This is a genomic window from Acinetobacter sp. EKM10A (genome assembly GCF_011075215.1).
In the GTDB taxonomy this organism is placed as follows: Bacteria; Pseudomonadota; Gammaproteobacteria; order Pseudomonadales; family Moraxellaceae; genus Acinetobacter; species Acinetobacter baumannii.
This window is the reverse complement of record NZ_JAALLK010000002.1, coordinates 1-57671: the sequence shown is the minus strand read 5'-3', so window position 1 is coordinate 57671 and position 57671 is coordinate 1. Positions and strand designations below refer to the sequence as shown.

Genomic DNA, 57671 nt, shown 5'->3' with positions numbered 1-57671 from the left:
CCAATAATTTTCTTCAATTAGCGATACGTTCACGAATTAAGTTCTTTTATCGACCAGTAAGTCTAGAAGAAAATATTAATACATTAAGTGAAAAAATTCAGTGGGTAAAAAATGGTGAAAACTTGCTTATTAAAAACCCTACTCCCTTTTACATTACAATAAGCTCAGTTTTTCAAGAAATAAATCATCAAAAAACAGATTTATTAAAACAGGGTTTAATGCTTTCTCCTTTTTCAGAAGATCAAATAAAACTTAAAAATAGCAATATAACAAATATGAGCTTTGTTTATATAAATGATTATGGTGGAAGAATTGAACAAGTAATAAGGTTCTAAGCTTACCTACTTTTTAATTTAAACACCTACACATGAACAGGCATAAAGACGATGTCAGAATGGTTCATATCCAGTATATGCTTTAAAAAGCGCACTACATATTATTTGGTATTGAGTCTCGCAATTAATATCCCCTTAACTGTATATGCATCAGACAATATGAATAGGGAAAATATTTTAAAAGCTGACTTTGATACTAATTTTTTAGTGGGAAATGCACAGAAAATTGATATTGGTCGATTTAAGTACGGCAATCCTATTTTACCGGGTGAATATAGTCTTGATGTCTATATTAATGGGCAGTGGTTAGGAAAACGAAAGTTTGTTTTTAAAAGTACTCGTTCGAATGAGAATGCTAAGACCTGTTTTACCCCAGATATGCTTTTAGAATATGGAGTTAAACCAGAAATTTTTCATCATGAAGTAAGTAGTACCTTTACCTGTAATGACTTGGACAAGTGGGTTAACGATGCTTTTTATCAATTTGATACTTCTCGTCTGAGACTTGATATTTCAATACCGCAAGTAGCTTTACAAAAGAATGCTCAAGGGTATGTCGACCCACGTTTATGGGACCGTGGTATAAATGCAGCTTTTTTTGCATACAATGCTTCTGCCTATCGTATTATAAATAATAACCATGAAACAAATCATGCGTTTATGGGTACAAATGTTGGTCTAAATCTCTATGATTGGCAATTACGCCATACTGGGCAGTGGAAATGGCAAGATCATAATGAAATACAAGAAAAGGTTTCTTCCTACACATCAAATAATACATATGCCCAAATGGCTTTTCCCAAGCTCAATAGTGTTGTTACTTTAGGTGATTATTTTACCAATAATAATTTTTTTGATGCCCTACCTTATCGTGGGATTAACATATCAAGTGATGACCGCATGCTTCCTAACAGTATGCTCGGATATGCTCCCCAAATTCGAGGTTATGCCAAAACCAATGCAAAAGTAGAGGTACGTCAGCAAGGAAATTTAATTTATCAAACGACTGTTACACCCGGAAGTTTTGAAATTAATGATCTTTATCCCACAGGCTTCGGTGGCGAATTACAAGTCTCTATATATGAAACAAATGGAGAAATTCAAAAGTTTTCTATTCCTTATGCTTCTGTCATTGAGATGCTAAGACCTAAAATGAGCAGATATTCTTTTACTTTGGGACATTTTAGAGATGCCAATATCAATCTAAAACCATGGCTAGTGCAAGGTAAATATCAAAGAGGTATCAATAACTATTTAACAAGCTATACAGGCTTTCAGGCAACTGAAAACTACCAGTCTTTTTTAATAGGTAGCGCATTTGCAACCCCAATCGGTGCAATTTCATTTGATGCAACTCAGTCGTCAGCTGAGTTCGAACAAAAGCCCACCCTTAAAGGACGAAGTTATCGTTTAAGTTATAACCGACTATTTACTCCAACCAACACCAATTTAACTTTAGCTACGTATAAATATTCCACAGAAAATTATTTGAAATTACGCGATTCAATTTTAATTCGAGACTTGCAACAACAAGATATTGATAGCTTTTCCGTGGGGAAACAAAAAAGTGAATTTCAGATCACATTAAACCAAGGCCTTCCAAATCAATGGGGTAATTTTTATTTAGTAGGCTCGTGGATTAATTATTGGAACCAGCCTAATCGTAATCAACAATTCCAATTTGGATATAGCAATCAATTTAAAGATCTGACTTACAGTATTTCTGCAATTACTCATGAGCTTGACCAAGAAAATCAAAATTCTGGTCATGAAACTCAATATTTGTTGTCTTTATCTTTTCCACTTCAATTTAAAAAAAATACCGTTAATTTTAATAGTTCTATTTCAGAAGATAGCCGAACTTTAGGAATGAGTGGTTATATCGGAGACCGCTTTGATTATGGCTCATCAATTTCATATCAAGATCAAGGACAAACAAGCCTAAATATTAATGGCACCTACCGTACTAACTATACAACTATAGGCGCTTCTTTTGGTCAGTCCGATACATACCAACAAGAAATGATCAATTTAAATGGAAGCTTGGTCGCTCACTCACAAGGTATTTTATTTGGCCCAGATCAAGTACAGACCATGGTATTGGTATATGCGCCTCAAGCGACTGGTGCTCGAGTCGGCAATACGCCTGGTCTAAGCATTAATAAACAAGGTTATGCTGTCATTCCTTATGTAACCCCCTATCGCTTAAATGACATTAGCCTTGACCCTCAAGGGATGCCATCAACTGTTGAACTTACGGAAACAAGTCATCGTATTGCCCCGTATGCAGGATCAATCACTAAAGTTAACTTTTCAACAAAAACGGGATATGCAGTTTTTATTAGCACCCAAACACCTAATGGCGGCCATTTGCCATTTGCAGCACAAGTTTTTAATCAAAACAATGAAATAGTCGGAATGGTAGCCCAAGGTAGCCGGATTTATTTACGTACTCCCCTAACTCAAGATCATCTTTATGTGAAATGGGGACAAAGTAATAGTGAAGAATGTCAACTTGATTATGACATTCAATCAAAAATCTTACAGGAAAAACAATCAATTATTATGACAGAGGCAGTCTGCAAATGAAAAAAATGCTTATAAAGAGCGGTTTACTCATCACTAGTTTTTTTATTTATAACCAAACCTATGCCAACTGTACTTTAAGCAAGGGCTTTACCACAGTCGATATTCCAATGACGATTGGAACTATTGTAGTACGCCCGACCGATCCAATCGGAACAGTTCTCCAAAAGAATACTTTTACTATTTCACCCAATAATTCGACTGCAACTTGCAACCGTGCCAGTGACCAAATTACAGCGGCACTTCCATTAAACTATCCTGTTAGCTCGATTGGAAATAATGTGTATGCAACCAATATTCCGGGTATAGGTATTCGACTTTATAGAGAGGCATTCGACTCTACAGATTTTTCTGGATATTACCCTTATAAACGCAGCTTGACTCCTAATACAACATATACACTTTCACCAGGTTATTTTGTTATGGAAGTGATTAAAACTGCTGCAACTACAGGTTCAGGTGCATTAGTTGCTGGTCGTTACAGTACCTATTATGTAACAGGACAACAAAATCGCCCTTTCTTAACAACTACAGTATTGAGCAGCTCCCCTATTCTTATTGCATCATCTTCTTGTGAAATTCAAAACGGTATAGATACAATTGTTCAGCTTCCCACTGTGATGAAGTCAGGTTTTAGAGCCATTGGATCAACTCAAGGTGAGAAAAACTTTAATTTATCGATTCTTTGTAATGGTGGGGAAAATAACTCGGGTGTACCAACGAGTAATACACTGAGTTTAAGCTTTGACTACATTTCTGATACTTCAAATAGTCAGGTTATTAATAACAGTGCTGCTGACTCAACTAAAGCGAACGGAGTTGGTGTGGAATTGTTATGGAATATGAATGGCGCGAACAATCCTATTCGAAAAGGAAACAAACTAGATATTGGTACAGTAAGTTCTAACCAGACAGTACAGTACGATATTCCTTTAACGGCGCGTTATTATCAAACTGCTTCGAATGTAACAGCTGGTGAAGTCAAAGCTAATGCAACGGTAACGATCCAATATGATTAGTATTTCTTCTAAACACTAGATCTTAGTAGTAAGTAGTAGGCTTTATAGAATGAATAATTTTTAATTAATACTAAAAAAGTCAAATGATCACACACATTATTTTTTAAATTTTACTAATAAATAAATTAAAAAAATGCTCATAAGCGAAAAAAGCTAATGAGCATTAGTGATAACCACTTAACCTGAAATACAAATTGTGGGAAATAGATCACAATTTGCATGACTATAATTTCAAAATTTAGCTTAAATATCAAGTCTTTTTTTAACAAAAGTTTGATAAATTTATTTAACCCTTTAATTTTAAATAAAAATAAATTAAAAATAAAGTTTGCAATTTCTATTTTACAGGCTTTCTAAAGAATTATCATTCTATTAATTCAAAAAACATAAATTTTATATATACGAATGTATAGTAAAATTAAAAAGTGCTTAATTAGGAGGGTTTAGTTAGAAGTAAATATTATGTAATTCGATAAATTATAAAGCTTTACACAACCTATAAGAAAAAAAACAAACACATATCTGGAAATATTTTTCAATTACAGCCTAACTTCAAGTTTTTATTACAAAACCACATGCTCATTATTTGGAAAATATTTTGTATTTTATTATTAAGTTTAGGGGCTTTCGGAGTTGGTTTAGGTATTAGTTATTTAGATTTTTTCTTATTTTTTATTGGTTTACTTTTTTTGCTGTGTTTTTTTCTAGCCTTGAAGCAAGCAAGAGAAGATGCAGGAAGTTTTCCTGATGAATAAAAATTAATTAAGCTAATTGAAGTCAAGGCTTAAGCAATATTAAACACGAAAAGATTCAAAACAATCTAAAAGAAAATCCATCACTACCCTTACTGCAGGACTACTCCGCAGATCTTCATGAATTACTAACCAAATTTCAGCACTCATTGGGTCATCATCAGGTAATTTTACTAAATGACCTTGCTGGCCTAAAAAATCAGGTAGTACAGCTAAACCAACTGCTCCACAAGTAGCCCGCCATTGAAGCTCAGGATGATTCGTAACCATAACAGGCTCTTTATAATTTAACCGTTGTTTTAGCTTTTGCTGTTTTTGTCCTTGAACTCCACCAACTTCAACGCTAATCCATTCATAGTTTTCTTCTTGTATAGCATCCAAATATTCTTGGGCTGCATATATGCCAAAAGGAACTTCACCAGCTTTACGCGCAATTAGATAATCATCTTTAGGGCGTCCAAAGCGAACTGCGATATCTGCTTCGCGATGCTGTAAGGAGGCATAATGAACATCACCGAGTATTCTCAATTGTAGCTCAGGATATTGACGATAAAACTTACCAAGATGAGGCATTACCAAATGTGCTGCCGTAGCTGGCGGTAGACTTACCGAAACTACTCCACTAATTTCCTGTTGTCCTGCCTGAGCTAGACGTTCAATAGAAAATGTTTCTTCCATCATACGTGTCACGATTTTGGCCAGACGTTCCCCCTCTGAAGTTAAAATATAAGTACGAGGTCTACGATCCACTAATTTTAGTTTTAAATTATCTTCTAACTGGGCAATTCTTCTTGCAACAGTAGCATGGTCAACACCTAACTTTCTTGCAGCAGCTGAAAGTGTCTTCTCTTCAGAAAAAACTGAAAAGTAATGTAAATTTTCCCAATCAATCATTGTGCAAATTTTCACATCAGAGATGAATTAATATGGAATTGTACACCTTTATGTGATTACTCAGAATAAAGACATTCTTTTTCGGAGCCCAATCATGAATAAATCAATGGTGTATGCCTATACTGGTGTTGTAATCACAATGCTGTTTTGGGGCTCGGCATTTAATGCGATGTCTTATGTGATTCAATATATGCCACCTCTTTCAGCAGCAGCTGAACGTTTTACAATTGCAAGCCTTGGTCTATTTATTCTTTTTGCAGCTATAGGAAAGCTACGTTGGGCCGCATTACGGCAAAATTTAGCTATCTATCTTATTATTGGAATTATAGGTATTGCCGGTTTTAACCTAGGCTGTTTCTATGGTTTACAAACCACCTCAGCAGTCAATGGCGCTTTAATCATGGCCACAACACCTTTAATTACTTTATTGTTAACAATTTTACTTGATGGAGAAAAACTAACACTTAATAAGTCTATTGGTGTTGTATTTGGCTTAAGTGGTGTACTTTTTGTTATTAGTCATGGCCATATTTCAACGCTACTACATTTAAAAATAGCAATCGGTGACTTATTCATCTTACTAGGTGGTGTCAGTTTTTGTTTAGCGAATGTGCTATCACGCCGTTATGTAAAAAATGCTACACCTTTAGAGACCACAACCTTTTCCATGATGTTCGGTGCTTTGACTTTAATCATATTAAGTGTAATTTTTGAGCACCCTTCTCAAGCAATTGCTATGGCGCCTATCACTGCACACTTGGCTATGGGATACGTCATTATTTGTTCTACCATGATTGCTTATTTATTTTGGTTTAATGGTATTCAAAAACTAGGTGCAGGCCGAGCATCAATCTTTTTTAACTTTGTTCCGGTTTTTAGTATGTTAGTTGCCTTGTTAGCTGGTCAATCACTTAATATCTGGCAACTTATAGGCACAGCTTTAGTCATGCTTGGCGTGATGAGTAGTGGAGGATTTATTCAGATTAAACGTCCTGCACTTATAGCTAAGCCTTGCACAAAGTAATGATCACACAAATTCATCTTAATTATTGCGTTGTAACAAAGAATGTATGTTTCTTTAAAACTTAACAAATGGTTGCCATATATAGTTTAAAACACAACAAGGAGAATTAAGATGAATTTGGATTTTACAACTATCGAAAAACAGGCCAAATTGCTAAAAGAAGAGCAAGAGAAACTAGAACAGCAAGATCATGATTTCCAGTTAGCTTTAGACAAGCATAGAGAATCATTAAAAAATTTATTTAAAGAACTTTTTCATGATCGAGAAATTAAAACAGAAAATGGAGGACAGTTTTGTGTAGTATTTGGTGATTTTAAAATATCTCTACTCATTGAAACAGCCAAATTCGAGAATGGTGTTCCTGTTAAATTAAATTCCGTTAATCCTATTATTGTTAAATTTAAAAAGGATAAGCCCGTTGCAAAAGCCCAATTTTCTGATGCAACCCAATATCTTGATAGTGGTTTTGAAACACCCCACTATCAGTACTATTACAAACACGCTGATAAAACACAATTAGTTCAATTTTCGGAGTTACCTGTATTTTTTCAAGCAATCCTTGATGCAGAAGTCTGATTATCTGCCCTCAATGGAGGGCTTTTTTATAAACTGAATTTACGGATCAAACAGACTCATCTTTATAAAAATAGCCATAACATCAGTTTCGTTTTCTCAACTCGTTTTAATTTACAAACAAAAAAATTTTAAGGTATCGGCTCAAAAAACCATTTGCTTCTTTTTCAAATAACTTGTATATACATGTTTGTATTTGTTTATACAAAAATGGATCTAATAATAGAAAAGCTCTTAAAGGATAAGGAGAGTGTTATGGACTCATCAGCTGGGAAATCGAAAAGCGGATTTGTTGAAAACCGAAGTATTGACTTTATTCCTGAAAATGAAAGGCATGGCAGTATATTTGCCCAATTTACGCTTTGGTTCGGGGCCAATTTACAGATTACAGCTATTGTTACAGGTGCATTAGCCGTCGTATTAGGTGGTGATGTATTTTGGTCAATCATTGGCCTCTTTATTGGACAATGCTTTGGTGCTGCCGTCATGGCTTTACACGCAGCTCAAGGTCCAAAACTAGGCCTCCCACAAATGATTTCGAGTCGAGTCCAATTTGGGGTATATGGTGCCTGTATCCCCATCATTCTTGTTTGTCTTATGTATATTGGCTTTACGGCCACTGGTGAGGTACTCGCTGGTAAAGCAATTGCTCATCTAGCACAAGTGAGTAATACAACAGGTATTTTAATCTATGCTTGTTTTATTATTATATTTGCGACAATTGGCTATCGTTTAATTCATTGGGTAGGCAAAGTTGCAAGTGTTATTGGTTTAATTGCTTTTGTTATTATTTTAACTCAAATTTTAGCTCTCTCTAATATTTCAGAATTGCTTGCTGTACGGCATTTTAGCTGGTCATCATTTTTATTAGCAGTTTCTCTTTCTGCTTCTTGGCAAATTTCATTTGGACCTTATGTAGCAGATTATTCTCGTTATCTTCCTACAAAAACATCTTCAACACGCGTATTTTGGGCAGTTGGGCTTGGGTCTTTAATAGGCTCCCAAATTTCAATGATGCTCGGTGTATTCATTGCTCAAGTCTCGAATGGTGGTTTTGTTGGCAATGAAGTTCAGTACGTTGTAGGCATGAATCCAATCGCTCTTGTGATTACTTTTTTATATTTTAGTATTGCATTCGGAAAGGTCACGTTATCTACACTTAATGCTTATGGCAGTTTTATGTGTATTGCGACCATTTGGAACAGTTTTAAGCCAAGTGCTCAAATTTCAAAATTAACGCGACTTACAATTGTTCTTGCAATGGTAATTATCTCAACATTTATTGCAGTTGTAGGTGAACATACTTTTTTAAGCGCATTCAAATCTTTTATTTTGTTTCTTCTTACATTTTTCATTCCTTGGAGTGCAATTAATTTAGTTGATTACTATTTTATTTCTAAAGAAGAATGCGATGTAGATGCCTTATATGACCCAAATGGTAAATATGGCCGCTGGAACACGATTGGAATCGCTTGTTATTGTATTGGTATCTTACTTCAGTTGCCCTTTATTGATAGTAAATTCTATAAAGGACAAATTGCAGAAATGTTGGGTGGAGTCGATTTATCTTGGTTAGTGGGATTGTTATCCACTGCAGTTTTATATTATGTACTTGCCAAAAGAGCTCAAATAAAAATTTCAAAAGCTCTTCAACTTGAACGAGTAAAATAATGTTAAGACGAGATATCAAAGTCTAAAATAACACTTTGATATCTCATTAATATTTTTCTACTGTTGAGCAGTACTTGGTTGTGCAGAGGCAGGTAATCCAAATAACTTGTCGAATGTCCAATTAAATATGAATGTATAAATTGGAATGATAATAATAAATGCAACATCTAACCAAAATGCGGCAACAAGAGAAATATTCATCCACCACGCAATAAGCGGAATTAAGAACATTACTAAAGTAATTTGAAATCCGATCGCATGTGCAATTCTTCGTTTAACCGTACGCGACTTACTTTCTTGGCGAGCCTCCCATTTTTCATAAAGAATGTTGTAGATAAAGTTCCACGTTACCGCAATAGTAGTAATCATCACTGAAAGTGGCCCAGTGTGCTCTACACTATCTCCGGCCAAAAGAGCCAAACCAACTGATGAAATCACCATTCCAATAATTTCATAAGAAGAAACATAAACAATACGACGTTTTAAACCTTGCATAATCTTTCAACTTTTATCACTTCTTTTTATTTTAGTTTCAGTTAAAATCACATATAAAGTTAACAGCTTTCAGTTCTACTGATATCAAAATGAATTTTAATAGTGAAAATATCGAACTTTTCTTAACCGTATTAGATACTGGATCTTTCTCGGCCGCGGCACGTAAGTTAAATCGAGTGCCATCAGCAGTGAGTATGGCAATTGCCAACATTGAAGCAGAACTTGGTTATCACTTATTTGAACGTACACACCGCAAAGTTATTCCTACCGCGGCGGCTTTAGCATTGGAACCTCAAGCCCGCATTATTGCTGAACAGCTTAGGCTATTAGCTACGCATGCTTATGAACTTTCACTTGGTCTTGAAAGTAAATTAAAAATAGGTGTGGTTTCAGATGCGAATACTGACTTACTTTTTAAAGCCATAAAGCAACTAGCAGAGAAGTTTCCCCTTCTTAACCTAGAAATTATTACAGCTCCTCAAGATGATATTCTAAATTTACTTTATACAGAAAATATTAGCCTTTGCCTTGCAGGTTCAAATCTCAATATAAAAATGCGTGAAAGCCTACAATTAGTAATGACAGAAACAGTTATTGCTACGATCTCTGCTCATCATCCGTTTTTAAAAGAACAGAATAAGTTAAACACGATTGAAGAGTTAATTAATATTCGGCAAATTGTGGTCGCGAGTAGTGAGCTGGATATGGAAGACTCACGTTCAATCATTGGAGCAATGTACTGGAAAACAAATAGCTTACAAACGGCAATTAATATGGTCGAAGCTGGCTTAGGATGGGGAAATTTTCCCTTATCTTTGGTAAAAGAAAAGATTGAACAAGGCCATTTAGTTCAATTAGATTTTAAAAATACGAAAAATCATTTGCCTTTATCTATTTATTTCATTTGGCTTCAAGATAAACCGTTATCGAAAGCAGCCAGAGAGCTTGTCCAGATTGTTCAAGCAAACTTATCTCAAACTTGTCATTAAAAAACCGCCATTTAGACGGTTCTTTAGGAGCTATTTAGATTTATTAGACTCTATAACTTTTTCATCATAATGCTTATAACAATAGCCAAACATCGCACCTGCACTGAAAAAAAACATTGCTTTAAACATGATGACACTCCTATGCCTTATTGATTGAAAGTTAAACTTAGCATTTAGCCATGTTTCACTTTGAGTACTATTTAAATCAGTTTTGTTCATAATGAAAAATTACGTGACAATCTTTTTCAATTTATTAAAAACACTTATTTTATTGATTTTATTATATTAATTTTTATAAAAAACGAGAACTCTATGATTAAATTAAAGAAAGCAAAAAGCCTATTCATGATGAATAGGCTTCTTACTGTATTTCAGGACTAAGCAATAATAATAATTATCAAAAATACTCTACTACTGTATAAATTCCAAGTGTTTTAGTCAAGTATAAAATTGATCAATTACAAAAGGTTGTAGAAAATGAGAAACAATCTTCATTCTAGGTTTTATCCATAAAACTTACTTTAAATTTATACTATTTTTGACCCTGTACGGCTTCTATTTCTAGCTTTGAAAGGACAATATTTTATAGGTTAATATTGATAGATTTAATAAGTTCATCTCGATAGGGGCCAAGAATAATTTGCTCAACCTTGTTCATTCTATTACGCATATCCTGAACATGAGCAATATTCTTAACGTCCAGCTTTTCTTCATACTGATCTGTTCTTTTGCTAGCTAATGGTTTATTAGTTAAATGATTTAACACAAAATAAAATGTTCTACGTAGATCTTGAAAAGTAAAAGAAAGATTACATTGCTCATTAATTTTTTTTCTAAATTTCGAAATATTAATAATATGACCAGATTCAGATTTTACAGATGGAAAAACCCACTCTCCTTTATTTTGTATTCTTCGTTTTTTCATCAGATGCCAAAGAAAGTTTCCCATATAAATTTTATAGTACACATTATTATATGGATTTATAAAAGAAAGAGTTCCTTCCTCTAAATCTATATTTTTCCAATGTAAAGATTCACACTCATTCCTAAAAAGCCCTGTTAATATAAGTGTTAATAAAAAATCCTTATTTGTTTCACTTTCCTGTCCCCTACCTTTATATTCAATAATTGCTTGCACCCACTTGGTTAAATTATCCACATCGATATAGTTTCTTCGAGGTGGGATTTCTTCCCAGAGCTGTTTCTTCTTTAACAAATTAACCGGGTTTATCCTTGGTATAATTACTTCACAATTTTTATTTTGATAATACTTAATTGAAAAACGATAGACCGCTCTAAGTACACGCATAGATAAATTAGCTTTTGCATAACTATACTGAGATAACTGAGTATACCTTTCCTCAATCCTCTGTTCAGTAATATCAATCAGTTTAAGTTCACTTAAGTCTATTAAATATTTTTCTATAACTTCTCTATAGTCGGCTAATGTCCTTTCTTTTAACTCGTGGTGATTTATATATACTTGGAAAGCTTCTTTGAGATAAGGCTGATCAATTTTCTCATTTAAACTATTCTTTAATATTTTATTATTTTTAATGCTTAAAGGGTTTGAGTCAGTTAACTCTTTTAACTTCTGCTGTGCAAGTATACGGGCGTCTTCAACAGTAATTTTTTCATAATCCCCTAATTTACAACGAATTGATTTCCCTTTTACTTTCTTCTCCACAATGTAAGTTTTATAAGAGTTATTTACACGAATAGCAAAGCCAATAATCTCACTGTCACGATAAATAGCCGGTGTGAGTTCAAGTTGATCGATAAATGACTTAGTTAGCTTTACTCGTGAAGTGCTCATAAGCTAGAATCCCTATCGCTTGTGATAATTAACAATATAGCAAAATATTTTTCAGGTCTACTGCTGCTACTTTTGAAAAATACTTGTGTTTAATAAAAAAATTGATTAGTATTGCAGGCACTGAAAAGCCTTGAGATTAAAAGCTTTTCTGATTATAGGGCCTATAGCTCAGTCGGTTAGAGCAGCGGACTCATAATCCGTTGGTCCACAGTTCGAGTCTGTGTGGGCCCACCAAATACAAACCCCAAAAACTTTAAGTTTTTGGGGTTTTTTAACTTTAGATATTTTTAAAATATAGCCAAATATCACTTCATTATTCAAAAATTGTTCAATTAAACATTAAAAGCCTTTTCCAATTTCCGTATTATTGAGCATTCCTTTTCAACCTTTAGGACTGTTATAAATGTTTGAGTTGATTATTTGACCTGTTCTTAAGCTAAATTTTGTTTAAGGGTTGATTTTGAGCTTTCTATTTGAACATCCCAAAACTTTTCCCATAAATCACAATATTCGAGGCATAGGTTTTCTAAATAAGTGTAGTCTTCTTCTGTACAAGCTTGCATTAAAATAAACCATAGATCTTCTTCATGATCGTCATCTGCTGCCTCAGCAGTTTCATCTTCAGATACTCCATGCACATGGTAATAGCCACCACCCTCGACCGCTATACCTACAGCACTGGTTGCTTTTCGTAAAGGTGGACTGTACAAAATAACTTCTTCTTCAGCTACAGCTAATAAAGCAGAAACGGCTTTATAGTCTTTATAGGAATTTTCTAGAAACTCTCTCACCTGATGTGCAATTTCTGTTGGTTGATAACTCCGGCGCTCTTCCTCCGTCACTCCAAAATCATCAAGGACATCTTCAAATAAAGGATAATGTGCATATTCTGGGTTACCTTGATAATAACCGTCTTTGTCGGTCCCAGGTCGAAACCCAAACTCATCAAATATATTAAGACTCAAAAGACAGCGCGGAAACATCTTTGCACCTGCATGCAACCTAGGTTCTAACTGCTTTGTCTGGTATTGAGCCATTAATAAAGCGTCTGTAAATGTTTGTACGATTGCATGGCGATACTCTAAATGAATACGCTTTAAGTTTTCTTTATTAATTTCACCGTTATTTAAAGTTTCTATTGCAGGATGATGAGATACTGGATGTTTCGCAATCTTGGCTCTTAATTGAGTTAAAAAATTAAGATTTTTGTCCCAAAGTTCAGCTGAAATGCTTTGTTTCATCCCTGCAAGTGCTTTTTTCCTAGGATTATTAAAGTCCTCAAATTTTTTAGGCATAATCCACTCTCATTAAACTTATTAATTTTTTAAATTTCCATATTCTATTTTAAAAACAAATAGTTAAGATAAAATAAGACTCCTTTTGTCGAAAATTCATATTAGAATTAAAATTCTACTAAATCAAATAGAATATTTTAAAAATAATCTTGAGTAGCATTTATAATATTCACTTGAATAAAATTATGTTTTTGATTATGATTAATTTGATTAAAATTTTAAAATCTATATCAAGTAATAATTAGTTTCAATTATATGGAAATGTAATGTCAAAAAAAGAAGATATTATAAATACTGCTTTAGAACTTTTTAACCAAATTGGTTACAATACTACAGGGGTAGACAAAATTATTGCTGAATCAAATGTAGCCAAGATGACTTTCTACAAATATTTTCCCTCTAAAGAAAGTTTAATCATGGAATGCCTACATCATCGAAATATTAATATACAAAATTCAATTTATGAAAAATTAAGCTTACATCCAGATGTGAGTCCAATTGAGAAAATACATCTAATTTTTAATTGGTATATTGACTGGATTAATAGTAAGAATTTTAATGGTTGCCTATTCAAAAAGGCTTTTATTGAAGTGTCTAAACAATACACCTCAATTCGTGAACCATTTCAAGAATATACAAACTGGCTTATAAATTTATTAAATAGTTTATTAGTAGAGCTAGATATTAAAGACCCTACTCCACTTACTCATATCATCATTTCAATTATTGATGGTATTATTATTGATGGGACAATTGGTAAAGATCTGATTGATCCCTCTAAGAAATGGCAATATATTGAGTATTTGATTAAAACTGAAAATCCTTAATACTTCTAATATATACAATAATATTTTAAAAATTCAATTATATATTTCTCTATTATAAAATTAGAATATAATATTTAAAAATATTTTTAAATTAAAATAAATAAAATTTGTTTGGAAGATAATTTTCTACCTTTTTAGACAAACTCATATTAGAATTCTGCAACCTTATTGTCTCCCACATCTCTATGAAAAAGTTTTTAGGCAATTCTATCTTCAAAGCAGTTGGTTGGACCTATGATGCAGATCCTACAATTCTTGAGAAAAAACAAGTTATTATCGGTTTTGAACATACTTCTAACCTTGATGCGATCTTATCAATCGCTTTGTTTCAAATATTAGATTTAAAAATTCATACACTAATAAAAAAAGAACTTTTCAAAGGTCCAATGAAGCCTATTCTTGAAAAGCTAGGTGGCATTCCCGTAGACCGAAAAGCAAGCAAAGATATCGTCTCTCAAATGGTCGAAAAATTCCAAAGTAGCGATACATTTAACCTAGTAATTGCACCTGAAGCAACGCGTGCCAAAGATGGATCGGAACGCAAACCTATTCGTACTGGTTTTTGGCATATTGCTAAGGCAGCAAATGTTCCAATTGTACTGATGTATGCAAATGCAAGAACCAAAAAAGGCGGTATTTTAGGTAAGATTTATCCTACGGATTTACAGAAAGATCTTGAAACGATTAAAGAACTTTATGCGCAATATGATATTGATGTGAAAATTAACTAGCTAACTCTCTCATGAAGTTTGAGCCTATATTTTTATGTAAATTTAGGCTCTCTGAGCTTATTTAATTGGCTAACAAAACGTAAGGCAACAGTTTTCAAGAAAACCATGCCTATGCTAATATTCTGTCACTTTTGCATTTTTTAATTTTTGGAGTTCACTTCCATGGCGGGTCATTCTAAATGGGCCAATATTAAGCATCGTAAAGCGAAACAAGATGCCAGTCGCGGTAAAGTTTTTACTAAATATATTCGTGAAATTGTCACTGCTGCAAAACTTGGTGGTGCAGATCCTGCCAGTAACCCTCGCCTTCGTGCTGTTGTCGAAAAAGCGCTTTCTGTCAACATGACACGAGATACCATTAACCGTGCAATTCAACGCGGTGTGGGTGGTGAAGATAATGATGATTTAAAAGAAGTAACCTACGAAGGTTATGGTGTAGGTGGTGTTGCTGTTCTTGTTGAAACAATGACAGACAACCTGAACCGTACAGTTCCAGATGTTCGCCATTGTTTCAGCAAAACTAATGGTAACTTAGGTACCGCAGGTTCTGTTGCTTACCTATTTACCAAACGTGGTGAGATTACTTTTGACGATGTTTCTTTAGAAGATAAGATCATGGACGTTGCTTTAGAAGCTGGTGCAGAAGATATTGAAGTTTCAGAAGATGAAATTTTAGTAATCACTTCTCCAGAGACTTTTGGTGAGGTTCAAGATGCTCTAGCAGCTGCTGGTTTAAAATCAGACAATGCTGAAGTAGTGATGAGCCCTTCTACTAAAGCAGAAATCACTGATATTGATCAAGCTAAACAAGTAATGAAACTCATTGATATGCTTGAAGATCTAGACGATGTACAAAACGTTTATACAAACGTTGAGTTTAGTGATGAAGTTTTAGCGCAACTTGATGCCTAAGATGAGAAAACGCACCAAATGGTGCGTTTTTTATACTTTATTTAATAAGTTATAACAGTTAAATACATTGTATTCTTTAATGACAAAGCTCGAATGCAGAGCAACGACATTATCAATTTTACCAATCCGTCTTAATAAAATTTCGCTGTAGTCGTCCATATTACGTGCAACTAATTCAAGAATAAAATCAGCGCTTTGACCAGTCACCAAAAAAGCATTTGTTACTTCAGGAATGGCTTCAATTTCAGAAAGAAATTTATCAAATGTCTCACTATCATGTTTGCTTAAAGAGACTTGTAGCAAAATATGCAAAGTAAAACCCAATTTGCTAAAGTTAATTTCTCTTTTGAGTTGCCCCATGATATTAGCTTCAATCAAGTGTTTAATTCGGCGATGAACAGAACTAACTGAAAGATTAATCCGTTCTGAAAGCTCATTCAAATTCAGGTCTTCATGAGACAAAATTTCCAGAATTTGTTTATCAAAACGGTCCAACTCCATTCTTTGCTCCAATTAACACGCTTTATAAATCACAGTATATCCTAAAGCTAAGCCTACTTTGGAAATCAAATACCATTAAAAGAGAGAATTAAGCTTTACCACCCTCTTAATCTAAACTTTTGCTTGTTAACTGTGCAGTAGTATAACGTTCATAGCGCATTTTCAATTACTTATAGCTTATAACTCTTCAATGATTTAATTAGTATATGAATAAAAACATTTTTAATTTTTAAAAATTTTATAATTTCTTAATTAAAATCAATGAGTTTAAACAATCTTAAAAAGTTGGCACTCTTTTTGTTATGCACATATTGGAAATCTTTTATATCCAATGTGGAGAATGCCTGTGAAAAATATCAAAACATTAGTTCTTGCAATGAGCACTATCAGCTTAACTGGTGTAGTTATGCCAGCTCATGCTGCTAGTGATGCAGAAGTAGATGCTTTACGAAAAGAAGTTAGTGAGTTAAAGCAACTGGTCCAGCAATTATCAAATCAGCAAAAAGCGGTAACTGTAGTAAATACTCCAAAAGTGCCGTCAACTACAATTGCAGCAAGCTCACCCGTTCCTCAGAGCAAACCGGGTTGGATGCAAATGCCTGATGGCCAAACGCAAGTCAAGCTTTATGGGAATGTCCGTGTAGATGCAACCTATGACTTTAAGGGGTCAAATGGCAGCATTTCAAATGGTGCTAACTATTCTTTGAATAAAGATGACCCAAGACAGGACTCCTTAAATGTATCTGCAGCAACTACACGCATTGGGTTAGATCTTACTCGACCTACACAATACGGCGATTTAACAGGCAAAATTGAAGCCGATTTTATGGGAGGCAATGGCGATAATGGTAGTGGAACTTTCCGTGTACGCCATGCCTATATGTCTTTAGGCAAATGGTTAGCTGGTCAAACCACTTCACCTTTCGTCAATACAGATACTTCTCCGGAAACACTAGACTTTACCGGTGCAGTAGGTACAGGAACCACACGTACTGTACAGGTTCGCTATACTCAACCAATTAATGCTCAACAAAAAATATTAGTTGCCTTAGAAGGTGGTGATGTTGAAAAAGTGAGTAATGCTGCGGGAGGGAGCCGTTTCCCTGCTCTAACAACTCGTTATGATTTCAAAACCGCAGATAATAAAGGCTTATTACAGCTTCATGGTCTTGCCCATGAAAATCGAGTAGCGCCTAAAGATAGTTCATCTGAAGAAAAATTTGGCTGGGGTGTAGGTATCGGTGGCAAGTACGATATCACGCCTCAGGATAGTGTCGTTGCCAACTATTATCATGTTAAAGGTGATGGCCGCTATTTATCTTATAGCAACTCTGCATATGCATACGATACAACTACTCAAGATATCAACTTAGGTGAATTTGATAGTGCGGTGATCGGCTACCAACGGAAATGGAGCCCTATTCTCCGCTCTACTTTCGCAATAGGCGGTATTCAATATAAAGATGATAGCGTCTATGCAAATAGCAATTTAACCAATACTAGCTATAACAAAGAAATTTATAACGCTTTGGTCAACTTAATCTGGAATCCGGTTAAAAATATTGATTTAGGTGCAGAATATACTTACGGCCAGCGTGAAACTTTTGCAGGTGATAAAGGTGATTACTCACGCATAAATTTATTGGCAAAATATAATTTCTAAAATTTAGATGTAAAAAAAGAGCCACTCATGGCTCTTTTTTATTGTCACAATTAGTGCATTGCCTGAATTTTTTCCAAGAAAATTTTAGCGCGCTCATGACGTGCCTCTAAATTATCAAAGAATTCATGGGTTGGGCAATCTTCAAGAATTTTACCTTCATCCATAAAAATTAAACGGTTAGATACGCGTTTTGCAAAGCCCATTTCATGTGTCACACACATCATGGTCATACCTTCATGAGCAAGTTGCACCATCACTTCAAGAACCTCGCCTACCATTTCTGGGTCGAGTGCCGAAGTAGGTTCATCAAACAACATACAGATTGGGTCCATTGATAAGCCACGGGCAATAGCGACACGCTGTTGCTGACCACCAGAAAGTTGCCCTGGAAATTTATCCTTATGGGCAAGCAGACCTACACGTTCTAAATATTTAAGACCTTTTTCACGCGCTTCAGCAACTGAACGTTTTAAAACTTTTACTTGGGCAATGGTTAAATTTTCCAAAACAGTCATGTGAGGAAAAAGTTCAAAATGCTGGAACACCATTCCTACCCGAGAACGGAACTTTGCAAGATCAGTTTTCGGATCTTTTAGTGAAACCCCATCAACAATAATGTCGCCTTGCTGAAACGGCTCTAAAGCATTTACAGTTTTGATGAGCGTTGATTTGCCTGAACCGGATGGCCCACAAACAACAACGACATCACCTTTTTCAATACTCGTCGTGCAATCTGTTAAAACCTGAAAATCACCATACCATTTAGAGATATGTTGGATGTCTATCATTGGCATTTAAAATCTCCAATTAGCGAATGATGGCAATTTTTTTCTGCAAACGTTTGACTAATTGCGATAGCACAAACGAGCTACAGAAATACACCACAGCGACGATTAAATAGAATGTTGCTTTCGTTTCAGGACCATAGGTATTAGCCAAAGTATCTGCACGACCTAAGAAGTCTGGTGCACTAATGACATAAACTAATGACACATCCTGAAATAGAATGATGGTTTGAGTAAGTAATACCGGAAGCATATTGCGAAAGGCCTGCGGTAACACCACATAACGCATGGATTGTCCGTAGGTAAAACCTAAAGCATAGCCTGCATTGACTTGCCCTTTTGAAATAGACTGAATACCCGAACGTACAATTTCCGAGAAAAACGCAGCTTCAAAAATGGCAAAGGTCACAACGCTGGAAAATAATGGCCCCCAATACGTATCTGATTGAAACTCAAATATCTTTGGCAACAAGAAATAAAAAATAAAAATAACCTGAATTAATGGGATACCACGGAATAAATCGACATAGAACTTGGCAAAGTTACTTGCAAGGGCGTTGTTGGATAAACGCATCATTGCCAAAGGAGTTCCGATGAGGATACCCCCCATCATTGCAAGCACGGTTACGGTAAGTGTAAAAATAAATCCTTCTTTTAATGCCGCAATAACATCAGGGTTATGCAATAGAGAAAAATCCATAATTATTTTCCTCCCGAGCCTAAACCTGGTACAGCCATGCGTTTTTCAATCCATGCCATTATAAATTTAATGGTGTATGTAATGATTAAATAGACAGGTGTAGACAGAATAAGAATGATAATGTCCTGTGAAGTCTCTTCACGCATGGTTTTGGTATAAGCAAAGAAATTTAAAACACTTAAGGCATATAAAACTGCCGAGTTTTTAAAGACGTTCATTGCTTCTGACGTAATCGTTGGCCATACCGTACGGTATGCAACTGGCAAAATCACATAACGATAACTTTGAGCAGTGGTAAATCCCATAGCCGATGCCGCAAACTTTTGACCACGAGATACCGTGTTAATTCCGGCTCTGACATGCTCCGAAACACGCGCCGCAGTATAAAGGCCTAAAGCAAAAACACCGATAACAGCGGGTTGTTGATTTAAAATGTTTTTCCACCATCCCCCTGCTACAACATCTCCACTTCCTGCACTTAAACTGTCCGGTAAGAACTCCGGAAAAACAAAAGCCCAGAAGAATAACTGTACAATTAATGGAATATTACGGAATATTTCGACATAGCAGTTGCCGATAAAAGCAAGTGGTTTATTGGGTAAAGTACGAATTACCCCGAGGAGAGAACCTAATAAAAATGCGATAAGAAAGGCTACAATGGCAGTCCAAACCATAGTAAAGACACCAGAACCTAACATTTGTAACCATGTGGGCGCCTCAGCATAGGCATTGTAGCTAGAACTACCAATAACCTTACAAACTGATTCTGCCCATGCGGCTTTATCGACACCATATTCATTAGACTCCGCACAGAATATAGTCCAGTTTAGTGAGCCGACTGACATGTTTGCCCCTTAAATTAATATCTTTAGAAAATAGACCACTTGTGCAAATGAATTTTTACACCTGCACAAGTAAATTTAGGACAAAAAGATCCAGTTAGATTCCTGCATCTGTTGGATGAGCTTTGAGTTTTTTATAAGATGAACTTTGTTGCATGTTCAAATTAGTATTTTTCGGTGGAATTGGCGATAAGAACCATTTTTTATATAAAGCGTCCATTTGACCAGTTTTCCATAAGTTATTTACAGTACGGTCAGCAATTGCTTTAAATTTTGGATCATCTTTTGCAATCATAATGCCATAAGGTTCTGATGAAAGTACTGGACCAACAATTGCAAATGCTTTAGGTGTAGAAGACTTAGCAATTAAGCCTGCTAAAATATTATCATCCATTACAAATGCAGCAGCGCGTCCAGATGCCATCATGGCAAAAGAGTCAGCATGGTCTTTACCATAAATATTTTGTACATTAATTGCTTGGCCTTTTTCATTCATCTTAATGTACTTGTCAGATGTAGTACCTTGAGTAGTAACAACTGCTTTACCATTTAAGTCTGCCAAACTTTTAATACCAGAGTTTGCTTTAACAGCCATGCGTACTTCTGTTGCATAGTAGTTAGTTGAGAAACCTACTTGTTGCTGACGCTGTTTAGAATTTGTGGTGGTACCACATTCCATATCAATATTGCCCGCTAAAAGCTCAGGAATACGTGTTGATGAGGTTACTGCCTTGTATTCAACTTTTAAACCAGGCATTTTCAATTCTTTTTTAATATCATTTGCAAACTGGTTACAAATGTCGACTGCATAACCTACTGGTTTACCTGCAACAACATATGAAATCGGGTCAGACGATTCTCGGTGGCCAATAACGATTTTCCCAGTACTTTTAATTTTAGCTAATGTATCTGCTGCCTGAATTTGAGAAGTAGCACCAACCGTACAAAGCATAACTGTTGAAACAATGAGAGAGGTTGCAGAACGTTTCATAAGAACTCCTTGATGATCATTCCCTCTATTTGTCTACAGAATCATTCATATAGAGAAATAGAGTGATTTATTATTAAATTGCAATTATCGAGCCAACTTTTCCAAGTAGGACACGTCCATTTGCTTCACTTATTATTTATCTGTTTCGCAGAATTAATACCTTTAAAACTGCTCACATGTTTCTACTTTAATCTATGTTTTAATCTTCTGTCTATTATTAAGCTCATCTATTTACACTTAAATGTGGCAATTATTGATTACAATGTAAACACATGCACAATAAAGTGGCTTAAATTTTTCTAAAAACTGTTTTTAGCAAAAGTAACTTTTATCCCAAAAATAAAAGATCAAATTTATTAGTAGCTTATACTTAAGTTGAATAAACAGTAATAAATATTAAATTAAGCATCAAAATAATATACATAAATGTTTTATTAAAAATCATTTATAAAATTGATAGTAATATTTTTTAAGTATCTTTAAAGTTAAAAAATAAAAAAGCCCCGATTTTATCGGAGCTTTTTAAAAACTAAAATTTAAATTCCTCGCCAGTCAACCCGTGCATTACGTTCAGTTTGATATATTCTTAAAACGTACTGTCCAAGCGGCAAATCAAGTAAATATTTCTGATAATTACTCCAATCGGGCGATACTTCCCCATCTTCTTCCCTTTCCCATGGTGTACCTTTTATTTCTAATAAAGGTGCAAGCATAGAACATACTGAAATATCAGCGAGGCTTAAGCGGTCACCAACCATATAACGTGCTTGGTTTTCAATTAAATAATGGTTTAACTCATTAATGAGTTCATCCATGCGTCCTTTTGACTGACTTACGAGCTCTTCTTCAAGCTTATAATTCTTCTTGACTAGAGTCTTGAGAAACGGTTTTGATATTTTCTCAAACTGTCGTAAGTAGCCTTGTTCACCCATCATAATCTCTAGAGCATGATCTCCTTGAGCTAAAGTATGAGCAAGTGCCCAACGACGTACATGCACCCCAAGTTCATCTGCCAAACTATCAATTTTAAGAGTTTGCTGTCTAAGTTGTTCATCACGGCGTAAAAGTGCATGTTCCGGATAAGTATCATCCAGATAAAGCGCAATTTTAGTCGACTCAGCAATCCAGCGATGGTCATCTTTTAAAATCGGCAACAAATTTTGACCTGTTTTAAGTTGTGCAAAAGCACGGTGAAATCCAGGAATCAAATTATGTGCAACGTAATCAAGTTCTTTATGGTCTAACAACCAGCGAGCTTTTTCACAATAATGAGACAAAGGAAACTGATACAAAACCCGCATAAAATCTCCACGTTTATTTTTATTTGACTATTCGTACAAAAATCGTCTTCGGTAAGTAGATACTTTAGAAGCTATTTTTAATGAAAACAATGGATATTGTGCTCATTTTTCACTGACAGTTAGGTCTATATTTTTTATATCTTTTTTTACCGTACTTATAGCTGTTTTTCATATTAAAGTCCTTTTAGTTATTCATTTTACAAATAAAAATTATAATTTATTGATTTTTAATATATTTCTATATCTCTATTTATATATTAAAAATCAAAAAAAGTGCTTTGCATTTTTATTCATAAGCTGAGCATAAGTCCTCGTTTAGTGGAAAAATATTTCTTTTGTAAGGTAATGACAGTAATACAAGGTGTCATTATGTCTAATTCTCTATCTAAAACGACGGCATACGTCCAAGTCATTCAAAATGATCAACAAGCAATTAATGCTGCTTATCAAGTGGCTGATTTTGCTTTAGAGGGTCGTAATACACGTGATCAACAACGCTTATTACCGCATGAGCAAATCGAAAGCTTTAGCCAAAAAGGCTTAGGCGGAATTCGTATTGCAAAAAAATACGGCGGTGCTTTCGTTTCCAATAAAACACTGGCACAAGTTTTCCGTATTTTAAGTAAAGGTGATGCAAATGTTGGTCAGATTCCACAAAATCAGATTAGCCTGTTAAACCTGATTGAAATCATGGGTACAGAACAACAAAAACAATTTATCTTTTCAGAAATATTAGCCGGTAAACGTCTTGCCAACGGCGGTCCCGAACGAAATACCCATGACTCAAAAACCTTAAAAACCACGCTTACTATTGAAAACGGCAAATATTTTTTAAACGGCGAAAAGTTTTATTCGACGGGAACAAGTTTTGCGCATTGGCTCGCAATTAAAGCGATTCATCCAGAAGGCCATGTCGTTTTAGTGATTGTTAACCGAGATGCTCAAGGCATTGAAGTTATTAATGACTGGAATGGGTTTGGTCAACGTACTACAGCGAGTGGTACAGTTAAATTAAATCAAGTTGAAGTTAATCCTGAACTTATTTTTGATGAGCGATTATTAACACAAGTTCCAACCTGTCGCGGTGCGTATTCGCAGTTATTACAAGTGGCAATTGATGTCGGTATTGCGGAAGCTGCTTTTGAAGATACTTTATCGACCATACACAAAGCGCGCCCAATTATTGATGCAAATGTTGAAAAAGCCAGCTTTGAACATTACACCCTACAAGAAGTGGGTAAATTAAATATTTTACTCGATGCGGCAATTTTACTGCTTGATGAAGCTGCTGAATATTTAGATGAACTTGATCAACTTCAAACGGTGACTGACGAACAAGTAGCAAAAGCTTCAATTTTGGTCGCAGAAGCAAAAGTCTATGCCAATGATGCGGCTCTACAGATCTCTGAAAAACTACTAGAGCTAGGTGGTAGCCGTTCAAGCTTAAGCCAACACAATTTAGATCAACATTGGCGAAATGCCCGTGTACATACCTTACACGACCCTGTTCGCTGGAAATTACATGCCATTGGCAATTATTACCTTAATGGTCATTTCCCTGCCCGCCATGCCTGGATTTAAGGAGCAATTGTCATGACTTCATATCAATCGGTTCAAACCAAACAAACATCGGCATCAGGCCAAGCACATATTATTCAAAATGATGCTGAAGCATTAGAAATTGCCGAACAATTTGCCGAACAATTTAAAAAAACCGCAGTTGAGCGAGACGCTAAACGAATTTTACCGTATACCGAAATTGATGCTTTGAGCCAGTCTGGACTTTGGGCAATTACAGTGCCAAAGCAATATGGCGGTGCCGAAGTTTCAAGTCATACTGTTGCTAAAGTGATTGCACTTTTAAGCGGTGCAGATGGTTCAATCGGGCAAATTCCACAAAACCACTTCTATGCATTAGAAGTGTTACGCAATACAGGTACAGAAACTCAGAAACAACGTTTATACGGCGAAGTGTTAAATGGCACCCGCTTTGGTAATGCACTTGCTGAGTTTAAAACTAAAACTTCAACCCATAAACAAACTAACATTCGTCCGCATGAAAATGGATATCTCATTCAGGGTGAAAAGTTTTACTGCACAGGAAGTTTATTTGCTCACCGTATTCCAACCTTAGTTTTAGATGATGCAGGTCGAGAGTATTTAGCCTTTGTAAAAAGTGGTTCACAAGGATTAAAACTTGTTGATGACTGGTCTGGATTTGGACAAAAAACTACAGGCAGCGGCACAGTTAAGTTTGATCAGGTTTTTGTCGATGCAGATGATGTTATTCCTTTTGATACAGCATTTTTACGACCAACCTTAGTCGGACCTTTTGCCCAAATCATGCATGCATCGATTGAGGTAGGCATTGCACGTGCAGCCTTTGAAGAAAGCTTGCAAAGAGTGCATCAAGCTCGCCCATGGATTGATTCAAATGTAGAAACAGCCAACCAAGATCCTTTAACGATTTATGAATTAGGACGCATTGCGGTAGATGTACGAGCTAGTGAAGTCCTATTAAAACAGGCAGCTCAATCAATTGATGCCGCAAAAATTGAAACCACACCTGAAAGCATTGCTAAAGCATCCATCGATGTTGCAAAAGTGCGTGCTCATAGTAGCGATATCGCACTCAAAGCATCGTCTAAGCTGATTGAACTTGCTGGTAGCCGTGGTAGTCAGTCTCAAGATGGCCTAGACCGTTTCTGGCGTAATGCGCGAGTACATACCTTACATGATGCTGCACGATGGAAATATTACTTTATTGGGAACTACGTTCTTAACGGTGTTCTACCACCTCGTCGGGGGACATTGTAATGGCAGATTTCAAAGCAAAAGAGATTTTATTAAATGCCTTTGACATGAACTGTGTTGGTCATATTAATCATGGCTTGTGGACACATCCACGTGATGAATCACACCGTTTTAACGAATTGAGCTATTGGACAGAACAGGCCAAAACTTTAGAAAATGGTTTATTTGATGGTTTGTTTATCGCTGATATTACAGGTGTGTACGACGTCTATCAAAACGGTATAGATCTGACTTTAAAAGAGTCCATTCAGCTTCCGAGCCATGACCCGTCTACACTCATTTCAGCAATGGCGACAGTCACTCAAAACTTAAGTTTTGGGGTCACTGTGAACTTAAGCTATGAGCATCCATATCAATTTGCTCGCCGCTTTGCGAGTCTCGACCATTTAACTCAAGGTCGTATTGGCTGGAATATCGTGACGGGTTATCTAGATAGTGCCGAACGCTTAATTGGTCAAAAAGGTTTAAAAGACCACGATGCCCGCTATGAGCAAGCCGAAGAGTTTTTAGAACTTTGCTATAAATATTGGGAAGGTTCTTGGGAAAACGACGCAGTTAAAAAAGATAAAACACGGCGTGTTTTTACAGATCCATCTAAGGTGCATACCATTCACCACCATGGAAAGTATTACCAGAGTGAAGGCGTGTTTCAGGTATCTCCTTCTGTACAACGCACTCCAACCCTATTTCAAGCAGGTGCTTCACCTAAAGGTATGCAGTTTGCAACACGTCATGCTGAATGTGTATTTATTGGCGGTGACAAACCCGAAAAGATACGCGAACAAGTGAAAAAGATTCGTACTCTTGCCGAACAGCAAGGACGCTCAGCGAATGATATTAAAGTGTTTGTCGGCATAACTGTTGTTGTTGCCGAAACACATGATCTCGCTGTACAAAAACTTAATGAATATCGTCAGTATGCGAGCCCTGAAGCAGGCTTAGCGCATTATGCGAGTTCAACAGGCATTGACTTAAGTAAGTTTGCTGACGATGAAGCGATTCCTTACCAAAAAAGTAACAGTATTGTTTCGATTACCGAAAAGTTTAAAGAACAGCAAATCACAAAAAATGACTTAAAAGCTCAACATGTTTTAGGCGGTCGCTATCCCCTTATCGTGGGTAGTGGCGAAGAAGCTGCTGAATACTTAATTCATCTTTTAGATGAGACTGATATTGATGGCTTTAATTTGACACGTACAGTTGCACCTGAGTCTCACCACGACTTTATACGCTTGGTCATTCCTGAGCTACAACAACGTGGTCGCTATAAAACTGCATATAAAACGGGTTCACTACGGAACAAAATTTTTAATCGGGGTGATCACTTACCAGAACAGCACCCTGTTCAAGCGTTCCGATGTAGTCCCTATAACAACAGCAAAAACTTAACAAAAATTGAAGAAATAACCGCTTAAATTTGGAGATAGACATGGCTCAAACAGCCTCTAAAAAATGGCTAGGCATAGGCTTAGTCGTTGTAGTCCTTTTTGTTGCTTTGTTCTTATGGAATAAACATCGACAAAGTGGCTCAAATGAACTTGTGATTGGTATTAGTCCACCATTTGCAAAACCTTTACAAGCTGCTGCCGATGAAGCAAAGAAACAAGGTTTAAATGTAAAACTTGTCGAATTTTCTGACTGGAATACCCCAAACATTACCTTAAATCATGGGGATATTGATGCGAACTTTTTCCAGCATCAACCCTTCTTAGACAATGCAATTAAAGAAACTGGCTTTAAGTTAAAGGCATTTGCAGTAGGTGCAGCCTCACATGTGGGGCTGTATTCAAAGAAATATAAAAGTCTTGATGAATTGCCACAAAACGCACGCGTAGTCATTCCAAATGATCCGGTGAACCAAGGCCGTGCCCTACTTCTTTTACAACAAGCTAAGTTAATTACGCTTAAAGATTCAAATAATCACTTATCTGCACTCAAAGATGTTGTTTCAAACCCTAAAAATTTGCAATTTATAGAGGTTGAAGGACCACAGACTGCTCGTGCAATTGATGATGTTGACTTGGCTTTTGGCTATCCACATTACTTGCGCTTAGCAAAAACAGCAGACCCTAATAGTGCGCTTTTACTGGATGACAATACCAATAAACGTTATGCCATTTTGTTTGTAGTGCGTGATGACTATGAGGATAAGGGCGACAAATTAAAGAAATTTGTTGAGATCTATCAAAACTCGCCAAAAGTTAAAGCTGTGTTAGACGCTGAAATTGGGCCAAAACTTTGGTTCCCTGGCTGGAAGTAATAACGGAAAGATTATGGCGATTCAGTTCAAACAGCATAAGCCTTGGTTACTCGGAATTACGATTTTAATCGTAGTTCTGGGCCTTGTCGGTTACCGTTATATTAAAAATAAACAAGCCGATGATGTTTTAACGATTGGCATTAGCCCGCCTTATGCTGAGCTATTACAAAGCGTTGCCAATGAAGTAGAAAAGCAAGGCGTTCATGTCAAACTCGTTGAATTTTCTGATTGGCGAGCACCCAATGTTGCCGTACAAAACGGTGATATTGATGCAAACTTTTTCCAGCAAAGCGTATTTCTACGTAATGCTGTTAAAGAAACGGGTTATGACTTACATGCATTTGGTGTGGGTTCAGGAAGTCATGTGGGTTTATATTCAAAAAAATATAAATCACTTGAAGAGTTGCCTTCAAATGCACGTGTAGCTATTCCAAATGATCCGGTTAATTTAGCCCGTGCTTTAATTTTATTGCACCGTGCAGGTTTAATTCAGCTTAAAGATATAAATAATGAGCTTTCAACAACCCAAGACATTATAGCTAATCCTAAACAGCTGAGCTTCGTTGAAGTTGAAGGCCCTCAAACCGCACATGCATATAATGATGTCGATTTAATTTTCGGCTTCCCTCACTACTTAAAAATGGCAAAGGTAACCGACCCACATAGCGCATTATTTTTAGATCCAATCGATAAAAAATATGCAATTTTGTTTGTGACCCGTCGCGATTACCAAGACAAAAACCAAAAACTTGCAACCTTTGTTAAAGCATTCCAGGACTCAAAACAAGCACAAGACATTCTGGATAAAGACTTTGGTAAAGGTATGTGGTTTCAAGGCTGGAAATAAGGAGAATGACGATGGTGAGTTTTGGATCACAAGTTGATTTTTCTCTACCCCATATCAAAATTCGTGATTTAAATAAGTTTTACCAATCTCAAGGTCAAAAACTGCACGCTTTAAAAGAGATTAACCTTGATATTCCTCAAGGTAAGATTTTAGGCATTATTGGTAAAAGTGGTGCAGGAAAATCTTCCTTACTTCGTACATTAAATGGTTTAGAACAAGTAAATACTGGCAGCATTCATATTCATCAACAAAACATTGCTGAATTGAGCCATTCCGAGCTTATTCAAACCCGTCAACGGATTGGAATGATTTTTCAACATTTCAATTTAATGTCTGCAAAAACAGTTTGGGAAAACGTGGCATTGCCCTTAAAAGTTTCCAATTACAACAAAGCAGATATCGACCAACGCGTAAATGAAGTTCTGGCTCTCGTAGGTCTTGCAGATAAATCTAACTATTATCCATCACAACTTTCTGGCGGACAAAAGCAACGTGTTGGTATTGCACGCGCACTTGTTCACCATCCAGAAATTTTACTGTGTGACGAGGCAACCTCGGCACTTGATCCTGAAAGTACTGCCACTATTTTGGCTTTGCTTAAAAAGATTAATCAGGAGCTGGGTCTCACCATTGTATTAATTACTCATGAAATGCAAGTGATTCGAGAAATTTGTGATCAAGTCGTGGTGATTGACCAAGGCGAGATTGTAGAGGCTGGGCAAGTTTGGTCGGTGTTTTCACGACCAGAACAACAAATTACTCAAGAACTGTTAAACCTTGAGCAGATCACTCTGCCTTTTAAAATCAACCCTCTACCCGATGAAGATTCGACGCATATTATTGTAAAACTGAAATATGAGGCTGAAGCACATCAGGTTCCAGATATCCAAGAACTACTTGCCAAATTCAAAGCACCCGTCAATTTATACCAAAGTCAGGTCGATACCATTCAAGGGCACATTATTGGCTCACTTTTAGTCGGTATTCCTAACGTAGAAATTGATCTTTCATCTATACAACAAGATGCATTAACAGCAATTGCACAATTTGAGGTACTTGGCTATGCAAGACCAGCTCATTGATTTATTAATTACTGGAACTGTAGATACCTTGCTCATGGTAGGCGCATCTGCGTTCATTGCCTTTTTAATTGGCTTACCTATCGCTGTTATTTTAGTCAGCACTTCTGAACATGGCATTCACCCATCACAAAAGATTAATCAGGCTTTGGGGTGGGTCATCAATATCACTCGCTCAGTACCTTTTCTTATTTTAATGGTAGCACTTATTCCACTGACTCGCTGGATTGTCGGCACGAGTTACGGCGTATGGGCGGCTGTTGTTCCCTTAACGATTGCGGCCATTCCGTTTTTTGCCCGTATTGCAGAAGTCAGCTTACGTGAAGTCGATCAAGGCTTAATTGAAGCTGCACAAGCCATGGGTTGTAACCGCAAACAAATTATCTGGCACGTACTTTTACCAGAGGCTTTGCCAGGTATTGTGGCAGGCTTTACAGTGACTATTGTGACAATGATTAACTCATCTGCGATTGCTGGTGCTATTGGTGCAGGTGGCTTAGGAGACATTGCTTATCGATATGGTTATCAACGTTTTGATATGCAAATTATGTTGGCTGTTATTTTAGTATTGATTGTTTTAGTCATGTTAGTACAAGCGACTGGTGATGCATTAGCCCAGCAACTCGATAAACGTAAAGTTTAAACACAACAGAACCCTGCTCTAGCCATGACTTTGTCATGGCTTTCATGTAAAATCAGCCACAATTTTTAATTTACACATTTGTGAGTGGTTTTCATGGGTTTTAATTGCGGTATTGTTGGTCTGCCAAATGTAGGGAAATCTACCCTTTTCAATGCATTAACTAAAGCAGCGATTGCAGCGGAAAACTTCCCGTTCTGTACCATTGAGCCAAACACAGGTATTGTTCCTGTTCCAGATCCACGTTTAGATAAACTTGCTGCGATTGTTAACCCTCAGCGTGTTTTACCAACCACTATGGAATTTGTGGATATTGCAGGTCTTGTTGCTGGTGCATCAAAAGGTGAAGGTTTGGGTAACCAGTTCCTTGCTAACATTCGTGAAACTGATGCAATCGCTCATGTGGTGCGTTGTTTCGAAGACGAAAACGTCATCCACGTAAATGGTAAAATTGATCCATTAGATGACATTGCAACTATCAATACTGAACTTGCACTTGCAGACCTTGAGACTGTTGCTAAAGCAATTTTACGTTTAACTAAAGTTGCTAAAGGCGGTGACAAAGAAGCTGTAGCGACTAAAGCAGTTTTAGAAAAAATCCAACCATTACTTGACGAAGGTAAACCAGCTCGCGCGGCTGATTTGTCTGATGACGAACGCAAATTAATCCGTGGTTTTGGTTTAATGACTTTGAAACCAACCATGTACATTGCAAACGTTGCAGAAGACGGTTTTGAAAACAACCCACATTTAGAAGCTGTTAAAAAACTTGCTGCCGAAGAAAACGCAATTGTTGTGCCGCTTTGCAACCAAATCGAAGCTGAAATTTCATTATTAGAAGATGAAGATCGTGCTGAGTTCCTAGAAGCAATGGGCATGGAAGAACCGGGCTTAAACGTAGTTATTCGTGCAGGCTATAAACTTTTAGGTTTACAAACTTATTTCACTGCTGGTGTACAAGAAGTTCGTGCATGGACAGTAAAAGTTGGTGCAACGGCTCCTCAAGCAGCTGGTGTTATTCATACTGATTTCGAAAAAGGCTTTATCCGTGCTGAAGTTGTTGCATATGATGACTTCGTACAATACAACGGTGAAAACGGCGCTAAAGAAGCAGGTAAATGGCGTTTAGAAGGTAAAACTTACGTTGTTCAAGACGGCGATGTAATGCACTTCCGTTTTAACGTTTAAGTTAAAGCTTAAAAAAAAGCCCCACTAGATTGGGGCTTTTTTATATTTAATGGCTTAAATCCATCATCTCTCGTTTACTGCGCGCCTCGTGTAAAATTCGCTCATGCAAAGGCTTTCTAAAGCCTAACATAAATATAAATTCTGCCAATACAAATAGTGGTCCTATCGCGAGTCCAATCACATCATCAACAAAAGCAGGTTTTTTCTTTTCAAAATAATGCCCCACAAACTGAAAAGCCCATCCCACCACAAAGAAACCAATACTTGCAGCCAACCATTGTCCTAAAGAAAGCTCGGCAATTTGGCTCGCTAATGGATACACAGCCACCAATATCATGAGCATGAGTAAACCAAAAACTTTATCTAGAAATAAATAATAGATTGTACTGAATGCAATCAGTACCATAGCTAAAGTAACTTTAAAATTACCAATATCGATTCCTGCCCTCGCTGTTAAACATAAAATTGAAAACACGATGAGTGGAATGCCTATAAAATGCGTCAAAATATTTTGATGATTTAAATGATAAGCCGCATATTGGCTCAGTTTCTGCTCCAGATTTGACATGAGTTATTCCCTATTCACTTAACTATAGTCATACTGTACAAATAAGGAAAATTTAAAGTTGTCAGCTATTTGACAAAGTAATGAATTTTTTCATGGATGACCGAATATTGGACCTAATTTATATTACCCGATTAAAAGAAAACACATGGTTTAGTGTGCTTCCGGAAGCATTCCAAAAGTTTATTTTAGAACATGGCAAGCAAATCACCTTTGAGAAAAATAGCTACGTTTTCCACGCTCAAGATGAGTTTGATGGTATTTATACCGTCCTTGAAGGCTCAATTAGCTTAGGTTATGTCGATGTAAATGGTAATGAAGCACTTTCTGCAATTGCTGAGCCGATTATGTGGTTCGGTGAAATATCTTTAATTGATCATGAGCCACGGTCACACGACGCGATTGCTTTGAAAAAAAGTATAGTTCTGCATATTCCCGCAAAACCATTAAATGAGCTACTAAAAGAACATCCATATTATTGGTATTATTTTGCACGTTTAACCAGCCAAAAACTCAGGTACGTTTTCTTAGAACAAATTGCGATACAAACACGCAGTATTTCTCAAAGGCTGGCACAACGTCTTCTGTTCATTCTAGAAGGATACGGTAACCATATTCTTATTCAAGATCATCACATTCAGATTTCTCAAGAGCAATTAGCCAACATGCTAACTACATCTAGGCAGACGATCAACCATGAATTGAGCCTACTTGAAAAACAAAATATTATTAAAATTGCTTTTAGAAAAATTGAGATTTTAGATATTGAAAAATTAAAAGTAATTGCTCAAGTTCATTCATAATTGTACGAAACGCCGCTATATAATAAAAACTTAAAATTAAATTAAAAAATTAGATAACACTGCAAATCAAAACATTGTTCAAACTCTATTTCCACAAAATAAATGTTTTAAAGCAGAATTTTTCACCTTACACTCAAGCTGAGCAATAATACTCAACAAGGCGCTGATTAACATGAAAAAATTATCAACAATTCTTACAGCAGGCGTATTGGCTATGTTAAGTGTTTCGGCATTTGCATGTCCAAAAGGAACTCAACTACAAGGCGGTACTGGACCAAATCACAAAGGTGGAAAATGTGTAGCGGTACATGGAAAAGCTACAGCTCAAAAAGCAAAGAAAGAGGCAACTAAAACTAAACAGGAAGTTAAAAAAGACTTAACCATGCAAAAGCATGATGCAATGACCAGTGCGACTCATGCACAACATGAATCACATCAAATGACTCACCAAATGAAGCAAGATGCTGTAAAAACTGCCAACACAGCTAAAGCTGCAACAAAACCGTAATTATCATTCACCCATTATCGTTTAAAGCAAAAAAGCGAGATTGATCATCTCGCTTTTTTATATGTATAGGCTTTATTTAGGAGATGTGTTTCCTAAATTCGGATTTTCAATCGCTTCCTTACACTGCTGTTTATCGCGCTCATAATCTGCCTGTTTTTGAGCAACCGAACTATTATTTTCAAGCGTTTCGCGCGCCCATACATCTAGACTCGTTAAAGCCTTACGGCAAAGCGCATATTTTCCTTCAGTGACCGAATCTGTCATTTTTACATTAATACGCCAGTCTGTACTGAGCTGACGTAGTGGTTTACGAACATTATCATTAATTTGACTGAGCTGTTTTTCATAGACTAAATGATCAACAGTATTGATTAATGTCCATGCCTTTTTTGCATAAACTGTCGCATCATTCGTTAGTTTCGGCGCTGGTTTAATTTCTACTTTTTTATCTGAGCTCTGATTGCCATTATCACAACCTTGCAATATAAATACGCTCGCACTCAAGATGGCGATATAAACTAAACGAGTCTTTGATTTGAACATATCAAACTGCCGAATTAAACATTTCGGCACTATGCTATTAAATTCGGCTACAATACTCAATCTTTCAAGTTTTTATAATTGGTTTACTGCCAAGGTGTATTGTGTCAAATCAACAACAGATGGCTGCTCAAACAGCAACTTTTTGGCAAGGTGCCACAGATAGTCAAGCCATCGTTCTCACCTACTTACCAGTTTCTTTTGCCTTTGGCGTTTCTGCATCTCAATTTGGTTTTAGCCCATGGGAAGCATTTTTTCTTTCTTGTTCCATGTATGCAGGTGCAAGCCAATTTTTAGTAGTCGCACTTTTAGCAAGTGGTTCTTCTATATGGTTAACCGCTTTAACAGTCATTGCACTTGATATACGACATGTACTTTATGGACCTGCTCTTTATAATTTAATTCCCACTAAATTAAATTTAAAGAAGACAGCCGTTTGGGCTTGGGGTTTAACGGACGAAGTTTTTGCCAGTGGTATGATCCAACTTTCACAGCGCAGACAACAATGGTCCGAGTCTTGGATGTTGGGCTTAAGTCTATTTAGCTGGATGTCTTGGGCAAGTGGTTCATTATTAGGCGGGTTATTTGCAGATCAAGTCGCACACCTTCCAAAGTTTTTACAAGCAGCTTTAGATTTCTTATTACCTGCTTTATTTTTAAGTTTCTTATTAGCGGCATTTGAACGAAAGCATAGCCTTGTAGTTGCTGTATCGTTAGTGGTTTCAGCTTTAGCGTGTTATTGGATTAACTTATCAGCGGCTATCTTTATTGGCATTCTTTCAGGCATTTTAGCAGGTCTATTTAAATATTATGTGCTGAAACAATTTGATGAGGTTGAAATTTAATATGAACCTAGAAATTATTTTGGTCGGCATCATTGTGGGTATTGCTAATTTTGCTTCACGCTTCGGACCATTTTTCGTAATACAAAAACTACAGGGCAACCAACAAAGACGCGGCTCAATCTGGTTAAAAATCGCTTTAGGAAGTATTGGTATATCTGCAATTAGCGCCATGCTTGTGGTTGCAACACTTCCACCTTTACTTGAAACCCCAAATAAGAGTTTAGCAATGCTTATCGGTTTTTTAGTTTTAGCAGGTCTTTATTTTAAATTTAAGAAAATCGTACCAGCAACTTTAACTGCCGCAATCGTTTATGGCCTTATCTATACTTATTTACCTTTATAAATAGATAAACTGATCAACCTTATATAATATATAAATGCTAGAAGTGATTAAGAATAATAACTTCTAGCATAAAAACTCATTTTTGAAATTTATTAAAAGATAAATCCATCTAGCGATTAGAGATAAAAATGTCACAAGTTAAAATTTATGCAAATGAACGAACCATTATTCAGTATCGCGAACTGCTCTCTCATGCGATCTATCAAGCACTTATTGAAGAATTGAAGTATCCCGTCGAGAAAAGATTTCAACGCTTCATTAGCCTTAAACCTGAGAATTTTATTTATCCATCTGACAGAAGCCAACATTACATTATCATCGAACTTTCAATGTTTGCAGGCCGCAGTCCAGCCACTAAAAAGCAACTTATTCAAACCTTATTTCGCAATATTGAAGAGCAATGCAAAATTGCACCTCAGGACATTGAAATTACCATTTTTGAAACACCTAAAGAAAACTGGGGCATCCGTGGTAAAAATGCAGATGAATTGCTTTTAAACTATCAGGTTAATATCTAAAAACTACTTTTTTAATTGTCCGACAAAATTACTTTTTTTATGCATGATAAGGCTTAACTCCACCATAAGTTCTGCTATGCTTAAAAAAATAATTTTGTCAGGATGATTCGCATGAGCGTGACACTCGGTACCCCACTTCAATCTTCTGCATTTAAAGTTTTATTGTTAGGTTCAGGAGAGCTTGGCAAAGAAGTTGTAATTTCCTTACAACGCCTTGGTGTAGAAGTACATGCAGCCGACCGTTATGATCATGCTCCAGCTATGCAAGTAGCACATTTTTCTTATGTGTTAAACATGGCAGATCCAGCCCAATTAAAACAACTCATTGAAAAAGTTAAACCAAATTTAATTGTTCCAGAAATTGAAGCGATTGCGACAGAAGTTTTACTGGAAATTGAAGCAAATAAAACTGCAACAGTCATCCCATCTGCTAAAGCTGTAAACCTGACCATGAACCGTGAAGGTATTCGCCGTCTTGCGGCTGAAGAACTTGGTTTACCTACATCTGCTTATCGTTTTGCTGATACGCTCGAAAGCTTCCGTGCTGCTTGTGATGACATTGGTTATCCAAACTTTGTAAAACCGGTCATGTCTTCTTCTGGTAAAGGACAGTCTCGTGTAAAAAGTTTCGATGAAGTCGATGCTGCATGGGAATATGCAATGCAAGGTGGCCGTGTTAACCAAGGCACTGTTATTATCGAGTCTCAAATTGATTTTGACTTTGAAATTACACTCCTTACCGTTCGCGCTAAAAATCCTGAAACAGGTGAAATTGAAACTCACTACTGTGACCCAATTGGTCACCGCCAAGATGCAGGTGATTATGTAGAAAGCTGGCAACCTCAACCAATGACTCCTGCTGCACTTGAAGAAGCAAAACGTATTGCAAATAAAGTGACAACAGCACTTGGTGGCTGTGGTATTTTTGGTGTAGAACTGTTTATTAAAGGCGACAAGGTTTGGTTTAGTGAGGTTTCACCTCGTCCACATGATACAGGCCTCGTCACTTTAGCATCTCAATTTCAAAGTGAATTTGAATTACATGCACGTGCAATTTTAGGCTTACCTGTAAATACAGCACGTCACAGTGTTGCCGCAAGTGCGGTAATTTATGCTGGAGTTGATGCTAACAATTTAAGTTATAACAATCTGAATGTGGCTTTAGCTCATCCAGATACCGACTTACGTTTGTTTGGTAAACCAGAAGGTTTCAAACGTCGTCGTATGGGTGTGGCAACTGCTCGCGCTGAAAATACTGATCTTGCCCGTACTTTAGCGAAAGAAACCGCTGATCAAGTAAGCGTTCAAACTAACTCTTAATTTTTACTTATTGGTAGACCCATTTTCATGATCAATACATCGCCATTGCTGAACTATGTCTCAAGTCATCATGATATTAAAGCCATTAATCAGTGGCGAACGGATGTAGAAAAGCAATTGCAAGATTCATATGAAAATGGGCAATCTATTCGAGAAATCATTAAAGCTCGTTCAGATTTAGTAGATGAAGCGCTCGTCTTTTTATGGAAACATGCAGAACTTGACCAGTCAAAACTAGGTCTTTTTGCAGTAGGTGGTTACGGGCGCCGTGAAATGCTGCCCTATTCTGATGTAGATATCATGATTTTGTCTGAAGATGAAATCAGTGAAGAAAATGAAAAGCGCATCTCTACATTTATTTCCTCTTTATGGGATGTAGGAAATTTCAAACCAGGCATTAGTGTTCGCACCATTCAAAGCTGTGTTGAACAAGCCGCTACCGATTTAACTGTTGCCACCACCTTAATTGAAGCGCGTTTAATCACGGGCAATACACAACTTGCGAAATGGCCTCGCCGTATTGTTTCACAGACATGGACAGACAAAACATTTTATGACGCAAAAATGGCTGAACAAGCCAAGCGTTATCACCAACACAATAATACCGAAAGTAATTTAGAACCTGACATTAAAAATGCACCGGGCGGTATTCGTGACATTAATCAAATTGGTTGGATTGCCAAACGCCACTTCCGAGTGAACCGTATTTATGACTTAGTGCATTTAGGTTTCATTTCAGAGTTTGAATTGGCTGTTTTAGAAGAAGCTGAAAGCTTTCTTTGGGAAATTCGACATCATTTACACCGTTTAGCCAAACGTGATGAAAACCGTTTACTCTTTGACCACCAAAGAGAAATTGCTGCTAAATTTGGTTATGTTCGTCAAGAAGGCCAACCTGTAAATTATGGTGTTGAGCAATTCATGAAACGCTACTACCGTACGGCGCAGCAAGTTTCAACACTCAATGAAATGTTGCTTGCGTATTTTAGCGAGTCAGTGATTACTCCTCGACTCCCCAACTATGAACGCAAAATTGAAGTTGTTAACGATCACTTTAAAATTGTCGATAATAAACTTGCCGTACAGCATCACAAAATATTCGCAGAGCATCCAAGCGCGATTTTAGAGTTGTTCTATATTTTAGCCAATCGACCAGATATTGAAGGTATTCGCGCTCGGACTTTACGCTTACTTATTCTTGCTGCGAAACGAATCAACCAAAGTTATCGCGATAATCCAGAGCATCAAGCACTATTTATGTCGATTATTCGCTCACCATATCGTTTATACGATACCTTAGTTGCGATGAAACGTTATGGTGTTTTAGGAAACTATATTCCTGCTTTTGGCCAAATTATGGGCCTTATGCAATATGACCTATTTCATATCTATACGGTTGATGCCCACACCTTATTATTGCTGCGTAATTTAAATCGTTTTAGAGAACCTGAATTTGCCAAAGAATTCCCTGTGGTAAGTTCGGTTTTCCAACGTCTTGCTCGTCAAGATATTGTCTTTATTGCTGCTTTATTCCACGACATTGCAAAAGGCCGTGGTGGTGACCATAGTGAACTTGGCGCAGAAGACGCGATTGAGTTTGGACGTGCACATGGCTTTACTGAGCGTGAATGCAAATTAATTGCATGGCTTATTCAAAACCATTTGCTCATGTCACTTACAGCTCAGAAAAAAGATATTTCTGATCCAGATGTCGTGAAAGATTTTGCAGAAAAACTTGGCGACATGGAGCATCTTGATTATCTCTACACTTTAACAGTTGCAGATATTAACGCCACAAATCCAAAACTTTGGAACACATGGCGCGCATCGCTTATGCGTCAACTTTATACGCATGCCCGTGATGTAATCCGTACAGGTTTAGGTCGTCCTGTTGACTACCAAATGTTAATTGAAGACACCAAATTTGCAGCAAGTGAATTACTGGTAAATAACTTTGCATTGGCTGATGTCGAAAAAGTATGGCAAGAACTTGGTGATGAATACTTCATTAAAGAGTCGGCAGATGAAATTGCATGGCATACACAAGCAATTTTAAAACATGGTGATAATCCAGAGCCATTAGTCCTCTTGCGTGCTCACCGTAAAGCAGCTCAAGATGCGGTGCAAATCTTTATTTATACACGTGACCAACCTAACCTGTTTGCCACCACTGTTGCTGTTTTAGACCGAATGAACCTAGACGTTCAGGACGCAAAAATTATCACGGCCAGTACCGCATTTAGCTTAGACACTTATGTTGTACTCGATCGTTTCGGTACATTGCTTACCGACCCAGAACGTGAAGAAACCGTTAAAAATGCGTTAGTGAAGGCGCTTAGCCAACCAGACCAATACCCGGGACTCATGCAACGTCGTATTCCACGTCAATTACGTCACTTCGATATTGAAAATACAGTCGACGTAACATTAAATGAAGCCTTACAGCAAAATATGGTCGAAATTTCAACACTCGATCACCCTGGCCTACTTGCACGCGTGGGTGGTTTATTTATGATGCAAGGTTTAGACATCCATTCAGCCCGAATTGCAACTTTAGGTGAACGTGCCGAAGATATTTTCTTTGTCACCAAAAAAGATGGGAAACCGCTGAATAACGAAGAGGTCAAACTCTTCTCGGAAAAACTGAAAGCTGCATTAGATGAAGCATCTAATCAAATTTGTCAGCACTGAAACTCAACTACTTGGTAACTGTTTAATGAACTCTAGCTTGTCGTTATTACACCCGTATCCATTTGAAAAGTTAAACCAACTTTTTAAGGATATTACCCCAGCGAACCTTCCCTTGATTCCTCTATCAATTGGCGAACCTAAGCATCCAGCACCAGAGTTTGTTAAACAGGCTATTATTGATAACTTTAACCATTTATCAACTTATCCAAACAGCAAAGGCTTACCAGAGCTTCGCCAAAGCATTGCAGATTGGTTAACTAAGCGCTTTAAACTTAACAGTATTAGTGCTGAAAACCACATCTTGCCTGTCTCTGGTACACGTGAAGGCATTTTCTCTTTTGTACAGGCATTAATTAATCGTGAAGATGCACCTTATGTGGTAATGCCAAACCCGTTTTATCAAATTTATGAAGGTGCTGCTTTACTTGCAGGTGCAAAGCCATACTTCATTAATTGCACAGAAGAAAATGGCTATTTAGGTGACTTTGATGCTGTGCCAGCAGAAGTTTGGGAAAAGACAGCCCTTCTTTTTGTATGTACACCGGGTAACCCAACAGGTACTGTGCTTTCTAAAGAACAATTTAAAAAGCTGATTGCCTTATCTGATCAATATAATTTTGTTATTGCGTCTGATGAATGCTATTCAGAACTTTGGTTTAACCAAGCTCCTACGGGTTTATTAGAAGTATGTGCGGAACTTGGCCGTGATGACTACAAAAACTGTATCGTTTTTCATTCACTTTCAAAACGCTCAAACTTACCAGGTATGCGTTCAGGTTTTGTAGCGGGTGATGCTGCTTTATTAAAGCCATATTTGCAATACCGTACCTATCACGGCGCAGCAATGCCAGTACAACATCAGCTTGCCTCAATTGCAGCATGGAATGATGAAAGCCATGTTGAAGAAAACCGTAAGCAATATCGTGCAAAATTTGACTTATTTCAATCTGAGCTAGGTCATTTGCTTCCATTACAAAAACCAGATGCTGGTTTTTACTATTGGTTAAAAGTGGATAATGATGAAACTTTTGCCAAAATGCTGATGGAAAAAGCACATATTAAAGTCTTACCGGGCCGTTATTTATCTCGTGATACCGAACAAGGTAACCCTGGAGCTAACCATGTACGTATGGCGTTAGTGGCAGATTTAGCTCAATGTGAAGAAGTAGTTAAGCGTTTAAAAGCGATTCTGTAAGTCTCTTCTTAGCAGTTGTACAGCCTTTTACTCAGGTTGTACAACTGGGCTATAACACTATTTATATGTAATCAAAAGCACAGCAAAAAGAATAAAAGCTACCGCAGAACAATAATATAAACCTGTTGCAGAGCGCTTAATTTTGATTAAAATTCGATCGTTTGCCAGCAGTTTAACCCATAAGATATTCCAGATTAAAACCACACTGACCATCCATACACTCATAAGCAGTTTTTGAAATAAACTAAATTTATGTTGTATAAGCAGCATTAAGCTACTATAAAACATAATATTTTTTGGATTTAGAAGACTCGATTGCAAACCTAATACCAAGCTTTTAATTTTGTTGTGCTTATCTTCTACCTGATCACTTAAATTATTTACATCGGTTGAGAAATTTAGAACTATAGATCGGGCTGCATTAACACAAACAAAACTCAAATAAGCCAAATACAAAGCGCCAAGCCATTTAAATATTAAAAGTAAGATACTACTTAGATTTCCAAGCAACATAAAACTAAACAGGCATCCAGCCAGAATTAAAGCATTTCCCAAAGTGATTCCTAGAACAATACCATATGTATAACGGCGTCCTTTTTGTAGAAGACTAGTGAGAATAAGAAAGAAATCTGGACCCGGTGATAAGAGTGCTAAAAAATGAGTAAATGCAATAACTAAAAAAACTTCCATAACAGCTTCATCTGTAAAACAGTCTGGAAAATCTTAGAAATAGAGCTAAACAATTTCTTGTAAATTATTGCGCGGCTGCGAGCTGGAACTGCCGAGGAGTTACCCCTGTATGTGCTTTAAAAGCTTTATGGAAATGACTTTGATCACTAAAACCTAAATTTACAGCCAATTCGGCAAGTGGCACGCCTTGTTTGAGCTGCTCTCGAGCCTGATTAATTTTTGAATTAATTTGAAATGCATGTGGAGTTAAACCTACATTTGTTTTGAATAGACGTATGATTGCATATCTGCTTAAACCTACTCGTTGAGCAAGTTCTTCTAAAGAAATAAAACCCTCTGAGGAAGAAATCACATCGATCAGGTTTAAAAAGTCTTTATATAAATATTGAGGCTTTTGTATTTCTTCTAAAATAAAATGAGGTAATAACAAATGAATCAGGCAATGGAGAAGAGACTGCTCTTTTTCAAAAATTAATTTTTGCGCATCAAATAATGTCTCATTCATTTCAGTAAAAGCTTCATATAAAGACTCGTCTTTTATAATGAGCGGCTTATGCTGAGGTATATGTAAATCAAGACCTTGCTCTTGAAATTCTGAATACAGTTGATTTAACCATGCTAGATCTAAATGAAGCATCTGGTAACTCCATGCCTGATTTGGCATAGGATTACATGAATGCTCAACATGTGCGGGCACAATAACTAATGTACCCGCCGAGATCTTTTGTGCAGTGCCAAAAGAACTTTGAAAAACACTATTCCCCTCATCTATAGCACCAATTGAAAATGTTGGATGGCTATGAGACTTATAACATGTTCTGCCAAAACATGACCTTCGGGTTTCCACATAAGGCATTCGCCGATCTTGCCAAAACTCGAAAGTTTGAGGAATAGCGTTCATTGAACCCATTAACTCGCTAATGCTTTTTCAATATCAGCTTCCAATGCTTCAGGCTTGGTTGTTGGCGCATAACGATTTAAAACCGAACCATCTTTACCAACTAAAAACTTGGTAAAGTTCCATTTAATAGTACTGCTTCCTAAAATTCCTTTTGCTTCACGGGTTAAATATCTAAAGATCACATGAGCTTCAGGACCTTTTACATCTACTTTGGCAAACATAGGGAATTTCACTCCATAGTTACGCTGGCAGAATGTACCTATCTCTTTATTGCTTCCGGGATCTTGCCCACCAAACTGATTGCAGGGAAAACCTAAAACTTCTAAACCTTGGTCTTTATATTTTTCATAAAGTTTTTCGAGGCCCGCAAACTGTGGAGTAAAACCACATTTACTTGCAGTATTTACAATTAATAAAACTTTACCTTTGTAATCAGCGAATTGTTTAATATCTCCCTCTAACAATTCAGCTTCAAACTGATAAATGTTACTCATGGATAGGTTTCCTCATCATTTTTTTCTTGTGTTTTCAGTTGTAATGATGCCGAGTTCACACAGTAGCGCAAACCTGTCGGCTGTGGTCCATCTTCAAAAACATGCCCAAGATGAGCTTCGCAATCATGACAAACAATTTCCGTTCTGACCATACCATGCGTTAAATCTTCATGTTCATCAATAACGCTTCCATTCAGAGGGCGAAAGAAACTTGGCCAACCACAACCACTATCGTATTTTGCATCTGACGAAAACAATTCCGCGCCACAACAACGACAAACATATGTGCCATGTTGCTTAGTATTCCAGTATTGCCCCGTAAATGCTGGTTCAGTGCCCTTTTGTCGCGTTATCCGATATTCTTCAGGTGATAACTCTCTTTGCCATTCTCGGTCTGTTTTATTAACTTTTCCCATGACCTGCACCTTTTATTCTGATGTAAACATAAATTGATAATCGTATTTTATATTTACGCCATTCATCAAAAAAACACTAGTCTCTGAACGTAAAATTTGTTGGATTTTAAACATCTAAGCAACAGAAAGCAAAAAGTAAGCAAAACACAAAAACAAAAGAAAGCAATTTTTTATTTTATTTCCTTTTAAGGAAGCAAAGATGATGCTATTCTTGTGTGGCACGGTTGTATAGGACAAAACATGTCTCAGAAAAAAAGTGTGCTTTTCCAGCAACTATTACCAGTTATCAAACAGTATCAGCAATCGGGCTTTACCCATGAAAAAATTGTTGAATTACTTAAAGATCAACATGATCTGAATTTGGTAACAGTCAAAACATTTAAAAGTTATTTATACCGATATGCAAAAGTGAATCCAGCTATGTCTAAAAATACTGCTACTCTCCAATCCATGCCAACTTCACGAGAAATTAAAAAATCATCGAAGCTTGAGCATGTTTGTTATGACATTCGCGGACCAGTATTACGAGCCGCCAATGAAATGGAAGAGCAAGGACATAAAATCATTAAGCTGAATATCGGCAACCCTGCTCCATTTGGTTTTGAAGCACCACAAGAAATTATTAATGACGTTGCTTTAAACCTACCAAATGCAATTGGTTATGTAGATTCAAAAGGTATCTTTCCGGCACGTAAAGCAATCTGCCAGTACTACCAGCAAAAAGGCATCTTAAATATGCACGTTAATGATGTGTATATCGGTAATGGTGTATCTGAACTCATTGTCATGGCTATGCAAGGCCTGCTCGATGATGGTGATGAAATGCTCATTCCGATGCCGGACTATCCGCTATGGACAGCTGCCGTTAACCTGTCGGGCGGTACAGCCATTCACTATAAGTGTGATGAAGAAAACAGTTGGTATCCTGATATTGCCGATATTGAAAGTAAAATTACTTCAAACACACGTGGTATTGTCATTATCAATCCGAACAACCCAACTGGTTCGGTATATCCACGTCATGTGCTTGAGCAAATTGTGGCACTTGCAAAGAAACATGACCTGATTTTATTTGCTGACGAAATTTACGACAAAATCGTTTACGACGGCATTGAACATGTTGCTGTTGCTTCTTTAGCAGGCGACCAATTATGTATTTCTTTCAATGGGCTATCAAAAGCATATCGTATTGCTGGTTTCCGTTCAGGCTGGATGGCAATCACAGGCGATAAGAGCCGTGCAGCAGACTATATCGAAGGGCTGGATATGTTAGCTTCAATGCGTTTATGTGCAAACGTACAAGCTCAGTATGCAATTCAAACGGCGCTTGGTGGCTATCAGTCTATTAATGATTTGATCCGACCAGGTGGACGTTTATATGAACAGCGTAATATCGCATGGGAAATGTTAAATGAAATTCCTGGTGTAAGCTGTGTTAAACCAGAAGGCGCAATGTATTGTTTCCCGCGTCTTGATCCTAACATTTACCCAATCGAAGATGATGAAAAGTTAATGTTAGATTTACTTCGTGCTGAAAAAGTACTATTAGTTCAAGGAACAGGTTTTAACTGGCCAACACCAGACCATTTCCGTGTTGTTTTCTTACCGGCAGAAAACGAATTACGTGAAGCAATTGGTCGTTTAGGTCGTTTCTTGGCCAATCGCCGTTAAAAAAATGCATAATAAAAAAGGCATCTTAAATTAGGTGCTTTTTTTATTTTTATATTATTTAAATAATTATTTAAAAACTAATATCACCTATTTTAATCAGATCAATAAACCAAATTAATATACTGAATAATATAAACTTTTAAAAATAATATATAAGACTTATTTTCTCAAAAAACCTCATCCATATTTTTTTACCAAACGTTTAAATTACTATATTTATCCCCTATTCCTCCTTTCGTTATTATGCAAAAAATGCATAAGTTGATATTTTTTTGCATTTCACACTGCTTCAAAATCGAGCAACAATCCCTTCCCATAACAACATCACCATATTCGATTCGGTTAATACTGATGCAAATTTAGGAAGATGAAATCAGTTACAGGACCGAACTGAACTACAAGGAAAGCTTTCAATCATCGTTATCCCATCTAAAAGATGATTGAACCCAAAGGATAGAGGTTCCTATGAAGCAAAAGAAATTGCTCAAGTATATTGTGGTTGCTATTTTACTAGGAGTATTGACGGGTTGGATCTGTCATCACTTCTTTAATGAAGGCGAGCAACTGAAGCAAATCGCTTCTTATTTCAACATCGTCACAGATATCTTTTTACGTCTCATCAAAATGATTATTGCCCCATTGGTATTTGCTACAATTGTGTGTGGCATTGTGTCAATGGGCAAATCAACTTCAATTGGTAGCATTACACTCAAGTCAATGACTTGGTTTATTACCGCTTCGTTTGTCTCACTTGCCATCGGTATGGGTTTAGCAAACTTTTTCCAACCTGGCGCGGCGCTAGACCTAGCATTACCAACAGCTCAACAACTTAGTAGTTCTTCTCTCCCAACAACTACTGGTTTTACCTTGCAATCATTCTTGAGTCACGTGTTCCCACGCAGCATTGCAGAAGCAATGGCGAACAATGATATTTTACAAGTCCTTGTTTTCTCTATTTTCTTTGGTTCAGCTCTTGCTTTTGTAAATCAGGGCAAAGAAAAAGACTCAGTTATCATTCGCTTAACTGATGAACTCAGTAAAATCATGTTTCGCATTACTGACTACGTAATGATGTTCGCACCTTTTGCAGTATTTGCTGCAATCGCTTCAGCAATTACAGTACAAGGCTTAGGCTTAATTGTTGATTATGGCATTTTAATCGCAGAATTCTACTTCGGTCTGCTATTACTTTGGGTCATTTTGTTCTCTGTTGGCGCAATCGTACTTAAAAAAGATATCTTCCGTTTAGGTAAATTGATCCGTGAACCTGTAACACTTGCTTTTGCTACAGCTTCAAGTGAATCAGCCTATCCTAAAGTTATGGATGCTTTAAATAAGTTCGGCGTGCCTAAAAAAGTGACTAGCTTCGTTTTACCATTAGGTTATTCATTTAACCTTGATGGTTCAATGATGTACACCACATTTGCGGTACTCTTTATCGCTCAAGCTTACAATATTGATCTGAGCTTCACTCAACAAATCTTGATTTTGTTAACGCTTATGGTGACAAGTAAAGGTATTGCGGGTGTTTCAAGAGCTTCTATTGTGGTTATCTCGGCAACACTCACAATGTTCCATTTGCCTGAAGCCGGCATTCTATTATTGCTTGGTATTGATCAGTTCCTTGATATGGGCCGTACTGCAACAAACGTAGTAGGTAATAGTATTGCGACTGCAGTTGTTGCCAAACTTGAAGGCGATAAAGTGGCTGATACTGAAGAATTACCAGAGCCTGTATTAATTAAATCAACTCAAGAACAAACAATCGCTTAAGTTTCCTTTTTCTCCCACTCTCCCAACTTAAGAGCAATTTTATATGACCTTATAAAATTGCTCTTTTTTTCTTCAAAACTAAACAATAAAAAGTTATCAGTATTTCTATATTAAATAATAGGCCAAATTACGGATTTTAATTCCTATTAAATTTCTTAAAAGTAAACCTTAAAAACAGAATAAAAAACAATCATTCAAAAATTTATATACTTAGAAATATGCACTAACTGATTATTTTTTAATTCAATTTATGATTAATTCATTATATTAAACAATTAAGATTATTATTTAATTCGAACATGAAAAATTTTATTTTATATTCTTAATAAATATAGTTTTAAAAATCAATTCAATAAATCCACCAAATGTTAAATAAAGGCCCAACCCAACCTATTATTTTTTAATTTTATAAAGACTAAAAAAACATTTGCGTGAATTATATTAAAAAGTAAATAAATTCAGATAAATTAGAAAAACTTAATAGATTTTTTATTTTTTTCATGATATTTATTAGCGCTGAATAAAAGCAATGATTAAATGATTGTTGTCGAAACAAAATGATATTCAAGGATGCTTTTATTCAAACAAGTTACGGATATGTTTTATATGGTATGTATTTTGCTTAGGAAAAGCAGGCGTATTCGGCAAACTTTATACTTCGTCACTTCATAAGGATATTTTCGATGTTGACTAAAACTGTTAAATCTTTCGGTTTAGCGATGGGCTTATTAGCCTGCTCTCTCCCACTTTACGCAAAAAACAATGTTGTTGTTGTCGCTACTGGCGGTACCATTGCTGGTGCTGGCGCAAGCTCAGCAAATAGTGCAACTTATACAGCGGCAAAAGTTCCAGTTGATGCTTTAATCAATGCAGTTCCTCAAATCCAAGATTTAGCAAATGTATCTGGTATCCAAGCATTACAAGTAGCTTCGGAAAGTATTACTGACAAGGAATTATTACAAATTGCTCGTCAAGTAAATGAACTTGTTAAAAAGCCAACTGTAAATGGCGTTGTGATTACACACGGTACAGATACTTTAGAAGAAACAGCATTTTTCTTAAATCTTGTTGTTCATACTGATAAACCAATCGTACTTGTTGGCTCAATGCGCCCATCAACTGCTCTTTCAGCAGATGGTCCACTTAACCTTTATAGTGCTGTTGCATTGGCCGCTTCTGATGATGCAAAAAATAAAGGCGTTATGGTTCTCATGAACGACTCTATTTTTGCTGCTCGTGATGTAACTAAAGGCATCAACATTCATACAAATGCTTTTGTAAGCCAATGGGGTGCTTTGGGTACACTTGTTGAAGGCAAACCATATTGGTTTAGACAATCTGTTAAACGTCATACCAATGCTTCAGAATTTAATATTGAAAATATTAAAGGTGATGCTCTTCCAACAGTACAAATCGTTTATGGTTCTGACTCTATGCTTCCTGATGCTTATGAAGCATATGCAAAAGCTGGCGCTAAAGCGATTATTCATGCAGGTACAGGTAATGGTTCTGTAGCGAAATATATCGTTCCAACATTACAAAACCTTCATGACAAAAACGGTATTCAAATTATCCGCTCATCACGCGTTCCACAAGGTTTTGTGTTACGTGATGCAGAACAACCTGACTCTAAATATGGTTGGGTAGCAGCTCATGATTTGAATCCTCAAAAAGCGCGTCTTCTTGCAGCCTTGGCACTTACCAAAACCAACGATGCGAAAGAAATTCAACGCATGTTCTGGCAGTACTAAAATTTCTAACCAGCCCAAATCAATTTGGGCTGGTTCTTTTTATTCACTTTAATTTTCTCTTTAAAAATAAAAGAACAACTTTGATCAATCCTTCACTTTCGTGTTCTCAACCTTCTGTTTAAATACTAAAATCCATAACAGTTGCCAAAATATTAAGCATTTCGTTTGAACTTTGCGTGTTAAACTATGCTGCGGTCGCATTAAGGATTGGTATATGCAGTTTGTTCATCTCGGTATTTACACAGAATTTTCGATTACAGAGTCGATTGTTCGCATACCCGACTTGGTCAAGACTGCGGTAAAGGATGAAATGCCTGCGCTGGCACTTACCGACTTATCTAACCTTCATGCTGCTGTAAAGTTTTATAACTCTTGCCTTAAGAAAGGCATTAAGCCAATTTTGGGTAGTGCAATCCGTCTTAATGATGCCCAACATCGTGCAACTTTGCTTGCAATGAGCGATATTGGATGGAAAGGACTGACTGAAATTGTTTCGCGTGGCTTTATTGAAGGCCAACAACTCAGTATCCCTTGTGTACAAAAAGAATGGGTCCTAGAGCAGCATCAAGATATTATTGTTTTACTTGGCCAACATAGTGATGTTGGGCAAATGCTTTGCTCATCTAACCCGCAAAAAGCAGAACCTTTACTTGAAGAGTGGATCGAAAAGTTTGGTAATCGTGTTTATCTAGCCTTAACACGTACTGATCGTCCTGGCGAAGAAGATTTTATTCAAGAAGCAGCCAAACTTGCAGCTAAATATAATATTGGTGTTGTTGCGCACAACGATGTGCACTTTATTGAAAAAGAAGATTTCGAAGCGCACGAAGCTCGTGTATGTATTGCAGATGGTTATGTTTTAGCAGATGATCGACGTCCACGCTTATATAGTCCAGAGCAATATTTCAAAACTTCTGATGAAATGATTGAGCTGTTCTCAGATATTCCTAGTGCTATTGAAAACACCTATCAAATCGCTAAACGCTGTAATGTCACTTTAAAGCTCGGTACTTACTTTTTACCTGAGTATCCAATTCCTGATGGTTTTACTATCGATACCTATTTTGAGCACTTATCAAAAGAAGGCTTAGAAGAGCGCTTAAATTACCTTTACCCTGTCGAAAAGCGTGGTGAAGACTGGCCTGAAATTCGTAAACCATATGATGAACGAATAGATTATGAAGTCGGAATCATCCTGAAAATGGGATTCCCTGGTTACTTCCTGATTGTCATGGACTTCATTCAATGGGCGAAAAACAATGGTGTCCCTGTTGGACCGGGCCGTGGTTCAGGTGCAGGTTCATTAGTAGCTTATAGCTTAAAAATTACAGATCTTGATCCACTTCGTTATGACCTCCTCTTCGAACGTTTCTTAAACCCGGAACGTGTATCGATGCCCGACTTTGACGTCGATTTCTGTATCGCAGGTCGTGACCGTGTGATCGATTATGTATCACGTACTTATGGCCGTGAAGCGGTTTCTCAGATTGCAACGTTCGGTACGATGGCTGCAAAAGGTGCGATTCGTGACGTTGCCCGCGTTTTAGGGAAGTCTTATGGTCTAGCTGACCGTATTTCAAAAATGGTTCCAACTAAGCCACTTGGTGTGGATTTGGCAACTGCGATTGAAATGGAACCTCAGCTTAAAGATATTGTTACCAACCCTTCCAACCCAGATAATGATGATGCCAGCGAAATTTGGGAAATGGCATTAAAGTTAGAAGGTATTACCAGAAATACAGGTAAACATGCCGGTGGTGTTGTTATTGCACCCGGTAAAATTACCGACTTCTCTGCTGTGCTTTGTGACGCAGACGGTACTAACCGCGTAGCACAGTACGATAAAGATGATGTAGAAGCTGCAGGTCTCGTAAAGTTCGACTTCTTGGGTTTACGTAACTTAACCGTTATTGAAGATGCTATTCAAAATATTAATAAAAACCGCGATAGCAATGATCCTTTAAACATTTCGCACGTCCCTCTCGACGACCCTAAAGCTTATTCTGTCTTTGCTGATGCAAATACAACCGCGGTATTCCAGTTTGAATCCGTCGGTATGAAACGAATGCTGAAAGAAGCACGTCCAAGTAAATTCGAAGAAATTATTGCGTTCGTATCTTTATATCGTCCGGGTCCGATGGATCTGATCCCAGACTTTATTCACCGTATGCATGGTGGAGAATTTGAGTATCTTCATCCATTGCTAGAAGGTGTATTAGAACCAACCTACGGGATTATGGTTTACCAAGAACAGGTAATGCAAACTGCACAGATTTGTGCAGGTTACACACTCGGTGGTGCTGACTTGCTCCGCCGTGCAATGGGTAAAAAGAAACCTGAAGAAATGGTGAAACAGCGCCAAATCTTCCTTGAGGGTGCTGGACAAAAAGGTATTGATGAAAGCACAGCTAACCATATCTTCGACTATATGGAAAAGTTCGCAGGCTATGGTTTTAACAAATCACATGCCGCAGCCTATGCGCTTGTTGCATACCATACAGCATGGTTAAAAGCCCACTATCCTGCCGAATTTATGGCAGCAGTAATGTCATCGGAAATGCAGAACACTGACAGTGTCGTATTTTTGATTGATGACTGCCGAAATAACGGACTCGAGGTCTTACCGCCATCAGTCAATATGTCGACTTATCATTTCCATGCGAGTGATGATAAAACCATTGTTTATGGTTTAGGGGCAATTAAAGGTGTTGGTGAACAGGCAATGCAGTCTGTTATTGACTCACGTCGCCAACAAGGGCCTTATACTGACCTATTTGATTTCTGCCATCGTATTGATTTGAAAAAAATCAATAAACGAACCTTAGAAGCACTTATCCGTGCTGGTGCGCTTGATTGTTTAGGTATTGAACGTTCAAGTCTAATGGCTCAATTGCCAGAAGCTGTACAAGCTGCCGAACAAGCACGTAGTAACCGTGAAAGCGGTATTATGGACTTATTTGGTGAAGTTGAAGAAGTTCAACGTAAACCAGCTAAACCTGTTAAGCCATGGAGTGATGAAGTTCGTCTCAAAGGCGAAAAAGATACACTTGGACTATATTTAACAGGTCACCCAATTGATGTTTATCGTCAAGAACTCAAAGCGTTTATTCCTGCAAAACTTAATGAAATTACCGCAACTCGTCGCGGTGTAACGACTGTTTATGCAGGACTCGTCCTTGATGTAGCGAATTTCCCAAACCGTGTTGTTATTGTGCTTGACGACGGAACAGCACGTATTGAAGTCAGCTGTAACCACGAACGTTTCCAACGCTTTAAAGATATTATTCAAGTTGAGCGCGTAGTCGTCTTTGAAGGCGAGATCTATGAGCGTGAAGGTTTTGATCGTCCAATGGGACGCTTGAACAAAGCGTTTAGCTTAAATGAAATCAGACAAAAACGCGCCAATAGTATTCAAATCAAATTAACCCATGATCTATTGCAACCAAGTTTGGCAAAAGATCTACAAAATATATTATTACCTTATTGTAATGTCGATATGCATCAGCATATTGCAATACAGTTACAGATTGACCAACCATATGCTCAGGCTGAGCTTCAGCTTGGCCCACAATGGAAAGTCGCTCCTTTAGATGAACTTCTTGCCAAACTAAGAGATTACTTTGGTAAGGATAATATTCATATTGAATATCAGGTAAAATCTAAGGCAGCTAAAGCAGCAGAACCTGTTCGTCCACAACCTGTTGCCTCACCTCCTGTGGACATGACTATTGATGATGCATTGGATTCATACCAAAGCGAAGTTTCTCAATATTCGTAATTTCTGGAAATCTTATGAGTTTGTTTGACGACACCGCTGTGTCAAAACAATTAGCACAAGTGCGTATTGTCATGGTCAATACCACTTTACCGGCTAATATTGGCAGTGCTTTACGCGCAATGAAAACGATGGGCTTGAGTAAGTTGGTTCTGGTTTCACCAAAAACGTATCCACATCCAGATATTCAGGCGCTTGCTGCTGGTGCACAAGATTTATTAGAACAGGTTGAAATTGTTGAAACACTCGAAGAAGCAATTAAAGATTGCCATTTAGTTTTCGGAACAAGTGCTCGAAGCCGTACTATTCCATGGCCTTTGTTAGATGTTCGCCCTGCTTCCAAAGAAGCAATCAAGGCGGCTGCTCAAGGACAACAAATTGCGATCGTTTTTGGGCGTGAAGACCGCGGTTTAACCAATGAAGAATTGGCTTTGGCAAATTATCACCTTACTATTCCTGTAAACTCGGACTATGGTGTACTTAACGTTGCTCAAGCGATTCAAGTAGTTTGTTATGAACTTCGTATGTCGGTATTAGAGCAAAAAGAAGTTGCTTCTGATGCTGAGCAAATGCCGCTTACTCAAGGTCAAAGCATGCAATGGGATGAGCCGTTAGTGACTCAGCAGCAAATGGAAGAGTTCTACCCTCATTTGGAAAAAATGCTCACCGAAATTGAATTTTTAGATCCAGAAAATCCACGTTTACTACCTTTACGCTTGCGTCGTTTATTTGGTCGTATACAATTAGATCGTATGGAATATCATTTACTTCGCGGTATTTTTAGTCGAGTCCAAGCCCTCACAAGCGGCAAATGGAAAAAAGCATCATCGGACAAGGAGGATCAATCCAATGCTTAAACAGCTTAAAGAAGATATACAGGCTGTATTCGCGCGAGATCCTGCTGCACGAAATACACTCGAAGTACTTACCACTTACCCGGGTATACACGCTTTACTTTTGCATAGACTTGCACATGAATTGTGGAAAAAAGATTGCAAAGGTACCGCCCGTTTTGTTTCGTCATTTAGTCGTTTTGCAACGGGTATTGAAATTCACCCTGGTGCTAAAATCGGCAAACGCTTCTTTATCGATCATGGCATGGGCGTTGTAATTGGTGAAACTGCTGAAATTGGTGATGATGTAACGCTATACCACGGTGTTACCTTAGGTGGTACGACTTGGAATAAAGGTAAGCGTCACCCAACTTTAGAAGATGGCGTGGTTGTCGGTGCTGGCGCGAAAATCTTAGGTCCATTTACGGTAGGTAAAGGCGCCAAAGTTGGTTCAAATGCGGTAGTCACAAAAGCAGTTCCTGCTGGTGTAACAGCTGTTGGTAACCCTGCACGTTATATCTATAAAGATGCCGACAAAACTAAAGATAAAGATGAAGAACGTCGCCGTGATTATGCACAAAGTATTGGTTTTGCTCCGTATGCGACTACTGCTGATCAATCTGACCCAATTTTAGAAGGAATGCGAGTTTTACTTGACCGTATTCAGCACAATGAAACGCGTATGAATAATTTGTGCCAGCGTTTGTCCGAACTTGACCCAACTTTCAAAAAAGAAAGTCAAGATGAACAGCCTTTTAGTGATGAAGAGCTAAAAATTCTTGAAGAAGTTCGCCGTGAATGCGGTGCGCAGAACAAGACATCAAAAACGTAATATTCTTGATTCATAATGTAACACGCTTACCCTTGCATGTCGGTTTAGGTTTTCCTAGACTTGTTGTACCTTATTTAACTTTATAAAATGAACGGAAGATCCTATGAATTTTAAGCCTTTGGCATATATCCTTCTTGCGACCTCAAGTTTAACAGCGTGTACCATGGCACCTGTAAAAGAACAAAAAATTGAGCCGTTTGTTTTTAAGGAACCAGAGCTTACACCTCCATTTTATGCATTAAACCCATTTAATTATGATGCTCCGCCTGCATTTGAAGTTGCTTTAAAAGAAGCTGCTGCACAGCTTGTAACCAAAATGGTTGTAACTCGTCAGGACGATCCAACCAAAACACTTACATTAGATACGAATAAACTGATTGTACCTACAGTCAACAACTCACAACGTTCAATGAAGTACGCAGTTTTAGCGGGCGATAATGAAATTGATGTAACTGAAATTGATGACTTCTTACAACTTGTTGAAGGTAAAGCGCGTCACTATCCGCCTCGTTTTACTGACCGTCAAGAACGTAAAGGCTTTGAAAGCAAACTTAAGGAAGTTACTCAGCGCTTAGATACTTTAGCTGCTAATCCAGATGCTTCATTTGATATTCTTATTCGTGCTTTTAAAGCAAGTGTACTTGCCCGTAACCTTGATTTAGGTACTGCTCATACCACTAAGTCTTTAGAATATGCACAAAGACTTTTAAAAGTTAATCCAGATGATGCTGAAGCGAATTTCTGGTTTGGTTTTGGTTTGTCTGAAGGTGGTGGTCAACGTGAGGCTATTCCGTATTTAGATAAAGCTATTAAAGGTAATGTTCAGGAAGCATATTTAGCCGCTGCAAATAACTATATTGCAATGGAACAAAAGAAAAATGCGGTTCAGACTTTAAAAAATTACAAGGTTAAATACCCTGATGAAGCTGAAGTAGCAGACCGTTTAATTCAAGAAATTGAAAAACAAGGTCGCTGGAATGTATGGCAAGTTTTAACAAACCCTGCTATGTCTTCTGCTACCCCAAGCGCAGCTACAAAAAAGTAAGCACTTAAACTTTAAAAAAGGGCTGATTTGACAGCCCTTTTTTTATGTTTGATCAATTGAAAAATACTTTAAAATTTGTATGATCAGCATATTACTGATCCACATATTTGACCATAATGTTTGTTAGAAAAAGAAACTCAGCGCTCTTCACGGTCATACTCCTCGGTTCAATCCTGAGTGGATGTCAGGTCGTCAATGTTAAGCAACAAGCTCTCAACGTTACTATTGCAAATGAGCGTAATAGTATTCTTACCCAAGATAAACTAAGTGAAGCAAGTCTTAATGTTTTGTCCATGTCAGGGCAAGAAGCTAAGGCCTGTACAGACTCCCCTGATACTTGTGTTAATCAACTTAAAAATCTGCCCCAAATTTTAGATGAACAGCTGTTATCGGCTGCGAGTGAAATGTATCTGGCGAAAGCAATGGCTTTGTCAGATTCTTCTGAATGTAAAATTAGTCGTTTCAGTAAACATAAGCCAACTGAAGAACAAAAAGTTATTCAAAATAAATATGATGAATGCTTAGATCAACAGTTAAGTCTACTCGATAAGAGTATCCGTTATAGCTATGCTTATCTGTTTTCTACAAAACGTCAGCCAACTGATCGTATTTTTGATAATAGACAAGTTCAGATACGCGACTTCTATAATCAAGCGATTGCCAAAATGGTCAGTGTGTATGATTTAAGGTATCCACAAAAAAATGTGGTAGAGCCACAAATCCATATTGGTAAGAGTGTATATTCAATTGATTTTGAGTTTCATAGACAATTATCTGGCCAAAAATTAGAAAAATTAATTTCAAGTTATAACTTAAATTTCTCAGGTTTAAGAACAATCAACCGTCGTGATGGTTTCGGTTCCGAATTTGTGGCTGTCTTCCCAAGTTCAGGCAAAGAAGACATTAATGAATACATTTTAGATCCACTTAATTACAGCTATAAAAATGGTGTAAATCCTAATATTCACCATGCACGTTATTTAGCGGCAACTATTGTTGCAGAGCCTAAACATGCCAAAACCGTTCAAGAAATTATTAATGACCCAGAATTTGTAATTCGGGTTTATGATCCTTATCGAACCGATAATATTAATGTCGCTGGTAAGCAGTATCCTTTAGCTGCAAACTTCTCAGCTCCTTATGGTCTGTGGTTAGCAGAAAACAACCTAGGTGTAGCGGCTTATTTGAGTTTGATTGATCGTGATCAGCACTTAACCATGCCGCATTTATATATGCTTGAACCTTATAACCCAAACAAAAAAATTATTGTGTTGGTCCATGGTTTGGCAAGTAGCCCCGAGGCATGGATTGCGCTCACCAACGATGTCATGGGCGATACTGTTTTAAGAGATAACTATCAAGTTTGGCAAGTTTTCTACTCGACCAATATGCCAATTCTGGAAAGCCGGTTCCAGATTTATGCCCTTTTGAAACAAGCATTCGGGTCGTTAAACCCAAGTGACCCTGCTGCGCATGATGCTGTGCTTGTTGGTCATAGTATGGGAGGAATTATTAGCCGTTTACTTGTAAGTGATGCTGATATTACTAAACCTGCCTTAGAGATGATGACGATCCGTCAGCAAAACCGTTTTAAGAAACATCCTATGGTGACTGAACGATTGCAAATGCATTCAATTAGTAACTTTGATCGTGCAATTTTCTTGGCATCGCCACACCGAGGTACGGATTATGCCGATCGTTGGTTTACCTTAGCAGCACGTAAAATTATCCGCTTACCAGGTGCTTTTTTATCAGCTGTTGCAACTTCGCTCACCACAGAAAATTTAGATATTAAAGATTTCTTGAATAATATTGATAATGGCCTGATTCAAAATGGACCAAGCGACTTAAGCCATCAATCTAAATTTATGGAACTCACTGAGAATATTAATCCACATCAAGGGTTAATCTTCCACTCAATTATGGGCAACATTACCAAAAGTGATGATCCAAATGTAATTACCGATGGTATTGTTCCCTATAAAAGTGCTCACTTAGAAGGTGCTAAATCTGAGAAAGTTCTACCGGGTGGACACTCCATTCAGTTAACACCACAAGCCGTATTAGAACTACGTCGTATTTTACGAGAGCATTTAGTTGAACATGGTTTGTATAAACCATAAAAAATAAAAAGAGCCAAAGGATATCCTTTGGCTCTTTTGTTTTAGGTTAGATTTTACTGCCCAGAACGAATGATGTAATCAAACGCAGAGAGTGATGCTTTAGCGCCTTCACCTGTAGCAATAATGATTTGTTTGTAAGGTACAGTGGTACAGTCACCCGCAGCAAATACACCTTTTACATTGGTTTCGTTGCGGTCATTGACAATGATCTCGCCACGGTTGGTTAACTCAACCTCACTGTCTTTTAGGAAGTCAGTGTTTGGAAGTAAACCAATCTGTACAAAGATCCCTGCAAGCTCTACCACATGCTCTTCATCAGTCGCACGGTCTTTATATTTAAGACCCGTTACTTGTGAACCGTCACCCAATACTTCTGTGCTTAAGGCATTCATAATCACAGTGGTGTTTGGCAAGCTATTTAACTTGTTTTGTAAGACTTGGTCAGCACGAAGTTTAGTGTCAAACTCAACCAGAGTTACATGCTCAACAATACCTGCAAGGTCAATTGC

General features: G+C 37.1%; 53 protein-coding genes and 1 tRNA gene (1 of these 54 running past the window's edge). 37 read left to right on the top strand and 17 right to left on the bottom strand.

What is annotated here, in order from left to right; genetic code table 11:
• From G9371_RS03100 to G9371_RS03085, 4 genes are all read left to right on the top strand, one after another.
• A protein-coding gene (locus G9371_RS03100; RefSeq protein WP_000898891.1) for a molecular chaperone crosses the window boundary here: on the top strand, window positions 1-335 show its final stretch. It extends 406 nt beyond the left edge of the window; 335 of the gene's 741 nt are visible here — the last part of the coding sequence; its start codon lies beyond the left edge, outside the window; its stop codon occupies window positions 333-335.
• A 51-nt stretch (window positions 336-386) separates the two neighbouring features.
• A complete protein-coding gene (locus tag G9371_RS03095; RefSeq protein ID WP_039244827.1) occupies window positions 387-2924 on the top strand; it encodes a fimbria/pilus outer membrane usher protein in 2538 nt (845 codons plus the stop codon).
• Window positions 2921-3940 carry a fimbrial protein gene (locus tag G9371_RS03090; protein ID WP_029424394.1) on the top strand — a complete coding sequence of 340 codons (1020 nt, stop codon included), beginning with the start codon at window positions 2921-2923 and terminating at the stop codon, window positions 3938-3940. Before G9371_RS03095 ends, G9371_RS03090 begins: the two co-directional genes overlap by 4 nt.
• 575 nt (window positions 3941-4515) lie before the next feature.
• Window positions 4516-4695, top strand: coding sequence for a hypothetical protein (locus G9371_RS03085; RefSeq protein ID WP_000905609.1), 180 nt, complete (start codon window positions 4516-4518; stop codon window positions 4693-4695).
• Between the two features lie 39 nt (window positions 4696-4734).
• Here the strand turns inward: G9371_RS03085 and G9371_RS03080 are convergent, their stop codons facing one another.
• Window positions 4735-5586, bottom strand: a complete 852-nt coding sequence (locus tag G9371_RS03080) for a LysR family transcriptional regulator (protein ID WP_000568093.1) — start codon at window positions 5584-5586, stop codon at window positions 4735-4737.
• 94 nt (window positions 5587-5680) lie between these two features.
• Between G9371_RS03080 and G9371_RS03075 the strand changes: the two genes are divergently transcribed.
• From G9371_RS03075 to G9371_RS03065, 3 genes are all read left to right on the top strand, one after another.
• Complete coding sequence (locus tag G9371_RS03075; protein WP_001043467.1) at window positions 5681-6610, top strand: DMT family transporter; 930 nt, start codon at window positions 5681-5683, stop codon at window positions 6608-6610.
• A gap of 111 nt (window positions 6611-6721) precedes the next feature.
• The gene (locus tag G9371_RS03070) at window positions 6722-7186 is read left to right on the top strand and encodes a hypothetical protein (RefSeq protein ID WP_001046931.1); all 465 of its coding nucleotides are present in this window, start codon (window positions 6722-6724) and stop codon (window positions 7184-7186) included.
• 252 nt (window positions 7187-7438) lie between these two features.
• Complete coding sequence (locus G9371_RS03065; RefSeq protein ID WP_002068329.1) at window positions 7439-8854, top strand: purine-cytosine permease family protein; 1416 nt, start codon at window positions 7439-7441, stop codon at window positions 8852-8854.
• A 57-nt stretch (window positions 8855-8911) separates the two neighbouring features.
• Here G9371_RS03065 and G9371_RS03060 read toward each other — a convergent pair whose 3' ends face one another.
• A complete protein-coding gene (locus G9371_RS03060) occupies window positions 8912-9349 on the bottom strand; it encodes a PACE efflux transporter (protein WP_001161759.1) in 438 nt (145 codons plus the stop codon).
• Window positions 9350-9438: 89 nt separating this feature from the next.
• On the opposite strand from G9371_RS03060, the gene G9371_RS03055 reads away from it, so the two are divergent.
• On the top strand, window positions 9439-10338 hold the full coding sequence (locus G9371_RS03055) for a LysR family transcriptional regulator (protein WP_029424395.1): 900 nt from the start codon (window positions 9439-9441) through the stop codon (window positions 10336-10338).
• Window positions 10339-10921: 583 nt separating this feature from the next.
• Here the strand turns inward: G9371_RS03055 and G9371_RS03050 are convergent.
• A complete protein-coding gene (locus G9371_RS03050) occupies window positions 10922-12154 on the bottom strand; it encodes an integrase family protein (RefSeq protein WP_029424396.1) in 1233 nt (410 codons plus the stop codon).
• Between the two features lie 157 nt (window positions 12155-12311).
• On the opposite strand from G9371_RS03050, the gene G9371_RS03045 reads away from it, so the two are divergent.
• Window positions 12312-12388 (top strand) — tRNA-Ile (locus tag G9371_RS03045).
• Window positions 12389-12585: 197 nt separating this feature from the next.
• Here the strand turns inward: G9371_RS03045 and G9371_RS03040 are convergent.
• Entirely contained in the window at window positions 12586-13449 is an 864-nt protein-coding gene (locus tag G9371_RS03040; RefSeq protein ID WP_029424397.1) for a hypothetical protein, read from the bottom strand.
• A gap of 266 nt (window positions 13450-13715) precedes the next feature.
• Here G9371_RS03040 and G9371_RS03035 point away from each other — a divergent pair, with 266 nt between their 5' ends.
• The 3 genes from G9371_RS03035 (at window position 13716) to G9371_RS03025 (ending at window position 15919) form a co-directional block, all read left to right on the top strand.
• Complete coding sequence (locus tag G9371_RS03035) at window positions 13716-14276, top strand: TetR/AcrR family transcriptional regulator (RefSeq protein WP_029424398.1); 561 nt, start codon at window positions 13716-13718, stop codon at window positions 14274-14276.
• 185 nt (window positions 14277-14461) lie between these two features.
• Window positions 14462-15007 carry a 1-acyl-sn-glycerol-3-phosphate acyltransferase gene (locus G9371_RS03030; protein WP_000713973.1) on the top strand — a complete coding sequence of 182 codons (546 nt, stop codon included), beginning with the start codon at window positions 14462-14464 and terminating at the stop codon, window positions 15005-15007.
• 162 nt (window positions 15008-15169) lie between these two features.
• Window positions 15170-15919, top strand: coding sequence for a YebC/PmpR family DNA-binding transcriptional regulator (locus tag G9371_RS03025; RefSeq protein ID WP_000907230.1), 750 nt, complete (start codon window positions 15170-15172; stop codon window positions 15917-15919).
• 30 nt (window positions 15920-15949) lie between these two features.
• On the opposite strand, the gene G9371_RS03020 is transcribed toward G9371_RS03025, so the two are convergent.
• Complete coding sequence (locus G9371_RS03020; protein WP_000418050.1) at window positions 15950-16420, bottom strand: Lrp/AsnC family transcriptional regulator; 471 nt, start codon at window positions 16418-16420, stop codon at window positions 15950-15952.
• Between the two features lie 346 nt (window positions 16421-16766).
• Here G9371_RS03020 and G9371_RS03015 point away from each other — a divergent pair, with 346 nt between their 5' ends.
• Window positions 16767-18083 carry a DcaP family trimeric outer membrane transporter gene (locus tag G9371_RS03015; RefSeq protein ID WP_185154696.1) on the top strand — a complete coding sequence of 439 codons (1317 nt, stop codon included), beginning with the start codon at window positions 16767-16769 and terminating at the stop codon, window positions 18081-18083.
• Between the two features lie 50 nt (window positions 18084-18133).
• On the opposite strand, the gene G9371_RS03010 is transcribed toward G9371_RS03015, so the two are convergent.
• The 5 genes from G9371_RS03010 to G9371_RS02990 all read right to left on the bottom strand — a co-directional run bounded on the left by G9371_RS03010 (window position 18134) and on the right by G9371_RS02990 (window position 22702).
• The gene (locus G9371_RS03010; RefSeq protein WP_001132006.1) at window positions 18134-18877 is read right to left on the bottom strand and encodes an amino acid ABC transporter ATP-binding protein; all 744 of its coding nucleotides are present in this window, start codon (window positions 18875-18877) and stop codon (window positions 18134-18136) included.
• A gap of 13 nt (window positions 18878-18890) precedes the next feature.
• Window positions 18891-19568: an amino acid ABC transporter permease gene (locus G9371_RS03005; RefSeq protein ID WP_000347804.1), complete on the bottom strand. Its 678-nt coding sequence runs from the start codon at window positions 19566-19568 to the stop codon at window positions 18891-18893.
• A gap of 2 nt (window positions 19569-19570) precedes the next feature.
• On the bottom strand, window positions 19571-20413 hold the full coding sequence (locus G9371_RS03000; RefSeq protein WP_000110649.1) for an amino acid ABC transporter permease: 843 nt from the start codon (window positions 20411-20413) through the stop codon (window positions 19571-19573).
• A 94-nt stretch (window positions 20414-20507) separates the two neighbouring features.
• Window positions 20508-21401, bottom strand: coding sequence for an amino acid ABC transporter substrate-binding protein (locus G9371_RS02995; RefSeq protein ID WP_000830363.1), 894 nt, complete (start codon window positions 21399-21401; stop codon window positions 20508-20510).
• Between the two features lie 536 nt (window positions 21402-21937).
• A complete protein-coding gene (locus G9371_RS02990; RefSeq protein WP_001265503.1) occupies window positions 21938-22702 on the bottom strand; it encodes a glutathione S-transferase family protein in 765 nt (254 codons plus the stop codon).
• Between the two features lie 345 nt (window positions 22703-23047).
• On the opposite strand from G9371_RS02990, the gene G9371_RS02985 reads away from it, so the two are divergent.
• The 8 genes from G9371_RS02985 (at window position 23048) to ychF (ending at window position 31530) form a co-directional block, all read left to right on the top strand.
• Window positions 23048-24283 carry an SfnB family sulfur acquisition oxidoreductase gene (locus G9371_RS02985; protein ID WP_086221391.1) on the top strand — a complete coding sequence of 412 codons (1236 nt, stop codon included), beginning with the start codon at window positions 23048-23050 and terminating at the stop codon, window positions 24281-24283.
• Window positions 24284-24295: 12 nt separating this feature from the next.
• Entirely contained in the window at window positions 24296-25519 is a 1224-nt protein-coding gene (locus G9371_RS02980; RefSeq protein WP_002047312.1) for an SfnB family sulfur acquisition oxidoreductase, read from the top strand.
• The gene (locus G9371_RS02975; protein ID WP_029424402.1) at window positions 25519-26931 is read left to right on the top strand and encodes an LLM class flavin-dependent oxidoreductase; all 1413 of its coding nucleotides are present in this window, start codon (window positions 25519-25521) and stop codon (window positions 26929-26931) included. The genes G9371_RS02980 and G9371_RS02975 overlap by 1 nt, the downstream gene beginning before the upstream one ends.
• Before the next feature lie 14 nt (window positions 26932-26945).
• Complete coding sequence (locus tag G9371_RS02970; protein ID WP_000079412.1) at window positions 26946-27776, top strand: MetQ/NlpA family ABC transporter substrate-binding protein; 831 nt, start codon at window positions 26946-26948, stop codon at window positions 27774-27776.
• A gap of 13 nt (window positions 27777-27789) precedes the next feature.
• On the top strand, window positions 27790-28623 hold the full coding sequence (locus G9371_RS02965; RefSeq protein ID WP_029424403.1) for a MetQ/NlpA family ABC transporter substrate-binding protein: 834 nt from the start codon (window positions 27790-27792) through the stop codon (window positions 28621-28623).
• Between the two features lie 5 nt (window positions 28624-28628).
• Window positions 28629-29705, top strand: a complete 1077-nt coding sequence (locus tag G9371_RS02960) for a methionine ABC transporter ATP-binding protein (RefSeq protein ID WP_086374791.1) — start codon at window positions 28629-28631, stop codon at window positions 29703-29705.
• Window positions 29686-30345, top strand: coding sequence for a methionine ABC transporter permease (locus G9371_RS02955; RefSeq protein ID WP_001153960.1), 660 nt, complete (start codon window positions 29686-29688; stop codon window positions 30343-30345). The genes G9371_RS02960 and G9371_RS02955 overlap by 20 nt, the downstream gene beginning before the upstream one ends.
• Before the next feature lie 93 nt (window positions 30346-30438).
• A complete protein-coding gene (ychF, locus tag G9371_RS02950; protein ID WP_000506572.1) occupies window positions 30439-31530 on the top strand; it encodes a redox-regulated ATPase YchF in 1092 nt (363 codons plus the stop codon).
• A 46-nt stretch (window positions 31531-31576) separates the two neighbouring features.
• On the opposite strand, the gene G9371_RS02945 is transcribed toward ychF, so the two are convergent.
• A complete protein-coding gene (locus tag G9371_RS02945) occupies window positions 31577-32098 on the bottom strand; it encodes a DUF962 domain-containing protein (protein WP_029424405.1) in 522 nt (173 codons plus the stop codon).
• Between the two features lie 92 nt (window positions 32099-32190).
• Between G9371_RS02945 and G9371_RS02940 the strand changes: the two genes are divergently transcribed.
• A complete protein-coding gene (locus tag G9371_RS02940; protein WP_000342700.1) occupies window positions 32191-32898 on the top strand; it encodes a Crp/Fnr family transcriptional regulator in 708 nt (235 codons plus the stop codon).
• Window positions 32899-33070: 172 nt separating this feature from the next.
• Complete coding sequence (locus G9371_RS02935; RefSeq protein ID WP_000736695.1) at window positions 33071-33406, top strand: hypothetical protein; 336 nt, start codon at window positions 33071-33073, stop codon at window positions 33404-33406.
• A 72-nt stretch (window positions 33407-33478) separates the two neighbouring features.
• Here the strand turns inward: G9371_RS02935 and G9371_RS02930 are convergent, their stop codons facing one another.
• On the bottom strand, window positions 33479-33949 hold the full coding sequence (locus G9371_RS02930) for a hypothetical protein (RefSeq protein WP_000477056.1): 471 nt from the start codon (window positions 33947-33949) through the stop codon (window positions 33479-33481).
• 119 nt (window positions 33950-34068) lie between these two features.
• On the opposite strand from G9371_RS02930, the gene G9371_RS02925 reads away from it, so the two are divergent.
• The 6 genes from G9371_RS02925 to dapC all read left to right on the top strand — a co-directional run bounded on the left by G9371_RS02925 (window position 34069) and on the right by dapC (window position 40858).
• A complete protein-coding gene (locus tag G9371_RS02925; protein ID WP_086221392.1) occupies window positions 34069-34791 on the top strand; it encodes an AzlC family ABC transporter permease in 723 nt (240 codons plus the stop codon).
• A gap of 1 nt (window position 34792) precedes the next feature.
• Window positions 34793-35134, top strand: a complete 342-nt coding sequence (gene ygaH, locus G9371_RS02920) for an L-valine transporter subunit YgaH (protein WP_001047279.1) — start codon at window positions 34793-34795, stop codon at window positions 35132-35134.
• A 128-nt stretch (window positions 35135-35262) separates the two neighbouring features.
• A complete protein-coding gene (locus G9371_RS02915; RefSeq protein WP_029424407.1) occupies window positions 35263-35652 on the top strand; it encodes a tautomerase family protein in 390 nt (129 codons plus the stop codon).
• A 102-nt stretch (window positions 35653-35754) separates the two neighbouring features.
• Window positions 35755-36972 carry a formate-dependent phosphoribosylglycinamide formyltransferase gene (gene purT, locus G9371_RS02910; RefSeq protein ID WP_086374790.1) on the top strand — a complete coding sequence of 406 codons (1218 nt, stop codon included), beginning with the start codon at window positions 35755-35757 and terminating at the stop codon, window positions 36970-36972.
• 27 nt (window positions 36973-36999) lie between these two features.
• The gene (gene glnD, locus G9371_RS02905; RefSeq protein ID WP_000611178.1) at window positions 37000-39663 is read left to right on the top strand and encodes a [protein-PII] uridylyltransferase; all 2664 of its coding nucleotides are present in this window, start codon (window positions 37000-37002) and stop codon (window positions 39661-39663) included.
• Window positions 39664-39688: 25 nt separating this feature from the next.
• Entirely contained in the window at window positions 39689-40858 is a 1170-nt protein-coding gene (dapC, locus tag G9371_RS02900; RefSeq protein WP_029424409.1) for a succinyldiaminopimelate transaminase, read from the top strand.
• A gap of 57 nt (window positions 40859-40915) precedes the next feature.
• Here dapC and G9371_RS02895 read toward each other — a convergent pair whose 3' ends face one another.
• The 4 genes from G9371_RS02895 to msrB form a co-directional block, all read right to left on the bottom strand.
• Window positions 40916-41548 (bottom strand): LysE family translocator, encoded by a 633-nt coding sequence (locus tag G9371_RS02895; RefSeq protein WP_029424410.1) that lies wholly within the window; start codon window positions 41546-41548, stop codon window positions 40916-40918.
• Window positions 41549-41612: 64 nt separating this feature from the next.
• Window positions 41613-42458, bottom strand: a complete 846-nt coding sequence (locus tag G9371_RS02890; RefSeq protein WP_029424411.1) for an AraC family transcriptional regulator — start codon at window positions 42456-42458, stop codon at window positions 41613-41615.
• Window positions 42458-42943: a glutathione peroxidase gene (locus G9371_RS02885; RefSeq protein ID WP_000066032.1), complete on the bottom strand. Its 486-nt coding sequence runs from the start codon at window positions 42941-42943 to the stop codon at window positions 42458-42460. The genes G9371_RS02890 and G9371_RS02885 overlap by 1 nt, the downstream gene beginning before the upstream one ends.
• Window positions 42940-43359 carry a peptide-methionine (R)-S-oxide reductase MsrB gene (gene msrB, locus G9371_RS02880; protein ID WP_000521160.1) on the bottom strand — a complete coding sequence of 140 codons (420 nt, stop codon included), beginning with the start codon at window positions 43357-43359 and terminating at the stop codon, window positions 42940-42942. The genes G9371_RS02885 and msrB overlap by 4 nt, the downstream gene beginning before the upstream one ends.
• A 240-nt stretch (window positions 43360-43599) precedes the next feature.
• Between msrB and G9371_RS02875 the strand changes: the two genes are divergently transcribed.
• The 8 genes from G9371_RS02875 (at window position 43600) to G9371_RS02840 (ending at window position 57162) form a co-directional block, all read left to right on the top strand.
• A complete protein-coding gene (locus tag G9371_RS02875) occupies window positions 43600-45030 on the top strand; it encodes a pyridoxal phosphate-dependent aminotransferase (RefSeq protein WP_000078703.1) in 1431 nt (476 codons plus the stop codon).
• Between the two features lie 465 nt (window positions 45031-45495).
• Window positions 45496-46803 carry a dicarboxylate/amino acid:cation symporter gene (locus tag G9371_RS02870; protein WP_000810598.1) on the top strand — a complete coding sequence of 436 codons (1308 nt, stop codon included), beginning with the start codon at window positions 45496-45498 and terminating at the stop codon, window positions 46801-46803.
• A gap of 683 nt (window positions 46804-47486) precedes the next feature.
• Window positions 47487-48554 carry a type II asparaginase gene (locus G9371_RS02865; protein ID WP_000956445.1) on the top strand — a complete coding sequence of 356 codons (1068 nt, stop codon included), beginning with the start codon at window positions 47487-47489 and terminating at the stop codon, window positions 48552-48554.
• 214 nt (window positions 48555-48768) lie between these two features.
• Window positions 48769-52332, top strand: a complete 3564-nt coding sequence (gene dnaE / locus G9371_RS02860) for a DNA polymerase III subunit alpha (protein WP_005124193.1) — start codon at window positions 48769-48771, stop codon at window positions 52330-52332.
• A gap of 14 nt (window positions 52333-52346) precedes the next feature.
• Window positions 52347-53186: an RNA methyltransferase gene (locus G9371_RS02855; protein WP_029424412.1), complete on the top strand. Its 840-nt coding sequence runs from the start codon at window positions 52347-52349 to the stop codon at window positions 53184-53186.
• Window positions 53179-53994 carry a serine O-acetyltransferase gene (gene cysE, locus G9371_RS02850; protein WP_000917698.1) on the top strand — a complete coding sequence of 272 codons (816 nt, stop codon included), beginning with the start codon at window positions 53179-53181 and terminating at the stop codon, window positions 53992-53994. Before G9371_RS02855 ends, cysE begins: the two co-directional genes overlap by 8 nt.
• A gap of 103 nt (window positions 53995-54097) precedes the next feature.
• A complete protein-coding gene (locus G9371_RS02845; RefSeq protein WP_178088874.1) occupies window positions 54098-55039 on the top strand; it encodes an ABUW_2363 family tetratricopeptide repeat lipoprotein in 942 nt (313 codons plus the stop codon).
• A 116-nt stretch (window positions 55040-55155) separates the two neighbouring features.
• Window positions 55156-57162 carry an esterase/lipase family protein gene (locus G9371_RS02840; protein WP_029424414.1) on the top strand — a complete coding sequence of 669 codons (2007 nt, stop codon included), beginning with the start codon at window positions 55156-55158 and terminating at the stop codon, window positions 57160-57162.
• A gap of 53 nt (window positions 57163-57215) precedes the next feature.
• On the opposite strand, the gene G9371_RS02835 is transcribed toward G9371_RS02840, so the two are convergent.
• Window positions 57216-57671, bottom strand: a 456-nt coding sequence (locus G9371_RS02835; RefSeq protein WP_032064945.1) for an FAD-dependent oxidoreductase, incomplete at its 5' end; no start/stop codon positions are given.

What these genes read in the sequence shown, in the direction of transcription:
- dnaE (WP_005124193.1), top strand. Translation starts at nt 48,769, where the DNA reads ATGCAGTTTGTTCATCTCGGTATTTACACAGAATTTTCGATTACAGAG.
- msrB (WP_000521160.1), bottom strand. Translation starts at nt 43,359, where the DNA reads ATGGGAAAAGTTAATAAAACAGACCGAGAATGGCAAAGAGAGTTATCA.
- cysE (WP_000917698.1), top strand. Translation starts at nt 53,179, where the DNA reads ATGCTTAAACAGCTTAAAGAAGATATACAGGCTGTATTCGCGCGAGAT.
- G9371_RS03065 (WP_002068329.1), top strand. Translation starts at nt 7,439, where the DNA reads ATGGACTCATCAGCTGGGAAATCGAAAAGCGGATTTGTTGAAAACCGA.
- G9371_RS02945 (WP_029424405.1), bottom strand. Translation starts at nt 32,098, where the DNA reads ATGTCAAATCTGGAGCAGAAACTGAGCCAATATGCGGCTTATCATTTA.
- G9371_RS02940 (WP_000342700.1), top strand. Translation starts at nt 32,191, where the DNA reads ATGGATGACCGAATATTGGACCTAATTTATATTACCCGATTAAAAGAA.
- G9371_RS02885 (WP_000066032.1), bottom strand. Translation starts at nt 42,943, where the DNA reads ATGAGTAACATTTATCAGTTTGAAGCTGAATTGTTAGAGGGAGATATT.
- G9371_RS03040 (WP_029424397.1), bottom strand. Translation starts at nt 13,449, where the DNA reads ATGCCTAAAAAATTTGAGGACTTTAATAATCCTAGGAAAAAAGCACTT.
- G9371_RS02855 (WP_029424412.1), top strand. Translation starts at nt 52,347, where the DNA reads ATGAGTTTGTTTGACGACACCGCTGTGTCAAAACAATTAGCACAAGTG.
- G9371_RS02985 (WP_086221391.1), top strand. Translation starts at nt 23,048, where the DNA reads ATGACAGTAATACAAGGTGTCATTATGTCTAATTCTCTATCTAAAACG.
- G9371_RS02930 (WP_000477056.1), bottom strand. Translation starts at nt 33,949, where the DNA reads ATGTTCAAATCAAAGACTCGTTTAGTTTATATCGCCATCTTGAGTGCG.
- G9371_RS02890 (WP_029424411.1), bottom strand. Translation starts at nt 42,458, where the DNA reads ATGGGTTCAATGAACGCTATTCCTCAAACTTTCGAGTTTTGGCAAGAT.
- G9371_RS02870 (WP_000810598.1), top strand. Translation starts at nt 45,496, where the DNA reads ATGAAGCAAAAGAAATTGCTCAAGTATATTGTGGTTGCTATTTTACTA.
- G9371_RS03035 (WP_029424398.1), top strand. Translation starts at nt 13,716, where the DNA reads ATGTCAAAAAAAGAAGATATTATAAATACTGCTTTAGAACTTTTTAAC.
- G9371_RS03030 (WP_000713973.1), top strand. Translation starts at nt 14,462, where the DNA reads ATGAAAAAGTTTTTAGGCAATTCTATCTTCAAAGCAGTTGGTTGGACC.
- G9371_RS02895 (WP_029424410.1), bottom strand. Translation starts at nt 41,548, where the DNA reads ATGGAAGTTTTTTTAGTTATTGCATTTACTCATTTTTTAGCACTCTTA.
- G9371_RS02840 (WP_029424414.1), top strand. Translation starts at nt 55,156, where the DNA reads ATGTTTGTTAGAAAAAGAAACTCAGCGCTCTTCACGGTCATACTCCTC.
- glnD (WP_000611178.1), top strand. Translation starts at nt 37,000, where the DNA reads ATGATCAATACATCGCCATTGCTGAACTATGTCTCAAGTCATCATGAT.
- purT (WP_086374790.1), top strand. Translation starts at nt 35,755, where the DNA reads ATGATTCGCATGAGCGTGACACTCGGTACCCCACTTCAATCTTCTGCA.
- G9371_RS02990 (WP_001265503.1), bottom strand. Translation starts at nt 22,702, where the DNA reads ATGCGGGTTTTGTATCAGTTTCCTTTGTCTCATTATTGTGAAAAAGCT.
- G9371_RS02955 (WP_001153960.1), top strand. Translation starts at nt 29,686, where the DNA reads ATGCAAGACCAGCTCATTGATTTATTAATTACTGGAACTGTAGATACC.
- G9371_RS02845 (WP_178088874.1), top strand. Translation starts at nt 54,098, where the DNA reads ATGAATTTTAAGCCTTTGGCATATATCCTTCTTGCGACCTCAAGTTTA.
- G9371_RS02925 (WP_086221392.1), top strand. Translation starts at nt 34,069, where the DNA reads ATGGCTGCTCAAACAGCAACTTTTTGGCAAGGTGCCACAGATAGTCAA.
- G9371_RS03090 (WP_029424394.1), top strand. Translation starts at nt 2,921, where the DNA reads ATGAAAAAAATGCTTATAAAGAGCGGTTTACTCATCACTAGTTTTTTT.
- G9371_RS03020 (WP_000418050.1), bottom strand. Translation starts at nt 16,420, where the DNA reads ATGGAGTTGGACCGTTTTGATAAACAAATTCTGGAAATTTTGTCTCAT.
- G9371_RS03085 (WP_000905609.1), top strand. Translation starts at nt 4,516, where the DNA reads ATGCTCATTATTTGGAAAATATTTTGTATTTTATTATTAAGTTTAGGG.
- G9371_RS03005 (WP_000347804.1), bottom strand. Translation starts at nt 19,568, where the DNA reads ATGGATTTTTCTCTATTGCATAACCCTGATGTTATTGCGGCATTAAAA.
- G9371_RS02965 (WP_029424403.1), top strand. Translation starts at nt 27,790, where the DNA reads ATGGCGATTCAGTTCAAACAGCATAAGCCTTGGTTACTCGGAATTACG.
- G9371_RS02960 (WP_086374791.1), top strand. Translation starts at nt 28,629, where the DNA reads ATGACGATGGTGAGTTTTGGATCACAAGTTGATTTTTCTCTACCCCAT.
- G9371_RS03050 (WP_029424396.1), bottom strand. Translation starts at nt 12,154, where the DNA reads ATGAGCACTTCACGAGTAAAGCTAACTAAGTCATTTATCGATCAACTT.
- G9371_RS03060 (WP_001161759.1), bottom strand. Translation starts at nt 9,349, where the DNA reads ATGCAAGGTTTAAAACGTCGTATTGTTTATGTTTCTTCTTATGAAATT.
- ychF (WP_000506572.1), top strand. Translation starts at nt 30,439, where the DNA reads ATGGGTTTTAATTGCGGTATTGTTGGTCTGCCAAATGTAGGGAAATCT.
- ygaH (WP_001047279.1), top strand. Translation starts at nt 34,793, where the DNA reads ATGAACCTAGAAATTATTTTGGTCGGCATCATTGTGGGTATTGCTAAT.
- G9371_RS03000 (WP_000110649.1), bottom strand. Translation starts at nt 20,413, where the DNA reads ATGTCAGTCGGCTCACTAAACTGGACTATATTCTGTGCGGAGTCTAAT.
- G9371_RS03025 (WP_000907230.1), top strand. Translation starts at nt 15,170, where the DNA reads ATGGCGGGTCATTCTAAATGGGCCAATATTAAGCATCGTAAAGCGAAA.
- G9371_RS02980 (WP_002047312.1), top strand. Translation starts at nt 24,296, where the DNA reads ATGACTTCATATCAATCGGTTCAAACCAAACAAACATCGGCATCAGGC.
- G9371_RS03095 (WP_039244827.1), top strand. Translation starts at nt 387, where the DNA reads ATGTCAGAATGGTTCATATCCAGTATATGCTTTAAAAAGCGCACTACA.
- G9371_RS03070 (WP_001046931.1), top strand. Translation starts at nt 6,722, where the DNA reads ATGAATTTGGATTTTACAACTATCGAAAAACAGGCCAAATTGCTAAAA.
- G9371_RS03055 (WP_029424395.1), top strand. Translation starts at nt 9,439, where the DNA reads ATGAATTTTAATAGTGAAAATATCGAACTTTTCTTAACCGTATTAGAT.
- G9371_RS02970 (WP_000079412.1), top strand. Translation starts at nt 26,946, where the DNA reads ATGGCTCAAACAGCCTCTAAAAAATGGCTAGGCATAGGCTTAGTCGTT.
- G9371_RS03010 (WP_001132006.1), bottom strand. Translation starts at nt 18,877, where the DNA reads ATGCCAATGATAGACATCCAACATATCTCTAAATGGTATGGTGATTTT.
- G9371_RS02865 (WP_000956445.1), top strand. Translation starts at nt 47,487, where the DNA reads ATGTTGACTAAAACTGTTAAATCTTTCGGTTTAGCGATGGGCTTATTA.
- dapC (WP_029424409.1), top strand. Translation starts at nt 39,689, where the DNA reads ATGAACTCTAGCTTGTCGTTATTACACCCGTATCCATTTGAAAAGTTA.
- G9371_RS03080 (WP_000568093.1), bottom strand. Translation starts at nt 5,586, where the DNA reads ATGATTGATTGGGAAAATTTACATTACTTTTCAGTTTTTTCTGAAGAG.
- G9371_RS03075 (WP_001043467.1), top strand. Translation starts at nt 5,681, where the DNA reads ATGAATAAATCAATGGTGTATGCCTATACTGGTGTTGTAATCACAATG.
- G9371_RS02915 (WP_029424407.1), top strand. Translation starts at nt 35,263, where the DNA reads ATGTCACAAGTTAAAATTTATGCAAATGAACGAACCATTATTCAGTAT.
- G9371_RS02995 (WP_000830363.1), bottom strand. Translation starts at nt 21,401, where the DNA reads ATGAAACGTTCTGCAACCTCTCTCATTGTTTCAACAGTTATGCTTTGT.
- G9371_RS02935 (WP_000736695.1), top strand. Translation starts at nt 33,071, where the DNA reads ATGAAAAAATTATCAACAATTCTTACAGCAGGCGTATTGGCTATGTTA.
- G9371_RS02975 (WP_029424402.1), top strand. Translation starts at nt 25,519, where the DNA reads ATGGCAGATTTCAAAGCAAAAGAGATTTTATTAAATGCCTTTGACATG.
- G9371_RS02875 (WP_000078703.1), top strand. Translation starts at nt 43,600, where the DNA reads ATGTCTCAGAAAAAAAGTGTGCTTTTCCAGCAACTATTACCAGTTATC.